Raw genomic sequence first — 57,671 nt, forward strand, 5'->3', positions numbered from 1 at the left:
CTGTGGCGACGAGCAACGGCTTTGACTGATGTGGAGGTCTTGCAGGCCTCTTTGGCGACCTGCAGTTTGAAACGAGCGTCGTATCTGTGCATGTATTCCTCGGGGTTGGATCTGGCGTCCAACTCCCGGGGGTCACTTCATCCATGGGGGCTTGGTCGCGGCATCCATGCCGCTCACACCCCCTCAACCGGACCCACCCCGCCTTCGACAGTTTCCTGCGGTCTGCAGTAGATCCACGCCATGCGTGGATGAGCGTGGAAATGATCGAAGTACGCTTTTGTAGAGTCGAGCCATGCTCGACTGCTTCTGGCTAGCGATTCAGGAACAGATCGACCGCTTCATCAGCCTCGTAGGCGGTTATCTGCCCAAGCATCCGCGCGACACCCGTGTTCTCATGGGCCAGGGCAAGCGCTGTCAGCAACGCTGAACTCATACTCTTGTCATGTTTATCGAGGATTACGCTTGCGGCGAAGCATGCAAGGTTCTGGAGCGCTTCTGAGTACTGAGGCTCCACGGATTCAGGAATTGAGATTCCAGCCTCCCTCCGCTCGACTTCGATCTTGACCGGCAGCCCAACAAAGTCAAACATCAAGAGCTCTGGCTGCTGCAGAAGCACGTCAACAATATGCGGCACCGCTGCAAACGAAGCGCTGTAGACATCCCCTTGATGGCACAAGCTACTCCACAATTCCTCCCAGGTGTCTTCAATCGAATCGTCTTCCGATCTCTCCCCCTTTGGAATACTCAGATTGGCCAACAGCTCCGGAATGTCATCCGCAGCCCCATAGGCATGCTGTAGTTCGGCCCAGCGTGGGTCATCCAGGGCGATAAGCGCCATGTGCCGGTTCCTGTGTCGTGGAGTAGCAACGCAGGATAGGTAGCGCCGACAGCGTCATCAAAGGGCAAATGCGACATCGGGGCGACCGGGGTCAGAGCCCGTTCCCGGTGGGAACGGGATCCGACCCCCGTTCAGAACAACTGGCCCTGCACCGTGGGTTGCTCGATGGGTGCCGGTGCTTCGGCCGCCTCTTCTGCACCCAGCCGCCAGGCCAGACCACCGAGGCGGCTGGCATGCCGCTTCAATGCGGCCTGCAGCACCTCTGCGCTGCCCGCCACATGCAGCACCTGGCGGGCACGGGTCAGGCCGGTGTAGACCAGCTCGCGCGACAGCACGCGGCTGTCCTGGCGTGGCAGCTGCAACCACACTTCATCGAACTCCGAGCCCTGTGCCTTGTGCACGGTCATCGCAAAGGCGCTTTCGTGCGCGGGCAGTGCTGCGGGGTGGAAGGCGCGTGGTTGGTCGACGGTATCGCCGGGGAACCAGGCCACCATCGCGCCGCTGCCATCGCGCAGGCAGATGCCGATATCGCCGTTGAACAGGCGGTGCCGGTAGCTGTTCTCGGTGACCAGCAGCAGGCGGCCCTGGAAGTAGCCAGGGGTGTTGCCTGCCAGCAGCTGTTCGATACGGCTGTTGAGCCCGCGCGCGCCCTGCGGGCCTTCGCGCAATGCGGTCAGCACGCGCAGGCGCCCGGCCTGCTGCAGGGCACTTACCGGATCAGCGGCCTCGGCCAGCGCGCGCCAGTGGCCGAGCAGATGCTCGCGTTGGCCACGCAATGGATCGGCTTCGCCTTCGTGGAAATGCACGCCCGCCAGAGACCCGCCGCGCAGCAGCTGCAATGCGGTGCTGCTGTCGCCTTCGCGCACGGCATGCGCCAGCGGCGCCAGGTCCAGCGCATCACTCTGACGGTAACCGCGCTGCAGCTGCACGCGGCGGCCAGCAAAGGCGCGTGGTGCCGCCTGCGGCTGCAAGGTGGCCGGCGCCAGCAGACCATGCAGTGCCTGCGCGTCGTCGGCGCGGGTGCCGATGCCATCGCCGCTGGCGCGCAGGATCGCGCTGAGTACGTCGCCGGCTTCCACCGACGGCAGCTGGTCCGGGTCGCCGAGCAGGATCAGCCGGGTGCCACTGGCGATCGCATCGACCAGCTTGGCCATCATCGGCAGATCGATCATCGACGCTTCGTCGACCACCACCACATCCACCGGCAGTGGATTATCAGCGTGGTGGCGGAAGCGCGGTGAATCGGGAATCACGCCGAGCAGGCGATGCAGGGTGGTGCCGGTACTGGGCAATGCCGCGCACAACGTCGCATCCACTCCTTGTTCCTGCAGCCGTTGCACGGCTACGCGGAGGCTCTCGGCCATGCGCTCGGCAGCGCGACCGGTCGGCGCGGCCAACGCCACCTCGGGCAGCGGCTGGCCGGCATGCCGGGCCTGCGCCGCCAGCAGCAGCAACAGGCGCGCGATGGTGGTGGTCTTGCCGGTGCCGGGGCCGCCGGTGACCAGTGCCAGCGGATGGCGCAGGGTCACGCCGGCTGCGCGTGCCTGGTGATCTTCACTGTCCAATGCCTGCGGGAACAGCTGCGCGAACAGCGGTACCAGCGCCGCCATGTCCGGCGCCGGCAGCGGATGCCGACCGATGCGCTGCAGACCGGCCGCCAGCTGGCGCTCGTACTCGCGGTAGCGGCGCAGGTAGAGCAGGCCGTTTTCCAGCACCAGCGGCGCATCCTCGGCGATGGCGTCAGCCTGCTCCGGTGTGGCCACCCATGGCGATGCGCGCAGCTGCGCCAGCCAGGCCTGCGCGGCAGGCCACTCGGGCACGCCTTCCAGCAACCGCTGCGGTTGCGCGGGGTCGAATGCGGCGTGGCCCAGCGACACCGCCAGCGAAGCCAGCGCGGCAGCCAGCGCCACGCTCTCGGGCGTGTCGTCGCGCAGCCGCTGCAGGCTGGTCGCCAATGCATGATCGAGAGTGCGCAGCTGGCCCTTCTGGTGCAGTTCCTTCAGCAGGCTCATGCGCTGGCTCCGCGGGCACGTGCGGCCAGTTCGGCCTGGGCCTGCTCGCCACCGGCAAACAACGCATCCAGTGCATCCACCAACGCCAGCGGGAAACGGTCCACATGCACGCCATTGCCGGTGCCATCCAGGCCGCGGCAGAACAGGTAGCGGATGCCGCCCATGTCGCGCTCGTAGTCGTAGGCCGCGCCCAGGCGGAAGCGCAGCCAGCGATGCAGGGCCACGGTGTAGATCAGCGCCTGCAGGTCGTATTCGCTGTGGCGCATGGCAATGGCCAGCAGGTCCGGGCTGTAGCCGGGCAGGCGGTTGGATTTGTAGTCGAGCACGTACCAGCGCCCGTCGCGCACGTAGGTCAGGTCGATCATGCCGGTCATCAGCCCTTCCAGGCGGCGGCGCTGGCCGAAGCCGCGCCGGCCACTGGAAATGCCGTGCGCATGCAGCACCTGCAGCAGGGCCGGCACCGTGGTTGGTTCGATGGCGAAATGGAAGTCGATTTCGGCGCGGCGCTCGCCTTCTCCCAGGCTGTGCAGCGCGCCGCCTTCGGGCAGCGGCACGGTCAGGGTGTGGCCAACCAGCGGCACCAGCACCGCCACGCCGTCGTCCAGGTCGACGTCGGCATAGCCTTCGTCGTGCAGCGCCTTGCGCAGTACCTCGGCCTGCCCCTCGGGCGCTTCCAGGCCCGGCTGCCAGTCAGCCCATGCAGCAAAGTCGACGTTCTCCATTGCCTCATGCAGCACGTTGCCGAAGCGACTGCCCATGAAGCGCGGATCGAGCGGGGCGTTGTCCTCGGCGGACGCGGTGGGTTCAGGCAGCGCCGGTTCCAATGGCAGTTCCGGGCCGGCCGGTTCGTCGGCGGCCGGTGCCGGCAGCTCGGTGGCGGCCGCTTCGATATCGCTGCCAACGCCTGCATCTGCGTGGGCCAGCTGGGTAAAGCTGTACACCCACCAGTCGTGCGGCACGCGCCGGGTCAGTGCACGCACGGCTGGAAGCTCACCTTCCACTTCGGCCGCCAGCTGCGGCAGCGTGGCCGGCGCCTCGCTGTCATCGATGTGCACATCGGCGAGCGCGCGCAGCGCCTGCAGGTCACCCAGCAGCGGCGCCAGCCGCGTCTTGCCCAGCCCGGCCAGATCACCCACGGCGATCCACAGCGCATGCTCGGCGCGGGTCAGTCCCACATACAGCAGGCGCGCATCCTCGGCGCGCTGCTCGCGTTCGCGCTGCGCGGTGGCCGCTTCCCAGGCCTCGTCCTTGTCCAGCTTCCAGTGCAGCTGGCGCTGGCCGCCCACATGCACCGTGCAGTGCGAGGCCGTGTTCGGTGCGCCGCCGTCGATGCCGACGAAGGGCAGGAACACCAGCGGATACTCCAGGCCCTTGCTCTTGTGCAGGGTGATGATCTGCACGCGGCGCGCATCCGATTCCAGGCGCAGCAGCTGCTGCTCGTCATCCTGGTCGGCGCTGGCCATCTGCCCCTGCAGCCAGTCCAGCAGGCCATGCATGCCCAGCGCCTGCGCCGAGGCCTCCTGCAGCAGTTCACCCAGCTGCAGGTAATTGGTCAGGCGGCGCTCGCCATCGATCAGCGCCAGCAGACGCTCGCCCTGCGCGGCACAGACATCGGCGATCACCGCGAACGGCCCGCCGCGCTGCCAGCGCTCTCGCCAGTGCAGCAGCTGCGCCTGGAACCCGCGTTGCAGGTCGCCGTCGCGTTCCATCGCCGCAATCGCACTTGCGCGCTGGCCGAGCAGTACCGTGGCCAGCGCTGCGCGCAGGCGGCCCTCGTCGGCCGGTTGCAGCAGTGCCAGCAGCAGCGCACGCAGATCACGCGCTTCAGGCGTGGAAAACAGGCTCTGTTTGCCGGCTGCCACTGCCGGAATGCCGACCGCGGCCAGTGCGCGCTGCACCAGGGTGGCCTCGCGATGCGAGCGCACCAGCACCGCGATGTCACCAGGCTGCACCGGGCGCCCACGCAACACGGCATTGCCCGCACGCGCCTCGACCAGGATCTGGTGAATCGCGGCCACGCAGGCCTGGGTCGCCGCATCGCGCGAGGCATCGGCGCTCATCGCCTTGTCACCGCCACTGCGCAGCACGCGCAGGGTGAGCGCCGCAGCGGCATGGCCGTCGCGCTGGTAGTCCGCATCGCTGCGCACGCCACCGGGCCGCACCGGCTCGAACTGGATGTCGCGTTCGAGGAAGGCGTCTTCGCCAGCGTTGTCGTACAGCGCCTGCAGCGCGCGCAGCACAGCGGGTCGCGAGCGGAAGTTCTGGTCCAGTACCGGCGCCTGCTGCGCCACCTGCTTGGCCTTCAGGTAAGTGTGGATATCACCGCCGCGGAAGCCGTAGATCGCCTGCTTGGGGTCGCCGATCAGGAACAACGCCGGTGCCAGGCCCAGCTCGCGCACCTCCGGCGAATCACCGAACACGGTGTGGAAGATGCCCCACTGGCGATCGTCGGTATCCTGGAACTCATCAACCAGCGCGATGCGGTACTGCGCGCGCAACTGCCTGACCAGCGTCAGTCGCTGCGGGCCTTCCAGGGCGAGCGCTACGCCATCGATCAGATCGTCGTAGGTCTGCACCCGGCGGACGCGCTTCAGTGCCTGCAGCCGCTGCGTGGCGTCGGCGCGAAGCGCGTGCAGGAAATTCAATGCGGTGGCACGCAACCAGGCATCGCGTTCGGCCAGCAGCACGACATAGCGCGCCAACGGTGCCTGCAATGGCGACGACGGCGTGCGCTCGGCGAATTTCTTGTTGGTCTTGGCGGCCAACGCCTCCGGCAGCAGCGCCGGCAGGCGTTCGCTGATCAGAAGCTCGCGCGGGTCGGCGCGCTCGGCCCAGGCCAGCAGCTGCCGGCCCAGCGGATGCAGCCAGCCCAGCTTGTAGGACACGCCGTTGAGCCACTTGTTGTCGACCGCATCGCAGAGGTCGATGAAGAACTGCTCGCCATGCTCGCGCAGCGCCTGCTGCAGTTCGGCGGCGGTGGCCTGCAATGCTGGGTGTGGATCGGCCAGCGCCACCGGCCGTGGCAACGGGTGCAGAGGCGGCGTAGCCAGCAACGCGCGCAGATCGGCCGCCAGCGCATCCGGGTTGGACCACAGCCAGGTCAGCGGCTCCAGCGTGGCCGGGTCGTTGGCATGCACGCGCCACAGATCGGCCGCGAGCTCCTCCAGCAGCTCACGGTCGCTGGCCAGCAGTTCCGGCGGATCAAAGGTGTGGCCGCTTTCCAGCGCATGCTCGCGCAGCACGCGGGTGCAGAAGCCGTGGATGGTGAAGATGGACGCCAGGTCGATCTCGTCTGCGGCCACCTGCAGGCGGCGTTTCAGTGCGGCGGCGCTCTCGGTGCCGCCCTGCAGATGGCGCTGCAGCACGTCGCGGGTCAATCGCACCTCCGGTGCTTCACCGTCGGCCGCTTCCAGGTCGACCAGGCGCGCGGCCAGCGCCAGGCGCTCACGGATGCGCTTGCGCAGTTCCTGGGTGGCGGCATCGGTGAAGGTCACCGCCAGGATCTGGCCGATGCGCAGGCCCTGCTCCACCACCAGGCGGGTGAACAACGTGGCCAGGGTGAAGGTCTTGCCGGTGCCGGCGCTGGCTTCGATCAGCCGGATGCCCTCCAGCGGCAGCGCCAGATAGGGATCGCGGCTGAGGGATTCGATGCCGTCTTCGGCGATGGCGGTGTTCATGCGTTGCCCTCCTGGCGTGCTTCGGCGCCGAGAGCGCGGCCTTCGCGCACCGCGCTGAAGACCAGCTGGCTGTTGCGCAGCAGGTCGGCGTAGCCGGCATCGGTGGCGAACGGGTCGGCACCGCGCAGCAGCAGCTGCCAGGCGTCGCTGCTGGATTCACCCCAGCTGCGGTCGCTGCCGTGCCACTGCTTCCAGCCTTCGCTGCGCTGCTTTTCTGCCGGCGCGTTGTACAGCACCCAGCCGGTGTACGGGGCAAAGCGCAGCGGCTCGCGCAGGCCACGCTGGCGCAGCTGCAGCAGCGCACGCAGCGCCGCACGTGCAGCGGGAACGCTCAGTGCCGGCAGTACATGCGGGCCGGGACCGGCGTCGCCACCATCATGGAACTGCACAAGCGGCAGCGCATCGCCCGCCGCGTTCGCCAGCAGCCAGTCCAGGCCGTGGCGGATCACTGCATTGCCATTGAGTGTGCCGGCACGCAGGCGCACCAGCCCTTCGGGATGCCGATCGGCCACGCGGCCATGCAGGCGCACGCCATCGATGTCCACTTCGTAGCGACGGCTTTCCAGTGGTTCGCCCTGCATCCAGCCCAGCAGCGCACTGGCATACGGGCGTGTCTTCAACTGCTCCACCTCGAACTGGCGCTCGCCCAATGGACCCGACGGCAGCAAGCCGCGCGCGCGCAACCGCGGGTACAACGGCTCGGCATCGCCGCTGAGCGTGGCGCGTACCACCGCCGCCTGCACACTGCGCTTTTCCGGTCCGCGCGCGGACAGCACCAGCGGTTCCAGGTCATCCACCTCCTCCACCTCGTCGGCCAGGCGCAGGCCCAGCGACTGAGCGAGGAACTGCCCGGCCGGGTCGCACAGGAAACGACGCAGGGTATCGAGTGCGACCTCGTCTTCCACCGCATCGTCGAGCGGCGGCGGCAACGGTGCATCGAACCACGGCTGCAGGTCGCCCCGCTGGCCGCTGAGGCGCCCGGCAGCCGGATGCCACTGGCGGCGATAGCTGAAGCGACGTGGATCGCCATCGCCGAAGGCAGCCGGTGAGAACGGCTGCAGTGCGTGGCGCACGGTGAAATCGCGGACCGCCGCCGGCGGATCGAGGTGATACCCGGCGGCGGCATCGATCAGTTCACTGACCAGCACCGACGGCTCACGCACGCTGCCATCGCGCGGATCGGCGCCGAGATAGCTGAGATAGAACACCTCCTGCGCGGCCGCGAACAGCTGCAGGAACAGGAAGCGGTCATCCTCGCGGGTGGAGCGGTCGCCCGGACGGCGGCGCGGCGTATCCTGCTCGGCGGTGAGCTGGTTGAGGCCCGCGGCCGGGTCCCGGCGCGGGAAATCGCCATCGTTGAGGCCGAGCACGCAGATCACCCGGAACGGCAGCAGCCGCATCGGCACCATGCGGCCGAAACTGATGCCACCGGTCAGCAGCGGTGCGCGCGTATCGGCCTCCCCCAGTACGCCGGCGAAGTGCGAACGCACCACCTCCGGCGGCACGCCGTCTTCGAAACCGGCCTTGGCGGCATCGTCGGCGAACTGGTTGAGCAGCTTGCGCAGGCGCTCCAGCGCGCGCTGGCTGTTGGGCGAGCTGGGCGCGGTGGGCAGCAGTGCATCCAGCAGCGACAGCAGGCGTTGCCGCCACTGCGCCGGTGTCAGCAGCTCGCCGAGGCGTCGCTGGTAGACCGCCAGCACGCGCAGCAGGCGCAGCAACCGGTCCAGCGCGTCCAGCGCGCCGCCTTCCAGTTCGATCCACGGCGCCACGCCGGCCACGTCGGCCTCGCTGCCGGTGGCATGGCCGAGTACCAGGCGATCCAGCGCGAACTGCCAGGTGTAGGCGTCGTCGGCCGGTGCCTGGTGCTGGTTGCGGTGTCTTGCGTCCAGGCCCCAGCGTGCGCCGGCCTGCTGCAGCCAGCCATGCAGGCGGTCGAAGTCCACCGCTTCCAGCCCGGCCGCTTCGGCCAGCGGCGCGCTGGCCAGCAGGTCCAGCACTTCGTTCAGGCCAAAGCGCGAGACCGGCAGGCCCAGCAGATGCACGAACACATCGGCCAGCGGCTCGCCCGCCAGCGGACTGCTGTCGGCCAGGGCATACGGAATGTGTTCCTCCTCGCCGCCGCGACCGCCGAACACCGCTTCCAGGTACGGCACATAGGGATCGATGTCCGGCGCCAGCACCGCGATCTCGCGCGCCTGCAGCGGCGGGTCGAAGCGCGGGTCCTGCAGCAGGCTGCGCAGCTGGTCGTGCAGTACCTGCAACTCACGCAGGCGGGTGTGGCAGGCGTGTACCTGCAGGCTGGGGTCGTCGCTGCGCAGGCCGTCGCGCAGTTCACCCGAGGGCAGCGCGCGACGGTGGAACAGGTCACGCTGCAGGCGATGCAGCAGGCTGTCGGACAGGCCACCTTCGTCCAGGCTTGGCCCGGTGTCCTCCTCCGGATCGGAATAGGCGGCGATTTCGCCGGCCGGATGCACCACCTCGTAACTGCCCAGCACCGCCATGAAGTCGCGCCCGGCCGCACCCCACGCTTCCAGCAGCCGGTTCTCGCCGGCCGCTTCACCGAAGGGATCCGGTGCGCCACTGCGCAGGCGCTCGGCCAGCGTCTGCAGATCTCCCCAGTACGACTGCACCGGGGTGGGCATGTAGAAGTGCAGCTCGCCTACCCGGGCCTGGGTGGCCATCACCCGCAGCACGTCGGGCGAGATGTTGAGCGTCGCGAACGCGGACATGCGCGGCGGCAGGCCTTGCGGCAGCGGCTGGCCGGCGCCTTCGAAGCGGTCCAGGTACTCCTGGATGCGGCGGGCGCGGTAGTCGTGGCCCCGGGTGATGGTGCGCCACAGGATTGCCTGCGGATCGGCCGGATCGGCCCCCGCCGCCCAGCGCAGCAGCCAGTCACGCCGCCAGGCCTGGTACTTCTCGAACACCGAGGCCAGCTCGCCGGCCAGCGCCCACGGCTTCAGAGCATCATCGCCGGCAAGATACGACTGCAGCGCGCGCATCGGTGGCTGCGCCAGCAGCGACGGATCGCGCAGCGCCTGGTACAGCTTCCAGTGCAGGCCGGCGGCGTCCAGATCGTCCTGCTCACCGCTGACGTTGGCCTTCAGCGCGCGCGCCACGAACTCGCCGGGGGTCAGGAACTGGAGGTTGGCGGCGACGCCGAATTCCGCGGCCAGTGTCGCCTGCAGCCAGCGCCGCATCGCCACCTGCGGGATCAGCACCACTTCCGGCGCCAGCAGCGGCTGGCCCTGCACCGGCACACGCACGTTGCGCGCCAGCAGCGCGGCCAGCACGTCCAGGGAATTGGAATGGTAGAGGCGGAAATCGCTGCCCGGGTCACTCATCATGCACAGTGTGCAGCACGGCAGGCAGTATTCAATGGTTGGCACGCCAGCGGTACGGATTGTTCCGGCCCGCCGGCCGATTGTCCCGGCCTACGCGAGGCCTTGCCGTGCAACAATACTGGACCGTCCAGTCTGCTTATGTTCAGCCGACGGGCCCGATCCTTCGATGTCTAAAAAACGTTAATGGTGCCCATGTCGGCTTCCACCTCCAGTCTGGTGCAGTTATCCAATGTCCGCATCGACCGGAGCGGGCGCACGATCCTGCGCGACGTGTCGCTGCAGGTGCCCAAGGGCAGCATCACTGCCGTGCTCGGTCCGTCCGGCAGCGGCAAGTCGACCCTGCTGGCGGCGCTGACCGGCGAACTGCGCCCGGTCGCCGGCGAGGTCACCCTGTTCGGCAAGCCGATCCCGCATGACAGCGGCGCACTGCTGGAAATGCGCAAGAGCGTGGGCGTGCTGCTGCAGGGCAATGGCCTGCTGACCGACCTCACTGTGGCCGAAAACGTCGCCCTGCCGCTGCGCACGCACACCCGCCTGCCGACCGCCGTGCTGCGCCGCCTGGTGGAAATGAAGCTGCATGCGGTGGGCCTGCTGGCCGCCACCGATGCCTGGCCGCGCGAGCTGTCCGGCGGCATGGCGCGCCGTGTGGCGCTGGCCCGTGCGCTGGCGCTGGACCCGCCGCTGATGATCTACGACGAGCCGCTGACCGGGCTGGATCCGATCGCCTCCGGGGTGATCATGAGCCTGATCCAGCGCCTCAACCACAGCCTGGGCCTGACCAGCATCATCGTCAGCCACCACGTGCACGAGACCCTGCCGATCTGCGACCAGGTGATCGCGATTGCCAATGGCGGCATCGTGTTCCAGGGCACGCCCGAGGCGCTGCAGTCCAGCCAGGACCCGCTGCTGCGGCAGTTCCTGCATGGCCAGCCCGATGGCCCCATCCCGTTCGATGCCGCGCCGCGCGCGAGGGTCGCCTGATGCCGTTCGTCCAAGCCACCCGTTCGCTTGGCCGCGCCGGCCTGTTCTCGCTGACCGTTTTGCGCGGTTCGCTGCCCACGCGTGATTTCCTTGCCGAGCTGACCCGCGAGATCTACAAGATCGGCGCGCGCTCGCTGCCCATCATCGCCGTCGGCGGTGCCTTTGTCGGCCTGGTGCTGACGCTGCAGGGCTACCGCACGCTGACCACCTTCGGTGCGGCCGACGCGCTGTCGACCCTGCTCGGCCTGTCGCTGTATCGCGAGCTGGCACCGGTGCTGACCGCGCTGCTGTTCATCGGCCGCGCCGGCAGCTCGATCGCGGCCGAACTGGGCCTGATGCGTGCCACCGACCAGATCAAGGCGCTGGAGCTGATGGCGATCGACCCAGTGGCCAAGGCGGTAGCGCCGCGCTTCTGGGCGGCGGTGCTGACCGTGCCGTTGCTGACCGGCATCTTCTGTTCGCTGGCGATCAGCGCCAGCTACTTCGAAGCCGTGCACGTGCTGGGCCTGGACAACGGCGTGTTCTGGTCGGCGCTGCGCAACAGCGTGGATTTCTGGGACGACTTCGGCGTGGCGATGCTGAAGTCGGCGATCTTCGGCGGCACTGCCGCGCTGGTGGCCGCCTATGTTGGTTTCCACGCCGAGCCGACCATTGAAGGCACTTCAGTGGCGACCACCCGTGCGGTGGTCAACGCCTCGCTGCTGGTGCTGATGTTCAACTTCGTGCTGTCGGCAATGTTGTTCACCTAACCCCTCCACCGGCGGTGCGCAGGCGCGCGCGGCCACCACGACTCGATCAGGTAATCCACATGGCCATCCGCGGTCCCAGACTTGAATTCTCTGTCGGCGCCTTCCTGCTGCTGGCTCTGGCCTCGTTGCTGGTGCTGGCCGTGGCCTCGACCAACCAGCGCTGGAGCTGGGGCAGTGAGGGCTATGACCTGAAGGCGCGCTTCTCCCAGGTCGGCCAGCTGCGCAAGCAGGCGCCGGTGAAGATCGGCGGCGTGACCGTCGGCCAGGTCGCTTCGATCGACCTGGACCCGGTGAAGTTCGAATCCATCGTGACGCTGCGCATGGACAGCAAGGTCAAGGACCTGCCGGCGGACACCTCGGCCGGCATCTTCACCAGTGGTTTGCTCGGCGAGAGCTATATCGGTCTGCAGCCGGGCGGTGACCCGGACGTGCTGAAGGCCGGCGACGAGATCGTCTTCACCCAGCCGGCCGTGGACCTGATCCAGCTGGTCGGCAAGTACATGTTCAGTGGCGGCGCCGGTGGCGGCACTGCTCAGAAGCCCAACGATGGCGCGCAGGCGCCTGCAACGGAACCGCAACCATGAAAATGAAACTGATCCCGGCCCTGCTCGCCTCGGCGCTGCTGGCGGCCACCCCGTTCCTGGCCCAGGCCCAGGCCGCCGCACCTGCCGCTGCCGCAACGCAGAGCCAGGCCGGCAAGGTGGTGATCGATGCCAGCAGCCGCATCCTGTCCACGCTGCAGCAGCGCAAGAGCGAGTTCACCAGCAACCCGGCCAGCCTGCGCAGCTACATCGACAGCGAACTGACCCGCACCTTCGACCGCGACTACGCCGCGCGTCTGGTGCTGGGCCCGCACGCCCGCGGCGCTTCCGACGCCGACATCAAGCTGTTCGCCGATGCGATGGCCGACAGCCTGATGCAGCGCTACGGCTCGACCCTGCTCAACATCCAGGGCAAGCCAAGCTTCCGCCTGAAGGGTGAAAGCCCGCTGCCGGGCAATCGTGGCGTGCGTGTCAGCACCGAACTGGTGCGCGCCGGCAACGAGCCGACTCCGGTCGAGTACTGGATGCGCAACGTGAACGGCCAGTGGAAGATCTTCGACGTCAACATTGAAGGCATTTCCTACGTGCAGACCTTCCGCAACCAGTTCGATACCCCGCTGCGCCAGAAGGGCATCAAGCAGGTGGCCAGCGAACTGCACAGCGGCAGCATGCAGGCCGGGCCCGCGGGCAATGGCAAGTAACGCACTGGCACTGCTGGAAGGCGACACCCTGCGCCTGCGCGGGGTGCTCGACCGTGCCGCGGTGATCTCGCTGTGGCCGCAGCTGCAGGCCCTGCCGGCAAAGCTGTCACGGCTGGAGCTGGGCGAGGTGGACCGCGTGGACAGCGCCGGCCTGGCGCTGCTGGCCGAGCTGGCGGCACGCGCGCGCAGGAGCGGTCACCCACTGGTCGTCTCCGGCGCGCCGGCCGGCTACAACGAGCTGAGCGCAGCCTACCGGCTGTCGCCCGATCTGGATTTCAACGCTACTTCTGCTGCGAGCTGACATGAACGTCGTACGCACTCTCCCCTTGATCGTCCTGGCCGCCGCGCTGACCGCCTGCGCCGGCAAGCCCGCACGCAGCGATGCACCGGCAGCCAGTACCGTGGTCCCGGCCAGCACCGTCGCCGAGGCCTCCGCCCCCACCGCCGATACCGCTACGATTGATGCCGCGCCGGCCGCAGCCGTGGTTGCCGCCCCTGCACCGGCCACGCCACCCTCCGTACCGGCCCGCGGCGCCGACACCGATGCGGCCAGGGCCGCAGCGGCGACCGCCCCCGGTGGTGATGACGACTTCGATGCCCTCTATGGCGGCAGCGGCAACACCGGCAGTGCGGCAGCCTACGACCCATGGGAACCGTTCAACCGCAAGGTGCACAAGTTCAACAACGCGGTCGACCGCGGCATTGCCCGTCCGCTGGCCACGGCCTACACCCACGTAGTGCCGCGCTTCGCCCGCACCGGCGTCAGCAACTTCTTCAGCAACCTGCGGGCACCGGTGACCATCACCAACCAGCTGCTGCAGGGCCGCGGTGCCGATGCCTGGGACAGCCTCGGCCGCTTTCTGATGAACAGCACGCTGGGCATCGGTGGCCTGTTCGATCCGGCCAGCAAGGCGATGGTGCCGCGCCGCAATGAAGACTTCGGCCAGACCCTGGGTGCGTGGGGCTGGCGGCGTTCGCGCTACGTGGAACTGCCGTTCTTCGGCCCGCGCACCGTACGCGATGTATTCGGCCTGGCCGGTGACATTCCGCTGTCGCCGATCCGCCGCATCGAGGAGGACAAGGTCCGCATCGGCCTGCAGGGCCTGCAGCTGGTGGATACCCGCGCGCAGCTGCTGGCGGTCGACGACCTGCGTGACACCGCCGTGGACGAGTACTCGCTGGTCCGCGATGCGTGGATGCAGCGCCGCAACTACCAGATCGAGAACGATCTGCGCAGCAAGCGCGACCGTGGCCACGACGATGCCAATTCGCCGATCCCGGTCGATGCGATGCCGATGCCGCAGTGGACGCACTGAGTCCAGCCTGCAGCGCATGAAAAACCCCGCTTCGGCGGGGTTTTTCTTTCCGGCAGATGCCAACCTCGGTTGGCACGCTTTCCTCAAGCCGCCAGCGCGGCCTCGATAGCGTCGCGCAGGCGCGCGTCATCGGCAGCCACGTCCGGGGCGAAGCGGGCGATGACCTCGCCGTCGCGGCCAACCAGGAACTTCTCGAAGTTCCACAGCACTGCCGGCGCTGCGTGGATCGGAATCTCCTTGCTCGCCAGGCGCTCACGCAGCGGACCCTCGCCGATCGACTGCGGCTGGGCGGCGGTCAGCTGCTGATACAGAGGGTGGGTGTCGTCACCGGCCACGCTGATCTTGGAGAACATCGGGAAGCTGACGTCGTAGGTAAGCTGGCAGAACTGCTGGATTTCCGCCTCGCTGCCCGGCTCCTGGCCGAGGAAGTTGTTGGCGGGGAAGCCCAGCACTTCCAGGCCCTGCGCGTGCTTTTCCGAATACAGCGCCTGCAGGCCTTCGTACTGCGGGGTCAGGCCGCACTTGGAGGCGACGTTGACCAGCAGCAGCACCTTGCCCTGGTAGTCGGCAAGCGAGGACGGCTGGCCGTCGATGGTGGTGAGGGAAATGTCCTGGATCGGGGTGCTCACGTGGGGCTCCGGCAACAGCGGGAAATGGCCCACCAGCATAGCGCTGTGCGCGCGGTTGTAGAGCCGAGCCTACGCTCGGCTGCTGTGGCATCAGCCGAGCGTGGGCCCGGCTCTACAGGCAGGATTCAATCCACGCAGATCGTGCCCTGCGCCTTGCCGTCATCAATGCGCTGGCGGCAACCGAAGTTCTGGCGCACGTCGCGCTGGCAGGTACCGGTGACGGCACTGCCGGCGGCCACGTCGCCCGTGGCCAGGCACTGGCCGCTGCAGTCGCTCTTGCGGCTGCAGGCCTTGCCGGCGTCGGCATAGGGAATCACGCACTGCTCGCGCTGCAGCCGGCCGAGCCGCTGCAGGGTGCCACCGGCGGCCTGGCAGTCCACGTCGCGCGCTTCGCGGTACGCCTCGTCCGCTTCGGGGGTGCTGGAGGCGGCCTGCGTGGTCGTGTCCACGGTCGTTGGCGTGCTGCTGCAGGCGGCGAGCAGCGCGGTCAGGACAAGGCTGGTGAAGCGGGACAGGCGCATGGCGGTACCTGGTCGAAGCGGACAGGCCGCCAGCATACCCATCGGCGATGCAGGCGGCGTGTCAGTGTGGCTCAGGCTTCGTCGCCCTCGCCGTCACTGCCTTCCTCCTCGGCCACCGCATCACCCTCGGCCAGGTCGCCGAGCAGCGACTGCGCCTGTTCGGACGCCAGCGACTCCACGCCACGCAGGCGGCGTTCGATGGTACGGGTCTTGCGGCTGGCCTCCCCGATGCTGCGGCCAACGGTAGTGATCTGCTTCTCGGCCTTTTCCAGGATGCCGGCGAACTTCCCGAACTCGCTCTTGACCGCACCCAGCAGGCCCCACACTTCGCTGGATCGCTTTTCAATGGCCAGGGTGCGGAAGCCCATCTGCAGGCTGTTGAGCAACGCGGTGACCGTGGTCGGTCCGGCCACCACCACACGGTGCTCGCGCTGCAGCAGGTCGACCAGGCCCGGGCGCCGGATCACCTCGGCATACAGGCCTTCGGTGGGCAGGAACATCACCGCGAAGTCCGTGGTGTGCGGTGGCACGATGTACTTGTCGCAGATCGACTTGGCCTGCACGCGCACCGCGCGCTCCAGCTGGATGCCCTGCAGGCGCACGCCCTCGGCATCGCCCTGTTCCTGTGCGTCCAGCAGGCGCTCGTAATCCTCGCGCGGGAACTTGGAGTCGATCGGCAGCCACACCGGCGTGTCGTCGCTGCTGCGGCCCGGCAGGCGCACGGCGATATCGACCATCTCGCCACTATCCGGGCGCACCCTCACCGCACGCGCGTACTGCTCCTGGGTGAGTGTCTGCTCGAGGATGTTCTCCAGCTGCACTTCGCCCCAGCTGCCGCGGTTCTTGACGTTGGTCAGCACGCGCTTGAGGTCGCCCACGCCGGTGGCCAGCTGCTGCATCTCGCCGAGGCCACGCTGCACCTGTTCCAGGCGCTCGGAGACCAGCTTGAAGGAGTTGCCCAGCCGCGTTTCCAGCGTCGACTGCAGCTTCTCGTCCACGGTGTGGCGCATCTGCTCCAGCTTCTGGGCGTTGTCGTTCTGCAGCGCGCGCAGCTGTTCCTCCAGCGTGGCACGCATCTCGGCGATGCGCTGCTCGTTGCGCTGGGTCAGTTCCTGCAGGCGCAGGCCCAGACTGTCGGTCAGGCGCTGCTGCGACTGCGCGCCCTCCTCGCGGCCCTTGCGTGCATCGTCCACCAGGGTCTGGCGCAGCGCCCCGAGCTGGGTATCGGTACGCGCAGTGAGCTCCTGCAGCTGCTGGCCAAACGCATGGATGCGTGCCTCCTGCTGCTGGCCGAAGGTCTCCAGCTGGCCGCGCAGTTCCTGCAGCCGCTGCCCCATCAACGCTGCGCCGCGCTGCTGGCTGTCGGCCACTTCAGCGCGGGCTTTGCGGGCATCTTCGCCCAGCGCTTCGCGCAGCAGGTCCAGGCGCTGGTCGGTGCGGGTGGACAGATCGGTCAGCGCGCGGGCGAAGCCATCGAGCTGTTCGCGCAGTTCGCTGCGCCCGGCGCGGGCCTCCTCGCGCACGGCCTGTTCCAGGCGGTCATGCGGCGGACGGCGCAGCAGGGCGACCAGTTGCAGGATGAGCACGGCCAATAGAAGGCCGGCAATGAGCAGGTATTCGGTTTGCATGGGGCAAGTGTAGGCTGGCCGAGTCTCAGCTGCTGCGTCAGGACCATGCCCGCTCTATACGGAAAGCCCACTTCCATCAACGTGCGCAAGGTACTGTGGCTGTGCGCGGGGCTGGATCTGCCCCTGCATCACGAGCCGGCCCCCCCGCCGGACCTGCTGGCCACGCTGAACCCCAACCGGCAGGTGCCGGTGCTGCGCGATGGCGACTTCGTACTGTGGGAATCCAACAGCATCTGCCGCTACCTTGCCGCGCGCGCCGGACGCGAGGATCTGCTGCCACGTGCGGCGCAGGCCCGTGCGCGGGTGGAGCAGTGGATGGACTGGCAGGCCAGCGATCTCAACAGTGCCTGGCGCCACGTGTTCATGGCGCGCGTGCGCCAGCATCCGGACTATCCGGACGATGCCCGCGCCGAGGCCAGCCTGGCGCAGTGGAACCGGCTGATGGGTGTGCTTGAAGCCCAGCTGGCCGCCACCGATGCCTATGTGGCGGGCAGCACCTTCACCCTTGCAGATATCGTGCTGGGGCTGTCGACCCAACGCTGGCGCAGCACGCCGGGCAGCAAGCCCGCGCTGCCCCACCTCGTCGCATGGTTCGAGCGCCTGCGAGAGCAGCCCGGTTTCGCCGAACACGTCGACAACGGCGTGGCGTGAGCGGTGGTTTCCGCAGCTGTTGGTAGGTGTCGACCCTGGTCGACACGGCTGATCCACGCCATGTGTGGATGAAGCTCCGTAGAGCCGAGCCTATGCTCGGCTGACGCCCACGCGCGAACGGCAGCCGAGCGTGGGCTCGGCTCTACAGGAGCCTTACCAGCCTTCCAGCACGATCTTGCCCTTGGCGCGATGGCTCTCCAGCAGCGCATGGGCACGGCGCAGGTTGGCCGCGTCGATGCGCCCGAAGTGCTCGCCCAGCGTGGTCTGCAGCACGCCGGCATCGATCAGCTCGGCCACCCGGTTCAACAGGTCGTGCTGGCGCTGCATGTCCGCCGTCCGGTACAGCGGGCGGGTGAACATCGATTCCCAGTGCAGTGACAACGCCTTGCGCTTGAGCGCCATCACATCCACCTGGCCCGGGTCATCGATCAGGCCGAACTGCCCTTGCGGCGCCAGCAGCTCCACGATCTGCGCGTAGTGCTGGTCGGAATGGGTCAGGCTGGCCACGTGCTGCACCTCGCTGATGCCCAGCCGCGCCAGGCCCTCGGCCAGTGGCAGGCGGTGGTCGATCACATGGTGGGCGCCCATCGCATACACCCAGTCCTGGGTCTCCGGGCGCGAGGCGGTGCCGATCACGGTCAGCCTGGTGAGCTTCCGCGCCAACTGCACCAGGATCGAGCCGACACCACCGGCAGCGCCGATCACCAGCAGGGTCTGGCCTTCGCCCCCGTCCTCGGGAATGCGCAGGCGGTCGAACAGCAGCTCCCAGGCGGTGATCGCGGTCAGCGGCAGTGCGGCGGCAGCGGCGTCATCGAGGCTGGCCGGCTTGCGGCCGACGCTGCGTTCGTCCACCAACTGGTACTGGGCATTGCTGCCCGGGCGATCGATGACGCCAGCGTAGTAGACCGCATCGCCGGGCTGGAACAGGGTCACCTCGCTGCCCACCGCATCGACGATGCCGACCGCATCCCAGCCCAGCACGCGCGGGCCGTCGGTGGCCACGCCTCGGCGGACCTTGGTGTCGACGGGGTTCACCGCCACTGCGCGCACCGCCACGCGCAGGTCGCGCGGGCCGGGCTGCGGCAACTCCAGTTCGAGGTCGATCAGGGCCTGGGGATCATCGATCGGCAGGCCGGCTTGGGTGTAGGCAATGGCGCGCATGGCAGCGGTCCAGTGGGGGAGGAGGCGACAGGTTGCGCCGCACGCGGTCTCGCAGAAAGGCGCAGAATCGGGCAGCACTTTCACTCTGGCGATGAAGATGATCCGCTTCGACGATCTGCAGCTGTTCGTCCGCACTGCTGCGCTGGGCAGCTTTTCGCAAGCGGCCCGCGAGGCCGACCTGCTGCCGGGGCAGGTCGCCGCGGCAGTGGCGCGGCTGGAACGCGAGCTGGACCTGCGCCTGTTCGTGCGCACCACCCGCAGCCTGCGCCTGACCGGCGAGGGCGCGCTGTACCTGCCCTACGCACAGGACGTGCTGGCCACCCTGCGCGAGGGCCAGGCGCGCGTGCAGGCCGAGGACGCCGAACTGCACGGCACCCTGCAGCTGTCGGCGCCGTCGGACCTGGGCCGCAACCTGCTGCTGCCCTGGCTGAGCGCGTTCCGCGCGGCCCATCCCCGGCTGCGCCTGCACCTGCGCCTGTCCGATGAAGTGGCCGATGTGTTCCGCGACCCGGTCGACGTGGCCATCCGCATCGGCCACTTCGACGACGCCAACTACGTCGCCCTGCCCCTGCTGGAAGGCAATCGCCGCGTACTGGCGGCCTCGCCCGATTACCTGCAGCGGCGTGGCACGCCCACGCGCCTGGAAGATCTGCGTGAGCACGATTGCCTGGTCTACCAGCTCAGCGGTCGTGCCTACGATCGCTGGTCTTTCGACGTCGATGGGCGTCGTACCGTGGTTGCCGTGCGCGGCCCCCTGGTCTGCGACGACGCCGATGTTGTAAGGCGCTGGGCCGTGGCCGGCGAAGGCATCACCTACAAGTCCTGGCTGGACCTGCGCGAGGACGTGCTGGCCGGGCGCCTGCAGCTGCTGCTGGGCGGTGTCGGCAGCGACATCCCGTTGCAGCTGGTGTGCCCGCACCGCAAGCAGTTCTCACCCGCGGTGCGGCAGCTGCACGCGCAGCTGCGCCAGCACCTGCAACCGCTGCTGTCTGGCATGCCGGTTGGCCCCACCGGCCCCCTGTCCTCCGCCGTGGTGCTGGCCGACAATGGCGGCCCCGCGTAAGAGAGAACACCGCCATGCCGTGGATGGGCATCCAGGACCTGTGGACGTTTCTGGTCGCCGTGCTGGTGTTTCTCGCCCTGCCCGGCCCCGGCACCTTCACCCTGCTGACCGCCACCGGCCGTGGCGGCGTGCGTGGCGGCTACACCGCATTGGCCGGCCTGCTGGTCGGCGACCAGATCCTGATGTGGCTGGCGCTGGCCGGCGTGGCCGCACTGCTCAAGGCCAACCCGCTGGTGTTCCACGCCGTGCAGTACCTGGGTGCGGCCTACCTGGTGTGGGTGGGCATCAGCCTGCTGCGCACGCCCAAGCACGAGGGTGGCGACGCTGGCCCGATCCGCATGCAGCCCGGCCGCTATTTCCAGCAGGCGATCCTGGTCAGCCTGCTCAATCCGAAGGCGATCCTGTTCTACATGGCCTTCCTGCCGCTGTTCATCGATCCGAAGGCGCACCAGGGCATCGCGACCTTCGCGGCCTTGGCCGGCATCATCCTGGTGGTCAGCATCGCCTACTGCTCGATGCTGATCGGCGTGGGCAACCTGGCCCGCCGCCGGTTGATCCAGCACCCGCGGATCAGCGATGCGCTGCGCCGCGTGGCCGGCCTGTTCCTGGTGGGGTTCGGCATCCGGCTGGGGTTGAATGGATGAACGGGCGGCTGCCGCTGCTCGGCCTGGCCCTGCTGTTCGCCGGCACCGCCTCTGGCGCCCCGGCCTGCTTTATGCCGATTCCGGCAGTCTGGTCGCGGTGCAGCGCGCGCGCCGGCAATCATGACCCCCGTCAGTGGTAATGCTGCGCTGCGTTCGGTCACACTCGGGAACTTGTCGTTCTAAGTCACCCCTTCCGAGGCCTGCATGTCCCTGTTCCGGCGCAAGTCCCTAGATTCCGTCACCGTCCACGAAGCCGGCAGGCGCCTGATCCCGACGCTCAGCTGGCCGCACCTGATCGCGCTGGGCATCGGCGCCATCGTCGGTACCGGCATCTACACGCTGATCGGCGTCGGTGCCAACCTGGCTGGCCCGGCCGTGCTGATCTCCTTCGCCATCGCCGGTGCGGTCTGTGCCTGCGCGGCGCTGTCCTACGCCGAGCTGTCGACGATGATGCCCGCCGCCGGCAGTGCCTACACCTACAGCTACAGTGCGCTGGGCGAGGTGTTCGCCTGGGTGGTGGGCTGGAGCCTGATCCTGGAGTACTCGCTGGTGGTGAGTACGGTGGCGGTGGGCTGGTCCGGCTACTTCGTCGGCTTCCTCGAATGGGTCCACACCCAGTTCGGCTGGAACGTGCACCTGCCGGCCTGGCTGGCGGCCGGCCCGCACGTGGAAGGCGGCATGATCAACCTGCCGGCGATCATCATCACCTGGCTGGTGGCCGGCATGCTGATGGCCGGCACCAAGGAAAGCGCCACGCTCAACGCCATCCTGGTGGTGTTCAAGCTGATCGCGCTGGCCATCTTCGTGGCCGTGGCCCTGCCCGCGTTCGACAGCGCCAACCTGCAGCCGTTCATGCCGTACGGCTTCGCCAAGTCGATGGGCCCCGACGGCGTCGAGCACGGCGTGATGGCGGCAGCGGCGATCATCTTCTTCGCCTTCTACGGCTTCGATGCGATCTCCACCGCCGCCGAGGAAACCAAGAACCCGGGCCGCGACCTGTCGATCGGCATCATCGGTTCGATGATCGGCTGCACCATCGTCTACGTGCTGGTGGCGCTGGCCGCCGTGGGTGCGATGAGCTACGCGGTGTTCGGCCACAGCGCCGAGCCGCTGGCGCTGATCATGCGCCAGCTGGGCCATCCGACCGCGGCGATGGTGATCGGCGTGATCGCGATCATCGCCCTGCCGACCGTGCTGTTGGCCTTCCTGTACGGCCAGAGCCGCATCTTCTTCGTGATGAGCCGCGACGGCCTGCTGCCGCGTCGCCTGTCCAAGGTGAACGCACGTACCGGCACGCCGGTGGCAACCACGCTGTTCACTGCGGTCGTGGTTTCCGCGCTGGCCGGCGTGGCGCGCCTGGACGAGATTGCCGCACTGGCCAACGCCGGTACCCTGGCCGCGTTCACTGCGGTAGGCATCTGCCTGGTGGTGCTGCGGCTGCGCGAGCCGGACCGCGCGCGCACGTTCCGCACGCCGCTGGCCTTCGTGGTTGGCCCGCTGGCCGCGCTGGGTTGCATCTACCTGTTCATCAGCCTGCCGCACACCACCCAGCTGTACTTCCTGTTGTGGAACGTGGCCGGCCTGGTGCTGTACCTGCTGTACAGCCGACGCCATGCGCTGATCGCGAAATAGACCGATCACCGGTAGTGCCGGCCGCTGGCCGGCACCACCGCAGGGCGTTTCAACCGCCCTGCTTTGCGGCGTAGTCCTGCGCCTGGCGCATCACCCGCAGCAGGTTGCCGCCCCAGATGCCGGCGATCTGCTTCTCGGTATAGCCCTTGCGCAGCAGCCACGCGGTGATCTTCGGCAGCTGGCTGACATCGGGCAGGTCACTCAGTCCGCCACCACCATCCCAGTCCAGGCCGATGCCCGCGTGCTCAGGGCCGACCACCGTGAGGATGTGGTCGAAGTGGGCGAAGAAGTCGTCCAGGCTGGCGTGCCGCACCGGGTGCTCGTGGTCCAGTGCCTGTTCGGCCTTCAGCAGGGCAACGCCTTGTTCGATGCCCATGCCTTCCCAGCCGCCCAGCTGCTTGCTCAGCGCTTCCTCGGCCTGTTTGCGCTCGGGCGTCTTCGCGGTGTCGATCAGGTAGCCGCCATAGGCGTTCACCTGGATCACGCCGCCGGCTTTGGCCAGCTTGCGCAGGCGCGCGTCGTCGAGGTTGCGCGGGTGGTCGTAGACCGCCTTGGCCGAGCTGTGCGACAGCACGAATGGTACCGGCATCATTGCCAGCAGATCGTCGAACACCGCATCCGATGCATGTGACTGGTCGATCACGATGCCCAGCTTCACCGCCTGCCGCACCAGCTCCTTGCCGGCCGGGCTAAGTCCTTTCCATTCCGCACCCTTGGGATCGGTGGCCGAATCGGCGAACTCGTTGTTGGCAAAGTGCACGGTGCTGAGCAGGCGCAGGCCGGCGCGGTGGTAGAACGAGAGCAGGCTGGGATCGGCCACCAGCGGGCTGGCGTTTTCCATGCTGATGTAGACCACACGCTTGCCGGCCGCCTTGATCCGCGCCGCGTCATCGGCGGTCAGTGCCAGCGCGAACCGCTCGGGGTTGGCGGCCAGCATCTCGCGTATTTCCAGCAACCGCTGCAACCCGTGGTCACGTTCGGCCAGGTGAGCGGCGGGGCTGCGGTCGCCCTGGTCGGTGTAGATCGCCCAGAACCCGCCGTCCAGCGCGCCTTCGACCATGCGCGGGTAGTCCACCTGCGAGAGTGCGTTGCGGTCGTGGCGCTGTTCGATGTCGAAGCCGGTGCGGCCGAAATTGGCCGGCGTATCCAGATGGCTGTCGAGGGTGACCAGGCGCTGCTGCAGGGCCTTGGCGCGGGCCAGCTCCTGCGTGCTGAACTCGATGGCGTGGGCGGACAGTGGCGCGCACAGCGCCACGGCAAGCACGAAGGACAGGTGGCGCAACGATGGCATGGGCTCTCACCGGTGTTGGGAAGAGCCCGACCATAGCGCTGCGGCCCGCCGTTTTGTAGCGCCGGGCATGGGCTCGGCTGCCAGACAGATCAGCCGAGCGTGGGCTCGGCTCTACAGAGATCGGCAGTCACGCGGTCAATCCACCACGCGGCAGAACACGGCCTTGAGGTAACGCGATTCCTGCACGTGGGCCATGAACGGATGGTCCGGGCCGGCGCCGGCGACCTTCAGGATCTGGATCGTGCGGCCGGAGAAATAGGCCGCGCGGCGCAGCATGTCGAGGAACTGGTCCTCGGCCACCAGGCCGGTGCAGGAAAACGTGGCGAACAGGCCGCCCGGCTTCACCACGCCAAGCGCCAGCTTGTTCATGTCCAGGTACTTCTTCAGTGCGGTGATGACCTGGTCGCGGTCGCGGGTCATCTTCGCCGGGTCCAGGATCACCACGTCGTACTGCTCACCGCGGTTGGCGGCGTCGCGCAGCCACGGGAAGATATCGGACTGGATGAACTTCGGGCGCACGTTGTTCAGGCGCGAATTGCCCTTGGCGATCTGGATGACGTCCTCATCAATGTCGATGCCGACCACTTCCGAGGCGCCACGCGCTGCTGCGTACACGGCGAAGCCACCGGTGTTGCAGCACAGGTCCAGAACGCTCTTGCCTTCCACCTGCTGGCTCAGCCACTCGCGGTTCTCGCGCTGGTCGGCGAAGAAGCCGGTCTTGTGTGCACCGGCCGGGTCGGCGCGGAACTTGATGCCGTACTCGGTGATCACCGCCGCTTCGGTGGTGGTGTTGCCGTGGAAGTCGAAGCTCTCCTGCTTCTGCACGTGTTCGTCGGCGAAGCTGTGGAAACGGCAGCCCGGGAACTGCTCGCGCAGGGCGTCGTAGATCCATTCGCGGTGGCGGAACATGCCGGCGGCGAAGAACTCGACCACCACCAGGTCGCCGTAGCGATCCACCACCAGGCCGGACAGGCCGTCGCCTTCGCTGTGCACCACGCGCCAGGCGTCGGAGACCGCGTCGAGCTTCAGCACCTCACGGCGCAGCGACACCGCCTGGGCGATCTTGCGCGAGAACCAGCCGGCATCGACCGGCACGTTCTGGTCGGTCTCAAGGATGCGCACGGCAATGCGCGAGTGCCCGTTGTAGAACCCGCGGCCAATGAACTCGCCATCGATGCCGACCACGTCGACGATGGAACCGGGCTTGGGCCGGACGGTCGGCTTCTCGACCAGTTTCTGGAAGATCCACGGGTGGCTGGAACGCCACGCATTCTTGAGGCGGACAATCGGAAGGGGGGTATTCATCCGGTCATTGTAGCCGGGGGGCACCGGGGGCCGGAAATCCAGGGCCCGGCGCGGCATTTGACGGCGGCCCGGCCAGGCCGCAGAATCGGCAGCAGAAGGGGAGTAGCTCCCAGACGTTGTCGCCGTCATTTCGAGCCCGCAGGCTCCGGTGCAACGGCAGTTCCAGCCGACTGGAACTGCGAGCGAGACCTTCGCCGTACTGGCGAAGCTCTGTCCCTGGATCCCCCTCCCGATCCTCCGTTGCAGATCCTCGCCGTCCGGCCTGGCATTCATCTTTCCAACGGACATTCCCAATGCAGACGATCGGTAACGTGTGGTTGTGGGGCGGCTTCGCAGCGGTGGTGGTCATCGCCCTGCTGGTCGACCTCGTGTTGATGCGCCATGGTGGACCGCACAAGGTCACCTTCAAGGAGGCCCTGTGGTGGTCCATCGGCTGGGTCGCGCTGGCCCTGCTGTTCAATGCCGGCCTCTGGTACTACCTGAATGAGACCGCCGGCCAGGTGGTAGCGAACAAAGTCGGCCTCGAATTCCTGACCGGCTACCTGGTCGAGAAGGCGCTGGCGGTCGACAACATCTTCGTGTTCCTGATGATCATGAGCTACTTCGCGGTGCCGGATGAGCAGCGCCAGAAGGTGCTGATCATCGGCATTCTGGGTGCGATCGTGCTGCGTACGATCATGATCTTCGCCGGCAGCGTGCTGATCAGCCAGTTCCATTGGCTGCTCTACGTATTCGGTGCTTTCCTGCTCTTCACCGGTTGGAAAATGTGGTTTGCCGCCGGCCAGGAGCCGGACCTGGAGACCAACCCGGCCCTGCGCTGGATGCGCAAGCACCTGCGCCTGCTGCCGGACTACGCCGGCAACGCGCTGAGCGTGAAGCGCGACGGCGTGCGCTGGTTCACCCCGCTGTTCGCGGTGCTGATCCTGATCGCGGTCACCGACGTGATCTTCGCGGTGGACAGCATCCCGGCGATCTTCGCGATCACCACCGACCCGTTCATCGTGCTCACCTCCAACGTGTTCGCGGTGCTGGGCCTGCGCGCGATGTTCTTCCTGCTGGCCGGCATGGCCGACCGCTTCCACCTGCTGCCGTATGGCCTGGCGCTGGTGCTGGGCTTCATCGGCATCAAGATGATGATCATCGACCTGTTCAAGATCCCGACCCCGGTGTCGCTGGGCGTGGTCGCGGTCATCATCGCCGCCACCGTGGTACTGAGCCTGAAGTACCCGCCGAAGGAAGGCTCCGGCCACGCCTGATCATGGCCGGCCGGCGGGATTGTCCCGCCGGCCGCACCCACTCTCCCGCAGCGGTGGCCTTGGTTTCGCGCCAGTCACCGCCATTGCTGAGGTATGGACAACAACGCGCCCCTGCCCGCCGGCGACGTGCCGGCCCCTCGCGATGACCGCTCGCGCATCCTGCGGGCGTTCAATCTCAGCCTTGCCGCTGTGCTGGTGCTGGTGGCCGTGTTCGCCCTGCAGGGCACCTTCGACTGGCGGCCGTGGGCGGTCGCACCGCTGGAAGCCAAGGGCCTGCTTGGCCTGATCGGTGGACCGATTCTGCATGCCTCGGTCGAGCACATCGCCGCCAACAGCATCGCGATCCTGATCCTGGGCACGCTGGCTGGCAGTGTCTACCCGAAAGCAACCGTACGCGCCCTGCCCCTGCTGTGGCTGGGCTCGGGCATCGGCGCGTGGATGCTGGGCAATCCGGGCAGCGTGCACCTGGGCGCCAGCGGGGTGACCCACGGCCTGATGTTCCTGCTGGCCAGCCTGGGCCTGCTGCGCCGCGACCGCACCGCCATCGCCACCGGCCTGATCGGCATGCTGTTCTACGGCGGCATGCTGATGACCATCCTGCCACACGCCGATGGCGTGTCCTGGCAGTCGCACATGGGCGGCGCCTTCGCCGGCATCATCGCCGCGCTGCTGTTCCGCAACGCCGACCCGCTGCCGCCGCGCCCGCGCTACAGCTGGGAAGACGAAGAAGACGAGGCAGAACCGCTGGCCGACGACGAGCTGGAGCCGCCGTCGCCACAGCGCGTGCCGGTGCTCTGGCAGCCGCGCGAGGGCCAGGACTACGTGGTGATTCCGTTCCGCCGGCCGGACGAACCGCGCGGTTGAGGTGAGGGTAGTGCCGGCCGCTGGCCGGCAACCTCATGAATCGGTAGTGGCCGACCTTGGTCGGCGCGGTTGTTGTGTGCCAACCAAGGTTGGCACCTACCAGAGCACACCGGCCCCCGGGTAGCGCCGGGCCATGCCCGGCGCGTTGATCGCTCAGTTCCCCGCCGCGCCCATCCCATCCACCGCTTGCCGGCCGAGCGCCGGGTCATCGGTGAAGAACGCATCGATGCCGGTCGCCAGATAGGCGTGCATCTCGGCAATCGAACCTTCGGGATTGCGCGCGGTGTCGGCGCCCTTGCGCAGGTTGCTGGCCTGGAAGTGGTTCTCCGGACGGAAGGTGTACGGAATCACCATCAGCCCCACTGCATGTGCGTCCTGTACCAGCGTGGTCGGCGTGCTCAGCGCGCCCTTGGCATCCAGCGGAATGATCGAGCGCAGTTCCGGGCCGATGCCGTCGGCGTAGCTGGCGATGTCCTTCAGTCCGGCCGGGGTCATCATCTGCGCGTAGGTCAGCGTGCCACCGGCCTTGGCGATGTCGGCCGGCTGGGTGCCGCCCTTCCACAGCAGTTGCAGCAGGCGGATGTTGCTGCCGCGCGGGATCTTGCCGCGCAGGTAGCGCAGGTTGGCGGTCTCGAACGACTGGATGGTGACCGGGCCGACGTTGGTATAGGCATTGCCACGCAGCGCGGTCAGGAGCTTGTCTTCCATCGGCAGGCCGATCGACTGGAAGTAGGTCGGGTGCTTGATCTCCGGCACCAGGCCGATGCCACGGTTGGCACGCCCGGCCTGCTGCACCAGGAAGGCCAGGATCTCGTCCAGGCTGGCGATGCGGAACTGACCGTCGTAGGCGGTGCTGCGCAGCTCCGGCAGGCGCTCGCGCGCATACAGGGTCTTCAGCTCGGCCAGGGTGAAGTCTTCGGTGAACCAGCCATCGACCTTCTGGCCGTCGATGACCTTGCTGGTGCGGCGGCTGGCGAACTCCGGATGCGAGGCCACATCAGTGGTGCCGCTGATCTCGTTCTCGTGGCGGGCCACCATCATTCCGTCCCTGGTCATCACCAGGTCCGGCTCGATGTAGTCGGCGCCATCGGCGATTGCCTGCGCATAGGCGGCCAGGGTGTGCTCGGGCAGCAACGCGCTCGCCCCGCGATGGCCATAGACCGACACCTTGTGCGCGGCCGGGGTGGAGGATTCAGCACTCATGGCCACCGATGGTGCCACGGCCAGCGACAACAGCAACGCACAACCCCACGACTTCACTGCGACTTCCCCAAGCGGTATGTGATGGGCGCCAGTATGCGGCGGCAATGTGACAGGTGGGGGAAGCCCGCACCTGTAGAGCCGAGCCCATGCTCGGCTGATTGGAAGAACAGCCGAGCATGGGCTCGGCTCTACAGTTACTTCCCGATGCAGAAGCTGGAGAAGATCCGTCCCAACAGGTCATCGGCGCTCATCTGCCCGGTGATCTCGCCCAGCGCGTCATGCGCCAGCCGCAGCTCTTCGGCGGCCAGTTCCAGGTGCTCCTGCGCCAGCTCGCCATCGGCGCGCTGCGCGTGCTCCTGCGCACGCTCGATTGCATCCACATGCCGCGTGCGCGCGGAGAACTCGCCATCCGCCTGCTCCCCTGCCCCGGCCGAAGCGATCAAACGCAGGCGCGCGTGCAGATCCTCCAGGCCGGCACCGGTCGCAGCCGAGACGAACACACGGTCCGGGTCGTCCAGCATCGGCAGCGCATCCAGCAGGTCCGACTTGTTGTGGATGTAGACCTTGTGCGGCACCGCCGCCACGGCCTCGCCCAGCGCCGCTTCGCCGGCCGCCGGATCGCGCGCATCCAGCACGATCAGCGCCAGGTCGGTGCGCTCGATTTCCACGTGGGCGCGGCGCATGCCTTCGCGTTCGATGGCGTCACCGCCGTCGCGCAGGCCGGCGGTGTCGACCAGGGTCAGCTCCAGGCCGTCCAGGCGGATGGTCTCGCGAAGCGTGTCGCGGGTGGTGCCGGCGATGTCGGTGACGATGGCGCGTTCACTGCCGGCCAGCGCATTGAGCAATGAGCTCTTTCCGGCATTGGGCGGACCGATCAGCACCGCGTGCAGGCCATCGCGCAGGCGGCGACCGCGTTCGGCATCGCGGCGCAGCAGGGCCAAGTCGCTGCGCGCCTGTTCCAGCCCGCGCCGCACCTGTGCGCCACCGAGCGTATCCAGCGGTTCGTCGGCGAAGTCGATGGCCGCTTCCACGTGGATGCGCAGCAGCACCAGCTGATCGACCACGGCCTCGATGCGGCGCGAGAACACGCCATCCAGTGAACGACGCGCCGCGCGTGCGGCACGGTTGTCGCCGGCGGCGATCAGGTCAGCGATGGCCTCAGCCTGGGCCAGGTCGAGCTTGCCGTTGAGGAACGCGCGTTCGCTGAACTCACCCGGCCGCGCCTGGCGCGCACCGAGCGCGATGCAGCGCGCGACCAGCTGCTGCAGCAGCACCGGGCTGCCATGGCCCTGCAGTTCCACCACCTCTTCGCCGGTGAAGCTGTTCGGTGCCGGGAACCACAGCACGATGCCATCGTCGATGACCTCGCCGTCGGCATCACGCAGGCGCGCGTAGTGCGCGTGGCGCGGCCGCAGCGCGGGCGCCCCCAGCGCATTGGCAATCGCCGCTGCGCGCAGACCGGACAGGCGCACCAGGCCGACACCGCCCGCGCCGGGGGCACTGGCGATGGCCACAATGGTGTCGGTGCGGATCGCGTCGTTCATGGCTCAGAGCTTCTCCAGCTGCGTGCGTGCCTGCGCGGCACCGCTGCCCTGCGGCTGCAGCGCCAGGTAGGTGGTGTAGGCCTGCTTCGCCTTGGCCTTGTCGCCGGCGTTGAAGTAGGCATCACCCAGGTTGAGATAGGCCACGGCGCGCGATGGGTCGATCTTCAGCGTGTTCTCCAGCCAGCGCGCCGCTTCGGCATAGCGCTGCTGGCGGTAGTAGACGAAACCGAGGTTGTTGGCGGCCTGGGCAAAGTCCGGACGCAGCTTCAGTGCTTCGGTGAACTGCGCGACTGCCTCGTCGTACTGCTTCTCGCGGTACAGCTGCAGGCCACGGTCGTTGGCCTGCTGCGCGCGCTGGCGGTCGGACGCCGGGCCGGCGGAGGGCACTACCAGCTTGGCCTTGCCGCCCTGCAGGTCAGCCACCGTCACCGGCGCCTGGCTGCCCTTGGCCTCGCTGGCGGCATCCACCTTGTTGTTCAGTGCGATTGCATCGGCGGTCAGCTGGCGCGTATCGGCATTGAGGAATTCCTGGCTGTCCGGCACCTGGAACACGAACTCGCCGCCCTGCGAACCGGGCAGGCTGCCGAAGGCCGGGGTCTGGTGCGAGACCGCCGATACGGCCGGCGCCACGTAGGCGGCCAGCTCGGTACCGGTGATCAGGCCGTCGCCGTTGAGGTCACCCTTGCCGGCCAGCGCCTGCAGCAGCACCCAGGTGAACACCGAGTGGCCGTTGGGGCCGGCATCGGCCACCTGCTGGTCGGCGCCACCGGCGGTCAGCATCTGCCGCGCGCTGCGACGCGCGTTCTCGCGCAGGAACGACGACGACGACGGGCCGCCACGGGTCAGGCCCAGGCCGCTGTAGCAGGCATCCATCACGAACATCACGTGCTTGGCCTGCATGCTCTCGGCGATGTTCTGGATATCGGTCATCGCGATGGCATCGGTAGCGAATTCCTTCGGGTCCGAATCAACCGGGATGATGTAGCCGAGGTCGCGCCCTGAGGCGAGCTGGCGGGTCGCGCCGTGGCCGGCGAAGAACACGAACACGCGGTCGTTCCTGCCAGTGCGGTCATCGGCCAGGCGGTCGTGGAAGGCGGCCAGGATGTTGTTTCGGGTGGCCTGCTCGTTCTTCAGCACGATCACCTGCGAGGACGGGAAGCCGAACTGCCCGGTCAGGGTATCGGCCACCGCCTGCGCGTCGTGGCTGGCGTATTCCAGCTTCGGCCACTTGGCGTAGTTGTCGATGCCGACCACGATCGCCCACGACTTCTCGTAGCCGGTGGTGACGGTGGCGGCGCTGGCGTCACCCTTGCGCGCACGGGCGACCGTGAAGTCCCGGCCATTCCAGCCGGCGAACTGGTAGCCATCGGCGATCAGCCGGTCGAGGATCTGCGGCAGCGCCTTTACCGCACGATCGTGGATGTCATGGAACAGGATGATGCCGCGCTGTTCCTTGTTCACCTGGTCGAGCACGCGCTGCACGATCGATTCCGGCACCGGGTCGGCCCAGTCCATCGAATCGATGTTCCACATGATCGACTTCAGTCCGGCCTCGTTGAGCAGCTGCAGGCCTTCGGCGTTGCGCGCGCCATAGGGGAAGCGGAACAGCGGCGCGCGCTTGCTGTCGACATCCTTCAGCAGCGTGTCGGTGTCGAGCACCTGCTGGCGCAGCGCGTCACCGGTGGTGCGCGACAGTTGGGCGTGGGTCAGGCTGTGGTTGCCGACCGCATAGCCTTCTTCCATCAGGTTGCGGCTGATCTTCGCCATCGGGCCGAGGCTGACCTTGCCGTCGGCCTCGACCTTGCCCAGGTTGCGGCCCACTTCGAAGAAGACACCCGGCACGTCATAGCGCTTGAGGATGGCCACCACTTCATCGGTATAGGCCTTGTGCGGACCGTCGTCGAAAGTCAGCACCACGGTCTTGGCCGGCAGGTCGCGGCCGAAGATCTCGCGGTCGCTGTCCTTCATCGACATCGGGTATGGCTCGATCACGCCGTAGTCGCGCAGGATCGCTTCGCGGCTGTAGTCCTTGTGCAGGTGGGCGATGTAGTCCTCCCACTTCTCGCGCTTCAGCGCGATGGCGCGGGTGCGCTCGAAGCGGCTGAAGATGCGGGTCAGTTCCTGGTTGTAGTTGCGCTCGATCTCATCGAGCGCCTCCAGGTCCTCGCCGATGCGCTGGTGCAGCTTCACCGCCGGCAGCGAGGAATCGGTGCTGACCCGCTCATGCAGATCACGCAGTACTTCGCGGAAGGCCAGGCGGTCGGCGTCGAACAGTTCCGGCGCCGACTCGATGTAGTCCAGCACGGTGCCGAGGGTGGCGAAGCGCTGCGGGCTGGAGCCGCGCAGCAGGGTGTCGAACTGCGCGGCGATCGCCGTGCGCTGTTCCAGGCCATCGTGGAACAGCTGCTGGCCCACACGCGTGGAGGTGCCGCGGTCGGCGGCCGACTGCTGTTCCTCGTCTGCCAGCAGCACGATGATCCGGCGGTAACCGTCGAGCTGTTTCTGCAGGGCCACCAGCATCGGTGCGGCCGCGGGATCGGCGGCGGCCGCGGCCTGCGCGCTCGCCTGGGTGACGGTGGTCGCCGGCGCCTTCGCATCCTTGTCGCCACAACCGGCAACGACCAGGGTCAACAACAGCGAGGGCAGGAACAGGCGGAACGACGACGCACGCGGCATGGCGGACTCGAGGGCGGGAGGGACGATGTGCCGGCGATTCTAACGCCGCATGCGAAAAGCCCGCCTTGCGGCGGGCTTTTCGCGTCGATCGGGGCGGTAGAGTCGACTGTGGGTCGACTGCTCATCCGCCAGTCGACTAACAGTCGACTCTACAAAGCAGGTGACCTGCGGTCGGGATTACTTCTTCTTGACCGGGGCCGGAGCGGTGGTGGCCGGGACCGGCTCGCCGCCATGGCGCTTGGTCATCCACCACTGCTGCAGCAGGCCCAGGCCGCCGTTGACCACCCAGTACAGGACCAGGCCGGACGGCATGAAGGCCATCATGACGCCGAACACCAGCGGCATGAACTGCATCATCTTCTGCTGCATCGGGTCCATGCCCGGTGCCGGGGTCAGCTTCTGGGTGAACCACATCACTGCCACGTTGATGACCGGCAGGATGAAGTACGGGTCGCGTGCGGTCAGGTCCTGGATCCAGCCGAACCAGGGCGCCTGGCGCAGTTCGACCGATTCCACCAGCACCCAGTACAGGGCGAAGAAGATCGGCATCTGGATGAGGATCGGCAGGCAGCCGCCCATCGGATTGATCTTTTCCTTCTTGTACAGCTCCATCATCGCGGTCTGGAACTTCTGGCGGTCATCGCCATAGCGTTCCTTCAGCTGCGCGATGCGCGGCTGGAAACGACGCATCTTGGCGCCGCTCTTGTACTGGGTTGCCGACAGCGGGTACAGCACCAGCTTCAGCAGCACCACCAGCCCGACGATCGCCCAGCCCCAGTTGCCGACCAGCTTGTGCACCTGGTTGAGCACCCAGAACAGGCCCTGGCCGATCACCGCCATCATCGAGAAGCGGCTGTAGTCGACCACGCGGTCCAGGCCCGGCACATCTTCCTTGGCGATCAGGTTGACCAGCTTCGGGCCGACCCACAGGCGGGCTTCGGTGCTGGTCGACTGGCCCGGCGCCACGGTGAAGGCCGGGCCACGCGCTTCGATCAGGTCACGACCGGCCACCTGCGAGAGCACGTAGTGTGCGGTCTGGTCCTTCTGCGGGATCCAGGCGGTGAAGAAGTGGTGCTGCAGCATCGCCAGCCAGCCGCCGGTGATGTTCTGGTTCAGCGTGCCGTCTTCCAGGTAGTCCTTGAACGCACGACGCTGGTACTTCTTGTCATTGTCGTACCAGGTGGCACCGTTGAAGCTGAAGGAATCCGGGTTGGTCATGCTCCGCGACAGGATGGTCGGGGTGCGGTCCAGGGTGCGGTAGACGTAGCCGTTCCACGGCGCGGTGCCGGCGTTGCTGACTTCGTCCTTGAAGCGCACGGCGTACTCGTTGCGCGAGACGGTCAGGGTGCGCTTGATGGTCACGCCGTTGTCGGCGGTCCACACGAACGGGATCTGCAGTTCGTTCTGGCCCTTGGCCAGCACGAAGTCGGTGGTGTCACCCACCAGCTTGAAGCCGTCGGCGCCGGGAACCGGGGTGTTCTTGTGTTCGCTGGCCCAGCCACTGATCGCGCTGTACGGGTGGGCGGGGTCTTCGGTCAGCAGGCGGACCGGCGGACTGCCTTCGTCCTTGGTCTGCGGGAACTGCAGCAGCTCGGCGTCGAGCACGCGGCCGCCGTCGAGCACCAGGCGCAGCACGTCGGTGGTGACCGTCACTCGCTGGCTGGCCGGGGTAGCGCTGGCCTGGGCCTGTGCGGCGGCCTGGCCGGGGGCGCCCGGCATCTGGGCGCTGGGGATGGCGCCGGGGTTCGCGCCCGGAACACTCTGTGCGGCGGCCGGGGCCGACGTGGTGGTTGGTGCCGGGGTCGGAGCAGCCTTTTCACGGCTCCACTCCATCCACAGCAGCACGGCCACCATCAGCCAGGCAAAAATGAGGAATACGCGGGTCTGGTTCATCAGCGGACAGGCTCGGCGGGGCCGGGACGCGATGCCGGCTCGGTCAAAGAAGGAGTTGCGATGCCATCAGGCGGCGGCATTGTGCCGTCCACGCCCGGCGTGGGCAATGCACGCAGGCGACGCAGCAGGCGCAGGAAGGCCTGGCGGATCTCGTCGTTGCTGGCGGAACGCGCAGCACTACGAGCCACGACGACAAAGTCGCCTGGCTGGATGTCGGTACGTGTCTGACGCAGGATGTCGCGCAGGACGCGCTTGATCCGGTTACGCCCGACGGCGTTCGGATCGACCTTGCGGGAAACCGCCAGACCCAGCCTGGCCGGCCGGTCAGCCGGCAGCCAGTGCAGGGTCATCAGCGGATCGGACACACGGCGGGCGCCGTTGAAGACCGTTGAGTATTCGGCACGCGTGCGAACCCGCGCAGAGCGAGGGAATCGCTTGCGCGGGTCTGCAGTATTCACTGTCGAAGGGATTGCGTCTGCCGCGATGTGCGGCATGGCAATCAGGCGCTCAGGACTTTGCGGCCCTTGGCGCGGCGACGCGACAGGATCTTGCGGCCGTCAGCGGTCTTCATACGGGCACGGAAGCCGTGGTCGCGCTTACGCTTGAGGTTGCTGGGCTGGTAGGTGCGCTTCGTGGCCATTGGGGGCCTCTCGTATGAATGGGACGGAAAGAACCGGAAATTCTAGAGAGGTCTCCCCCCTCACGTCAACCCCTGGGGACTACGCGAATTCACCGGGCTGTGCAATAGCTGTGGATGTTTTTGTGAATAAGTAGGGGACAAGCATTCCGAAGGCGGGCGCTCGGTGGTAGTCTGAGCCATCCATTTCCCCCCTTTCCGGCCTGTGTCTGGGCGCCTTGTCGCGTCCATGCACCGGCCACCGGACGATTATTGCTGATGGATGCCTGGTCCCGTAGTCTCGAGCGCCTCGAAGCGGAGTTCCCGCCGGAAGACGTTCATACCTGGTTGAAGCCGCTGCAGGCCGATCTGCGCGTGGACAGCCTGGTGCTGTATGCACCCAATGCCTTCATCGTCGACCAGGTCCGCGAGCTGTACCTGGCCCGGATCCGCGAACTGCTGGCTCACTTCGCCGGTTTCAGCGACGTTTTTCTTGAAATCGGCTCGCGCCCGCGCCCTGTAGAGACGCAGAACGCGCCGGTTTCCACGTCGTCGGCGCCTGTGTCCAGCGAACCGCAGGTGCCGTTTGCCGGCAATCTGGACAATCACTACACCTTCGCCAACTTCGTCGAAGGCCGCAGCAACCAGCTGGGCCTGGCCGCCGCCTTCCAGGCAGCGCAGAAGCCGGGCGACCGCGCGCACAACCCGCTGCTGCTGTACGGAGGCACCGGCCTGGGCAAGACCCACCTGATGTTCGCCGCCGGCAACGCCATGCGCCAGGCCAATCCGGGCGCGAAGGTGCTGTACCTGCGTTCGGAACAGTTCTTCAGCGCGATGATCCGGGCCCTGCAGGAAAAGACCATGGATCAGTTCAAGCGCCAGTTCCAGCAGGTCGACGCGCTGCTGATCGATGACATCCAGTTCTTCGCCGGCAAGGACCGCACCCAGGAAGAGTTCTTCCACACCTTCAACGCGTTGTTCGATGGCAAGCAGCAGATCATCCTGACCTGCGACCGCTATCCGCGCGAGGTCGAAGGCCTGGAAGCGCGCCTGAAGTCGCGGCTTGCCTGGGGCCTGTCGGTCGCGATCGAACCGCCGGACTTCGAGACCCGCGCCGCGATCGTGCTGGCCAAGGCGCGCGAACGCGGTGCCGAGATTCCCGATGATGTTGCGTTCCTGATCGCCAAGAAGATGCGCTCCAACGTGCGCGACCTCGAGGGCGCGCTCAATACCCTGACCGCCCGCGCCAACTTCACCGGCCGCGCGATCACCACCGAATTCGCCCAGGAAACCCTGCGCGACCTGCTGCGCGCCCAGCAGCAGGCGATCAGCATTCCCAACATCCAGAAAACCGTTGCCGACTACTACGGCCTGCAGATCAAGGATCTGCTGTCGAAGCGTCGGACCCGCTCGCTGGCCCGCCCGCGCCAGGTCGCCATGGCCCTGACCAAGGAACTGACCGAGCACAGCCTGCCCGAGATCGGCGACGCCTTTGCCGGTCGCGATCACACCACGGTGCTGCATGCCTGCCGCCAGATCCGGACCCTGATGGAAACCGACGGCAAGCTTCGCGAGGACTGGGACAAGCTGATCCGGAAGCTGAGCGAATGATGCACGGATGCCGATGAGGCGTCATCGCACAAAACGGTGCAGAATCCGGTAGCAAGCGCGGGACACGTTGTGGATAAAAATGGCGTTTGAAATCGCGCTGGAGTTATCCACAGCTTTCCCCACCCTCTGGGGGTCGGTAATACAGAGGGTTTCGAGGCCAGAAACTCTTTTATTTACAAAGACTTAGCGTTGTTTTCCAGCGATTCTGTCTCTACCAGCACCACCAAGCTTTTGATTTATTCCACATTTTTTAAAGCATAGGGGCACGGAACCACATGCGTTTCACACTGCAGCGCGAAGCCTTTCTCAAGCCGTTGGCACAGGTCGTCAACGTGGTCGAACGCCGCCAGACCCTTCCGGTTCTGGCCAATTTCCTGGTCCAGGTGCAGAACGGCCAGCTGTCGCTGACCGGTACCGACCTGGAAGTGGAGATGGTGTCGCGGATCGCGGTTGAAGATGCCCAGAACGGCGAAACCACCATTCCCGCCCGCAAACTGTTCGAGATCATCCGCGCCCTGCCCGACGGCAGCCGGATCACCGTCTCGCAGACCGGTGACAAGATCACCGTGCAGGCCGGTCGCAGCCGCTTCACCCTGGCCACCCTGCCGTCCAATGACTTCCCGTCGGTGGACGAGGTGGAAGCCACCGAGCGCGTGGCCATCGGCGAAGCAACCCTGAAGGAGCTGATCGAGCGCACCGCGTTCGCGATGGCCCAGCAGGACGTGCGCTACTACCTCAACGGCCTGCTGTTCGACCTGCGCGGCGATGCGCTGCGCACCGTCGCCACCGACGGTCATCGCCTGGCCCTTTGCGAAACCGACCTGGCCAAGCCCAGCGGTTCCAAGCGCCAGATCATCGTGCCGCGCAAGGGCGTGACCGAGCTGCAGCGCCTGCTGGAAAGCGGCGATCGCGAGATCGAGCTGGAAGTTGGCCGTAGCCACGTCCGCGTCAAGCGCGACGATGTCACCTTCACTTCGAAGCTGATCGATGGCCGTTTCCCGGACTACGAAGCGGTGATCCCGATCGGCGCCGACCGCGAAGTGAAGGTGGACCGCGAAGCCCTGCGTGCCTCGCTGCAGCGCGCTGCGATCCTGTCCAACGAGAAGTACCGCGGCATTCGCGTGGAAGTCTCGCCGGGCAACCTGAAGATCAGCGCGCACAATCCGGAACAGGAAGAAGCCCAGGAAGAGATCGAGGCCGACACCACGGTCAGCGATCTGGCCATCGGCTTCAACGTGAACTACCTGTTGGATGCCCTCTCCGCCCTGCGCGACGAGGAAGTGATCATCCAGCTGCGCGACTCCAACTCCTCGGCGCTGGTGCGTGAGTCCAGCAGCGAGAAGTCGCGCCACGTGGTGATGCCGCTGCGTCTCTGACGGAAACGCTGTTTCACGTGGAACCCAGAAGCGCCCGGGACCTCCCGGGCGTTTTTTTATGTTCCACGTGGAGCATTGTCGAAACAGATCGGAGAAAGTCCGGACGCGCCCTGCTTGGCTCCAGACCAACTCGATCTCGCTTGCTCGAAGCAACTCAGGATCCAGGACCCTGGGGGGGCGCCTTGCAGTGCTCGTCGGGCTCCATGTTTTTGGGGTTCTGGCAGCGAGTTCTTCGCATATCCCACTTCGCTGTCCTGATCTTCACTGCTGGAAGCAGCAGATCCTCTTCCTGGAGGAGGTCCTGCGCTTCTGCAAACGGCACTGTCCACAGACCGGCTCGGGGGCAATTTGGGGAAATCCTAGCTTCTAAATCTGGGTATAAATCTAAAGCGTGGTGGTGATGGTAGAGCCAGATTTCGTGGAAAAATGTATTATCTAGTTGTTTTTTAAGGAGTTTATGAGTCTGAAACCCCCTGTATAGAGGGTCCTCGGGCTGGGGGGGAACCTGTGGATAGTTTTGAGCGCTTAACAAAAGGGCTTTTTTATCCACAGATTGCCCATACCTTGTGTATAAGTCATACATTCCTGCTGTGGACAGCGTGGAACGAGCGTCCTGAATTTCTTGAAATCTGTGGAACCCTCCAAGGCATCGGATCGCAGATTTGAAGGAATCGGCGGGGTCATCCGTCGGAGCCACCCGCGAGGTGTCCAGCGGGCGGCCCTGCAGTGCTCGCGAAATCGGCGAAATCCGAGGGCCTGGACGCTGGAACCTCGCGCAGATTTGAAGAAATTTCGGGCCTTTGCAGCCCGGAACGTGCGAGCGCGTCATCCGCATTCCACGTGGAACGCGTCCATCGATGGGTGCAGAAGCTGCACCTTCGGCTCGACCGGCCTGCCACCGCGCCCGGCTTGACCGATGCAGTAAGCTGATGGATTCCCTGCCCCTCTACCGCCTCGTGCGGATGGTCTTTCGCGCCCCATGCAGATCCGCCGCCTCGCCTTGCATCAACTGCGTCGCTTCAGTGCAGTGGACCTGTCGCCCCAGCCGGGATTGAACCTGCTGACCGGTGACAACGGTGCCGGCAAGACCAGCGTGCTCGAAGCCCTGCATCTGATGGCGTATGGGCGGAGCTTCCGAGGCCGGGTACGCGATGGTCTGGTGCGCCAGGGCCAGGAAGCCCTGGAAATCTTCGTCGAATGGGACGAACAACGCGCGAACCACCCGCCGCACCGCCGGAAGGCCGGGTTGCGCCACAGTGGCCAGGACTGGAAGGGGCGATTGGACGGGGAAGATGTCGCGCAGCTGGGCAATCTCTGCGCAGCACTGGCCGTGGTGACGTTCGAGCCCGGAAGCCACGCACTGGTCAGTGGTGGTGGCGAACCCCGCCGCCGCTTCCTCGATTGGGGCTTGTTCCACGTGGAACCGGATTTTCTGTCCTTGTGGCGCCGCTACTCCCGGGCGCTGAAGCAGCGCAACGCCCTGCTCAAGCAGGGCGGGCCGTTGCGGATGCTCGATACCTGGGATCACGAGCTGGCCGAGGCCGGAGAACCGCTGACCAGCCGCCGCCAGCACTACCTGGAGCGTCTGCAGCGGCGCACTGTAGCTTTGGCCGCCAACCTGGCGCCGCAACTGGGCATCCAGGGATTGGACCTGAGCCCTGGCTGGCGGCGGCATGAACTTCCGTTGGCCGACGCCCTGCTTCTGGCCCGGGAACGCGACCGGCAGGCCGGGTATACCTCGGTCGGCCCACACCGGGCAGACTGGAGCGTGGATTTCCAGAGCATTCCTGGTCGCGATGCGCTGTCCCGAGGCCAGGCCAAGCTGACGGCATTGGCGTGCCTGCTGGCGCAGGCCGAGGACTATGCGGAACAGCGCGGGGAATGGCCGGTGATCGCGCTGGACGATCTGGCCTCGGAACTGGATCGCACCCATCAGTCCAGGGTACTGGAGCGCCTGCTCACCGGACCGGCACAGATTTTCATCACCGCCACCGAAACCCCGGCAGCGCTGCAGGCGCTGACCCATATTGCCCGGTTCCACGTGGAACATGCACAGATCGTGGCTGTGCCATAGTGGGCACACCAGGGCCGCTCGACCCCGGCTGGTATAATCGGGTTGGAATCCTTTCATTCTCGGCACACCGCTCCACGCGGTGGCCGACCTGCGGAGCCTACGGCAAGCGCAATGAGCGACGAACAGAACACCCCGGCAAACAACGGCAACTACGACGCCAACAGCATTACGGCCCTGGAAGGCCTGGAGGCTGTCCGCAAGCGTCCCGGCATGTACATCGGTGACGTGCATGACGGTACCGGTCTGCACCACATGGTGTTCGAGGTGGTCGACAACTCGATCGACGAGGCGCTGGCCGGCCACGCCGACCACGTTGCAGTGACCATCCACGCCGATGGCTCGGTCTCCGTGTCCGACAACGGCCGTGGCATTCCGACCGGCAAGCACGAGCAGATGAGCGCCAAGCTTGGTCGCGAAGTGTCCGCTGCCGAAGTGGTGATGACGGTCCTGCACGCAGGCGGCAAGTTCGACGACAACAGCTACAAGGTTTCCGGCGGCCTGCACGGCGTCGGCGTCAGCGTGGTCAACGCGCTGTCGCAGAAGCTGGTGGTGGATGTGTTCCAGAACGGCTTCCACTACCAGCAGGAGTTCAGCAACGGCGCCGCCGTGACCTCGCTGGCCAAGCTGGAAACCACCACCAAGCGCGGTACCACGGTGCGCTTCTGGCCGTCGACCGTCGCCTTCCACGACAACGTGGAATTCCACTACGACATCCTGGCCCGTCGCCTGCGCGAGCTGTCGTTCCTGAACTCCGGCGTCAAGATCGTCCTTGCCGACGAGCGTGGTGATGGCCGTCGCGATGATTTCCACTACGAAGGCGGCATCCGCAGCTTCGTGGAGCATCTGGCCCAGCTGAAGACCCCGCTGCATCCGAACGTCATCTCGGTCACTGGCGAGCACAACGGCATCGTCGTGGAGGTGGCGCTGCAGTGGACCGACTCCTACCAGGAGACGATGTACTGCTTCACCAACAACATTCCGCAGAAGGACGGCGGTACCCACCTGGCCGGTTTCCGCGGTGCGTTGACCCGCGTGCTCAACAACTACATCGAGCAGAACGGCATCGCCAAGCAGGCCAAGATCAACCTGACCGGCGACGACATGCGCGAAGGCATGATCGCGGTGCTGTCGGTGAAGGTGCCGGACCCGAGCTTCTCCAGCCAGACCAAGGAAAAACTGGTCAGTTCCGATGTGCGTCCGGCGGTGGAAAACGCCTTTGGTGCGCGCCTGGAAGAGTTCCTGCAGGAAAACCCCAACGAAGCCAAGGCGATCGCCGGCAAGATCGTCGACGCCGCGCGCGCGCGTGAAGCCGCGCGCAAGGCCCGCGACCTGACCCGCCGCAAGGGCGCGCTGGATATCGCCGGCCTGCCGGGCAAGCTGGCCGACTGCCAGGAAAAGGATCCGGCGCTGTCCGAACTGTTCATCGTCGAGGGTGACTCGGCAGGTGGTTCGGCCAAGCAGGGCCGCAACCGCAAGAACCAGGCAGTGCTGCCGCTGCGCGGCAAGATCCTCAACGTGGAACGCGCGCGTTTCGACCGCATGCTGTCCTCCGACCAGGTCGGTACGCTGATCACCGCGCTGGGCACCGGCATCGGCCGCGACGAGTACAACCCGGACAAGCTGCGTTACCACAAGATCATCATCATGACCGACGCCGACGTCGACGGCGCTCACATCCGCACCCTGCTGCTGACGTTCTTCTACCGTCAGATGCCGGAACTGATCGAGCGCGGTTACGTCTACATCGGCCTGCCGCCGCTGTACAAGATCAAGCAGGGCAAGCAGGAGCTGTACCTGAAGGACGACCCGGCGCTGGACAGCTACCTGGCCAGCAGCGCGGTGGAAAACGCCACGCTGGTGCCGGCCACCGGCGAACCGGGCATCGAAGGCCTTGCGCTGGAGAAGCTGCTTCTGGCCTACGCGGCCGCGCTGGATTCGATCGAGCGCAACGCACATCGTTACGACCGCAACCTGCTTGAAGCGCTGGTCGATTTCGTGCCGATGGACCTGGAGAGCCTGCGCAGTGCGGGTGAAGGCGAAGGGCTGGATGCACTTGCCAAGCGGCTCAACCAGGGCAGCCTGGGCAGCCCGCGTTTTACGCTGGAACTGCAGGAAGCCAACGACGAGCGCCCGGCCGCTGTGCTGGTGACCCGTCGCCACATGGGCGAACAGCACGTCCAGGTGCTGCCGATGTCGGCGTTTGAAAGCGGCGAACTGCGCGCGATCCATCAGGCCTCGAAGCTGCTGCACGGCCTGATCCGCGAAGGCGCCACCATTTCCCGCGGCGCCAAGTCGATCGAAGTGGACAGCTTTGCCAAGGCACAGAACTGGCTGCTCGAGGAGGCCAAGCGCGGCCGCCAGATCCAGCGATTCAAGGGCCTGGGTGAAATGAATCCGGAGCAGCTGTGGGACACCACGGTGAATCCGGAGACCCGCCGACTGCTGCAGGTGCGCATCGAAGACGCTGTCGCTGCCGACCAGATCTTCAGCACGCTGATGGGCGATGTCGTCGAACCGCGTCGCGACTTCATCGAAGACAATGCGCTGAAGGTCGCAAACCTGGATATCTGACACAATCCGGACACGGCCGGCGCGCGGGGAGGCGCGCCGGCTTTCGACTCTTGAACGCAGGTACCTGATGTCCGCATCCGCCCCGGTTTCCGCTCCGCCCCCGGTTCCGCCGTCTTCTGTCGCGCCGCGTGCGGTTTCGCCGTTGGCGGGGTTCTTCATCGACCTGGGCATCGCCGCTGTCACGTTGTTCGGCCTGAGCCTGATCAGCGGCGTGCTGTGGGGCCTGTACCGTGGCGTGGTGGTCGGTTACGCGACCGCGCAGGCCGGCGCTGGCGCACCCGACGCCAGTTCGGTGGCGGCGTCATTGGGCCAGCCCGGCGCACTTGCGCAGATTCTCATGGCGCTGTTTGCCACCGGCGGCGCCGCGCTGCTGCTGTACTTCTGGCGACGGCCGGCCAACGCCGCCGAACGTCATGCGTCGCGCCAGGCACTGCGCCGCCCCTCCACCTGGGGCTGGACCCTGCTGGTGGCGACCCTGATCGTGCTGGGCAGCAACGGTATCGCCTTCCTGGCCAAGCAGTTCGGCATCGAACCGGTCCCCACCAACCTGGCGCTGATGCAGAGCGCGATCGCGCGCTTCCCGTTGTTCCTGATGCTGTTCGCGGTGGTACTGGCACCGGCCTACGAGGAACTGCTGTTCCGCCGCGTGCTGTTTGGACGCCTGTGGAAGGCGGGGCGCCCGTGGCTGGGTGTTGTACTGAGCAGCCTTGCTTTCGCCCTGATCCATGAAATCCCTGGCACCAGTGCAAACGGCCCGGCCGAAATCGCACAGCTGTGGCTGGTCTATGGCGGCATGGGCGCCGCGTTCTGCTGGTTGTACCAGCGCACCGGCACGCTCTGGGCCGCGATCACCGCGCACGCCCTGAACAACGGCGTGGCGCTTGCCGCGCTTGTGTTTTTCGGGACAACGTAACGCCGTGTCCGCTTGACGAAAGATTAAGCCGCTACGCTACACACTGCGCATATGAACACGGGGGTGGACCCATGAAACAACTGCTGCTGGCCCTTGTCATCACCACCCTGGTCAGCGCCTGCGCGACCACGACCTCCCCTACCGGCCGCCGGCAGATGGTGGGCGGTGTGTCGCAGGCACAGCTGGACCAGCTCGGCGCACAGGCGTTCGCCGAAACCAAGCAGAAGGAAAAGATCAGCACCGACGGCCGCCAGAACGGTTATGTGCAGTGCGTGGTCAACGCTCTGGTCGCGCAGCTGCCGCCTCAATACCGTGGCGTACGGTGGGAGACGGCCGTGTTCGTCGACAAGGAGCCCAACGCCTTTGCCCTGCCCGGTGGCAAGGTTGGCGTGAACACCGGCATCTTCACCGTCGCCAAGAACCAGGATCAGCTGGCTGCCGTAATCGGCCATGAAATCGGGCATGTCATTGCCCGTCACCACGAAGAGCGCATCACCCGCCAGATGGGCGCACAGACCGGACTGGCCGTGCTCGGTGCGTTGGCCGGTGCGGCGTACGGTGAAGGTGCCGCCAGCACGGTCAACCAGCTTGGCGGAATGGGCGCGCAGGCGGCCTTCCTGCTGCCCGGCTCGCGCACCCAGGAGAGTGAGGCCGACGTAATCGGCCAGCGACTGATGGCCCAGGCCGGCTTCAACCCGGCGCAGGCGGTCGATTTGTGGCAGAACATGATGGCTGCCAGTGGTGGCCGCAGCCCGCAGTGGCTGTCCACCCACCCTGATCCGGCCAACCGCATCCAGGAACTGCGGCGCGATGCGCCGGGGCTGACGCCGGTCTACCAGCAGGCGCAGGCCGCCGGGCTGCGGCCAAAGTGCGGATGAGTGCGCAGTTCTATGCTGTATTGCAGCACATAAAACGATTTCTCACGCCATCTGTTTCTGATACGTTTGGCGGCTCAGATTTTTCTGACAGTCCGACTTTGCCGCTATCCGGCGGTTCGATCGAGGTGAACGATGATTTTCCGTAACCACAAAGCTGTGCTTTCCGTCCTCGTCGCGACCGCCCTGACCGGCGCCGTGGTCACTGATGCCTTCGCGCAATCCTCGCGTTCCTCCGAGCGTGGCAACCGCGGCGGCAAGCAGGCCAAGGCCGAAGCGCTGTACCCCAACGCGACCCGCCAGGAGCCGACCGTCAAGGCATCGGCCAAGCTGGGCAGCAAGCTTCAGAAAATGATTGACAGCTACAACAAGGAAAAGTTCCCGGAGACGCGCACGCAGGCCGACGCGATCCTGGCTGACAGCGCCGCGAACGAGTATGACAAGTCGCTGGCCGCGCAGCTGGCGTCGCAGGCTGCCTACCAGACCGACGATACCCCGGCTGCCATTGCCTACCTGAAGCAGGTCCTGCAGTTCAACGGCCTGGACAACAACGGCCACTTCCAGTCCATGCTGATGCTGGGCCAGTTGCAGCTGCAGGAAGACCAGACCGCCGAAGGCTTGGCGACCCTGGACAAGTACTTCGCCGAGAGCAAGTCGACCAAGCCGGAAGAGCTGATCGCCAAGGGCCAGGCGCTGTACCAGCTGGAGCGCTACCAGGAAGCGATCCCGGTGCTGAAGCAGGCCATCGCCGGTGCCACCGAACCGAAGGACAACTGGAACCAGCTGCTGATGGCGGCTCTCGCCGAAGCCGGCCAGTCCGGCGAAGCGGTGAAGGAAGCCGAGGCTCTGGCCGCCAAGAACCCGAACGACAAGAAGGCCCAGCTGAATCTGGCCAGCATGTACATGCAGGCCGACCAGATGGAAAAGGCCGCCGCGGTGATGGACAAGCTGCGCAGCAGCGGCCAGCTCACCGAAGAGCGCGAGTACAAGCAGCTGTACTCGATCTATGCCAACACCGAACACAAGGAAAAGGACGTCATCGCGGTCATCAACGAAGGGTTGCAGAAGGGCATCCTGAAGCCGGATTACCAGGTCTACCTGGCGCTGGCCCAGTCCTACTACTACTCCGACCAGGTGCCGCAGGCGATCGATGCGTGGCAGAAGGCTGCCCCGCTGTCCAAGGACGGTGAGACCTACCTGAACCTGGCACGCGTCCTGCATGCCGAAGGTCGTATCCCGGAGGCCAAGCAGGCCGCCCAGCAGGCGCTGGCGAAGGGTGTGAAGAACCAGGCTGATGCCAAGAAAATCATCAACCTGAAGTAAGTAGGAATAACGCCTGAATGCCTGCACAGTTGATGCGCAGGCGCTCAGGATTGGTATAAGCTTGGAGGTTCCTGCGGTGTCATGCACCGCTGATCAGGGATTCCGCCCCCGGCATCCCGGCCCCACTATTGAGCTCTTGGCGCATGACGGAACAACTAGTCGTTCACCGGTACGAACAACCCGATGACAAGGGGCTGAGCTGGCCTCGCATCGTCGGCATCGCGTTTGTAATTGCCCTGCATCTGGCCGCCTTCATGATGCTCCTCATTCCCGCCGTGGCTCCCAAGGCCGTTGCGGAGAAGGAGCGCAACGTCATGGTGACCATCGTCGACGCACCGCCGCCGCCGCCCCCGCCGCCGCCGCCGCCGCCGCCGACGGATACTCCACCGCCGCCGGTGAAGAATCTGTCGCCGCCGAAGCCGTCGCCGGTCCCGCCGCCGCCGCAGGCGCCGGTCGTGGACGTGCCGGAGCCGCGCCCGAACGACATCGTCACCCCGCCGTCGCCGCCGGCACCGCCGGCACCGCCGACCTCGATCGAGGCCAGCGTGGACATCTCGTCGAAGGCCATGAATCCGCCGCGCTACCCGCCGGCAGCCTTCCGCGCGGGTATCCAGGGCGAAGTGATCCTGATCATTGATGTCGATGCCAGCGGCAACGTCACCAATGTCACGGTGGAAAAGTCCAGCCGTAACCGCGACCTGGACCGTGCTGCGATGGAAGCGGCTCGCAAGTGGCGCTTCAACGCCGCTGAAGCAGGCGGTAAGAAGACGGCAGGTCGCGTTCGCGTTCCGGTCAACTTTGCGCTGAACTGATGCGCCCGGGTGGCCGCCGGCCACCCCCGCTCCCGGTTCGATTGTTTAGCTTAGCTACACCCTTTATCACCACACACAACAAAGGTAAGCGTCATGCTGCAGGAAATTTTCATCGCCGCTGCTGCCGGGGGCAATCCGTCCAACGCCCTGTCGCAGATGGGCTTCGAGCACCTGATCCACGAAATGACCACCAAGCCGGGTGATTTCGCGGTTTCCTGGGTCGTGCTGCTGACCCTGGTCGTCATGTCGGCCATGTCCTGGTACTGGACCGTCATCAACATCTTCCGTGCTACCCGCCTGAAGAGCGCCGCCGATCGCGTCGTCAGCCTGTTCTGGGACACCCCGAACGCGCAGGACGCCATCCGTGCGATGGAAGAACAGCCGGCTTCCGAGCCGTTCTCGAAGATCGCCCTGGACGCTGCCCAGGCGGCTGCCCACCACCAGCGCGCTGAAGGCGGCGCCACCGGCGGCGTGGGTGAGAACCTGAGCCGTTCGGAGTTCGTCGACCGCGCCCTGCGTCAGGCCGTGACCCGCGAAAGCAACAAGCTGCAGTCGGGCATGACCCTGCTGGCCACCGTCGGTGCAACCGCTCCGTTCGTCGGTCTGCTGGGTACCGTGTGGGGCATCTACGGCGCGCTGATCAAGATCGGTGCCACCGGCTCCGCTTCGATCGACGCCGTTGCCGGCCCGGTGGGTGAAGCGCTGATCATGACCGCGATCGGTCTGTTCGTCGCGATCCCGGCCGTGTTCGCCTTCAACTTCTTCAGCAAGATCAACAGCGCGACCATCAGCAAGTTCGATACCTTCGCGCACGACCTGCACGACTTCTTCGCCACCGGCTCGCGCGTCCGCTGATTGCGGCGCGCGTCACCCAGCGACGAACGTAAGTAGTCACCAAGATCTAGACGGAGCCCGTTATGGCTTTCAGTAGTGGTAACAGCGGCGGCCCCATGGCCGACATCAACGTTACGCCCCTCGTGGACGTGATGCTGGTGCTGCTGATCATCTTCATCATCACGGCGCCCCTGATGTCCCACAAGGTCAAGGTGGATCTGCCGGAAGCCAACCTGATCCAGAAGCCGGAAGACGCTGAAAAGCGTTCCGGACCGATCACCCTGGCAGTCAAGGAAGACGGCTCGATCTACTGGAACGACGAAGAAATCAACAAGCAGACTCTCGAGTCGCGCTTGGCGACCGCCGCCCAGCAGACCCCGCAGCCGCCGCTGAACCTGCGTGGTGACCGCACCACTAAGATGCGTGTCATCAACGACCTGACCAAGGTCGCGCAGGAGCAGGGCATGCTTGACGTCGGCTTCGTCGCGACCAAAGAAAAGGGGCAATAAGCCATGGCATTCAGTAGTGGTGGTGGCAAGGGCCCCATGGCAGACATCAACGTCACGCCCCTCGTGGACGTGATGCTGGTTCTGCTGATCATCTTCATCGTGACCGCGCCGATCATGACGTACCCGATCGCCGTGGACCTGCCGCAGCGCGTGCTCAACCCACCGCCGCAGCTGGTCGAACCGCCGCCGCCGATCGAACTGAAGATCGACGCCAGCAACCAGGTCTCGTGGAACAACAGCCCGATCAATACCAGCGAGCTGCAGCAGCGGATGGAGCAGGAGGTCCAGCGTGACCCGACCAACCAGCCGGAACTGCGCATCGACGCCAGCCCGGATTCCGAGTACGACGTGATGGCCAAGGTTCTGGCCGCTGCGAAGAACGCTCAGATGAAGAAGATCGGTTTTGTGCAGCAGTAATCGCTACACCGCAACACAACAGTCATGACGCGACTGCAGACGCCCCTGGAAACAGGGGCGTCTTTTTTTTGTTCTCGTCCTGGCACACGGGTCGAGGTTGGATCCCATCGGGTGGCATGCGCCGCTATGATCGGCGGATGCTCGCCCTCTTCGACTCCCTGCGCCACTGGCTGGACGGCGTTGCCCACCTCGGTACCATCCTGGCGGTGGCCTATCTGCTGTACCTGCTCGCGCTGACCGGCTGGATCATGCTGCAGAAGCGCGAGCCGGTGGCCACACTGAGCTGGATCCTGTCACTGGCGCTGCTGCCCTACCTGGGTCTCTTCATCTATTACCTGCTGGGCCCGCAGAAGGTGAAGCGGCAGCGCCTGCGCCGTGGCCGCGCGCGGTCGGGCATGGAGCACTACAGCGACGTCTGCCCACCCGACGCCGACTGCACCGAGCTGGCCAAGATCGCCCAGGCCACGACCGGGCTTGCGCCGAGCAGCGCCACCGAAGTGACCTGGCTGGTGGACGGCGCGGCGACCTACGCGGCGCTGCTTGAGGCCGTCGCACAGGCACGCGACCACGTGCATCTGGAGTACTACATCTTCAACCCGGACCATGCCGGAACCGCCCTGCGTGACGCGCTGGTGGAACGTGCACAGGCCGGCGTGCAGGTGCGCCTGCTGCTCGATGCCGTAGGCTCTTCCGCCCTGCCCCGCCGCTTCCTGCAGCCGCTGCTCGACGCCGGTGGCGAAGCGATCTGGTTCCACCCACGGCAGCTGCTGAAGCCGTTCAAGCGCCCGTGGTTGAACCTGCGTACCCACCGCAAGCTGGTGATCGTCGATGGGCGCCTCGCCTTCACCGGTGGCATCAACATCACCGACGACGAGGACGAAAGCCGCAGGGCGGATGCCTACCGCGACCTGCACATGCGCATCCGCGGCCACGTGGTGCGCAGCCTGCAGCTGGTGTTTGCCGAGGACTGGCTCTACGCAAGTGGGCAGGATCCCTCGCGCATGGACATCGCCCGTCTGTGGCCGGCCGACATGCCGCTGCGCGGCGATGGTGCGATCAACGCCCAGGTGCTGGTCTCCGGTCCGGACTCGGGCTGGGAAACGATCCATCGCCTGCACGTGGCGGCGATCCAGGAAGCGCATGAGCGTGTCTGGCTGGTCACGCCCTACTTCGTGCCGGGCGAAGCGGCGCGGATGGCGTTGACCTCGGCCGCGCTGGGCGGCCTGGACGTGCGCCTGCTGGTGCCGAAGATGAGCGATTCCTGGTTCGTCACCCAGGCCGCCCGCTCCTACTTCGATGAACTGTTGCACGCAGGGGTGAAGATCTACGAGTACGGCCCGCGCATGCTGCATACCAAGGCCTTCATCGCCGATGATGATGTCTGCATCGTCGGCAGCGCCAACTTCGATCACCGCAGCTTCCGGCTGAACTTCGAGCTGTCGATGATGATCAGCGACCGTGACCGGGTGGCTGCCCTGGCCGAACTGCTGCAGGGCGAATTCGACCGTTCCACGCGGGTGCACGACCAGGCCGGCCGTTCGCTGTGGCTGCACCGCCTGCCCGAGGCCTTCGCCCGGCTGGCCTCGCCGCTGCTCTGACGCAGCGCTACACTGCGGCGATCATCCGGGGAGCCCGACTATGTACTGGTTGTACCTGCTGCTGGCGCTGGGCTGTTTCGCCTTCGCGCTGAAGACCCCCAGCGCCGGGCTGATGACTCTGTGCCTGCTGGCCGCCCTCGCCTTCCTGCTGGCCTGGGTGCGAGGCCGCTACGTGGCCCGCTTCGGCGATCTGCAGCGCGACCCTGCCACCCTGGTCGATGCCGAGGAACTGCGCCGCCTGCGCGAGCGGGCCCAGGCCCGCCCTGGTGACGACCACAACGACCACGATCCATCCCCTCTTTCCAAGTAGTTCCGTTCCATGACCCAGCTCAGCGTCAACGTCAACAAGATCGCCGTCCTGCGCAATTCGCGCGGCGGTGCCGAACCGGACGTGGTGCGTGCCGCCCAGGCCTGCCTGGATGCCGGCGCGCATGGCATCACCGTGCATCCGCGACCGGACCGCCGCCATATCACCGCCGAGGACGTGCTTGCGCTGTCCACACTGACCCGCGCGCGCGGTGTCGAGTTCAACATCGAAGGCAACCCGTTCGCGCCGCCGCGCGAGGGTTACCCCGGCCTGCTGCCGCTGTGCGCGCAGACCCGCCCGGCGCAGGCCACCCTGGTGCCTGACGGGGACGGCCAAATCACCTCCGATCATGGTTTCGACTTCGAGCGGGATGCCGAGCGGCTGCGCCCGCTGATTGCCGAACTGAAAGCGATGGGTTGCCGCGTCAGCCTGTTTGTCGACGCGGGCAACCCGCTGCTGGAGCAGGCGGCCGAAGTCGGTGCAGATCGTGTCGAGCTGTATACCGGCCCCTACGCCGAAGCGCACGCGGCTGGCGACGCTGCGGCGATGCTGGAACTGTTCGCCACTGCGGCGCGGCGGGCGCAGGCGGTGGGCTTGGGCGTCAACGCCGGCCACGACCTGTCGCAGGACAACCTGCGCGATTTCCTGGCCCACGTGCCGGACGTGCTGGAGGTGTCGATCGGCCATGCGCTGATCGGCGAGGCGCTGTATGACGGGCTGGATGCAACCGTGCGCGGGTACTTGGCGCTGCTTTGATGTATTGCAGCCGAGCGTAGGCTCGGCTCTACAAAAGGTATCCGTATCCACTGTAGAGCCGAGCCCACGCTCGGCTCAGACTTGCCCTGAACCCTTCAGGCAGCCGTCGCAGCCATTGAGACGGCTGCGGCGTAACCTGCCGCAATGGGTATCGCGATCAAGGGCAGAGGTTCCACGTCCCACCTTGCCGGGCGCTTTGAGAGCACCGTCAGCGAGGCGGTGGACGACGGCTGGGCGGCCGACGAGAGCGAAGAATTCCTCGCCCCGCGCCTGCGCACCGAAGTACGCGCCGAAACCGCGCGCACCATCATCACCCGCAACAATTCACCGGACGTGGGATTCAGCCAGTCGGTGAATCCGTATCGCGGTTGCGAGCATGGATGTTCCTACTGCTTCGCGCGCCCCTCGCACGCCTATCTGAACCTGTCGCCGGGCCTGGACTTCGAAACCAAGCTGTTCGCCAAGACCAATGCGCCGCAGTTGCTGCGCAAGGAACTGTCGAAACCGGGCTACGTGCCGCAGCCGATCGCCCTGGGCATCAACACCGACGCGTACCAGCCGATCGAACGCAAGTTCAAACTCACCCGCCAGCTGATCGAGGTGATGCTGGAAACCAAGCATCCGTTCTCGCTGATCACCAAGAACGCGCTGGTCGAGCGCGATATCGATCTGCTTGCACCGTTGGCCGCGGAGAACCTGGTCAGCGTGCATTTCTCGGTGACTTCGCTGGACCCGCATCTTTCCGCAAAGCTGGAACCGCGCGCATCCGCACCGCATGCACGACTGCGCGCGATGAAGCGCCTGCATGAAGCGGGCATTCCGGTCGGGGTGATGGTGGCGCCGGTAATTCCGTGGATCAACGACAGCGAGCTGGAAGCCGTGCTGGAGGCCGCACACGATGCAGGTGCGAGCACTGCCGGCTACGTGCTGCTGCGCCTGCCGCTGGAAGTGGCGCCGCTGTTCCGGGACTGGCTCGATACGCACCATCCCGATCGCGCCGCGCATGTGATGAGCACCATCCAGCAGCTGCGCGGCGGCAAGGACTACGACAGCCAGTTCGGCACACGCATGCGCGGCCAGGGCGTGTATGCGGAGCTATTGAGCAACCGCTTCAAGCTGGCGCGCAAGCGTCTGGGTTTCAATGCGCAGAACAGCCATTGGCCGAAGCTGGATTGCAGCCGGTTCGTGAAGCCGTTGCCGCCGAAGAAGGATTCGCCGCAGGGTTCGCTCTTCTGAGGCGTGTACGTCTGCTGGCGAATGCATCAGCGATTCGTCGCGCTGTGCTGTACCCAGCTCATTGATGGGCAATGCACGAAAAACATTAGGTGCCTCCATTGCACCGTTACAGCGTGCTGTCATAGACTCGTTACAAACATGAATTCCCGATGACTGAATGAGTCGGTCTCGGATGAGGAGCTAGGCAAGCGCATGACGCACGTTGCAACGCGGAACACCCTGCAGTCCCGTCTTCTTCTTCTGCCGCTGCTTTGCCTGCCGATGGCATTGGCAACCGCGGCAAACACTCTCGAAACCGTTCAGGTCACCGCCAAACGCCCTGCTGGAGGTAGCGGTGTAGGTGGTTTTGGATTTGGCGGCGGCAGTGGTGTCCACCTGTCCGAGTCTCAAATGGACAATGGCGGCGGCGGTGCAATTCCGACCGAAACCGCGAAGGAGCAGCCGACCGATGACAAAGAGAAGGATTGCAACGGCCGCAAGGGCAATCCTGTCGTTCTCTACAGCGGCAACAAGGTCGAACCAGAACTTGATTTCGCCAGCCAGGGCGAAATGGGCCTGTTCCTGCAGCGCAACTACAATCACTACTGGAGCGCGACCGGGCTGTTCGGCAATCACTGGCTGAGCAACTTCGACTATTCGCTCGCATTCACCGATGCAAATCAGCTGGCGTGGGTGCAACGGCCCGACGGTCGTCGCATCAAGTACCTCAAGGATCCGGCCAGCGGTCGCTGGTATGAGGACAAGGCCCAGCCCATCGCGTACCTGTCCGCGAACGGCAATGGCACGTTTACGCTTCGAAACGAAAACAACGGTACGGAGACCTACAACGCCGAGGGCTATATCACCCGACTCAGCAATGAGCAGGGCGTGAGCTGGACGTTCTCCTATGCTGACCGTTACTTGCAGAAGGTGACGCACTCCTCTGGACGCAGCGTCAGCTTTGGCTGGGCCAACGGACAGGTCAGCCAGGTGACCGATCCGGCCGGCAACATCTATCGCTACACCTATACCCCCAATGTGTTCGGGAACGGACGTGGGCGGCTCGCCAGCACGACGCTGCCTGGCACACCTGCAACGACGATCAGTTACCACTACGAAGATGCCCGCTTCCCGGGTGCCCTGACTGGCAAGTCTTTTAATGGCGTGCGCTATTCCACGTTTGCGTACGACGCGGAGCGCCGCGCCATCAGCACAGAGCACAATGGTGGCATTGAACGGTTCCGCTTCAGTTACGCCGTACGCAGCACCGAACCGGTGCTGCCGCCCCCCGCTCCGACTCGACCCGGGGGTCTCCGCGCCGATGAGGAGCGTGGATGGTGCGAACAGCGCACCGGAGGCACACGCATCTGCTATCAGCCGCGCTCACTGCCTGTTGGCTCGCTGCCGATGGAGAGCGCACTCGGTATGACCGCCGCCGCTGCGCCGAGCCTTACGCGGCCCGTCGATATTGATGTCACTGTGATCAACCCTCTTGGCCGTAGCACCACCTACACGTTCAAGGACGGAAAGATGGTATCGACCAAGGGTGATCCCTCGCCGAACTGCCCTGCCAGCTACAAGGAGCAGAGCTATGACGCCAACGGATATCCTGATCTGGTCCATGACTTCCAGGACAATCTGACCAACTTCGACTACAGCGCACAGGGTTACCTGCTGAAGCGGGTGGAAGCGGTCGGCAGCTCGGCCGAACGTACGACGTTGCAGGAGTGGGATACCACGCGCAACCGACTCCTCAAGACAACGGTGGTGGGTGATCTTGAAGTTGCCTATTCCTATGATGATCGCGGAAACGTGGCCAGCGCAACCGAGCGCAATCTGACGGCACGTGGAGTGCCCAGCCAGACGCGAGTGACCCGAAGCACGTATACCTATCACCCAAACGGATTGAAGGCCTCCATCAAAGTCGATGGACCGCTTGCGCAGGACGACGTCACCTCCGTTTTCAACAGTCAGGGCGATCTGACCAGTGTCACCAACGCGCTTGGTCATACGATCAGCTATTCCAACTACAACGGGCTGGGGCTGCCGGGGCGCATCGTCAACGCGAATGGTGGTGTGCGAGAGTTGACGTATGACGGCCGTGGCCGCGTTGTATCCGACAGAACCAGTTCGGGAACCGGCTGGGCGACGACCGCCATTGGCTACACCGCTGCAGGTGACATCGCATCGCTTACCCAGCCTGATGGCGTGACAGTCCGCTACGGCTACGATGCAGGGCGCCGCCTGACACAGGAAGTCCGTTCGATGGGGGACGGCAAGTGGGCGTGGACCCATCATAGCTACAACAACGCTTCCAATCGCACGCGCACCGAGGTTTCACAAACCGACTATCCAATGGGTTCGATGGTGAGCGGCGTGATTGACGAAATCACTCATGATGCGCAGTGGAACTGGTTCGTACGTGGCTGGGCTTGTTCCACTGGCTCGGCTGGGTCAATCCAGGTGGACGGTTACGCCGACGGCAACGTCTATCTGGGTAGCACTCAAGCAAACCTTGCCAGCGAGCCAGGAGTTGCAGCCGCTTGCCAAGCATCAGGGAGTGCCTATAGGTATCAGCTGCCGATATCGCTAGCCCAGAGGCAACAGTTGGGCGGTCGCAAGTTCTCCGTCTACGGCCAATCTCCGCAGGGCCGCGGCCAGGATCGACCGCTCGCGAACTCAGGCGTGTTTGCGATTCCAACGGCAACCATCGTTGGTGACATCGGCGGCGTGACCCAGGACGGCAACTGGAACTTCTTCATTGAAGGCTGGGCCTGCTCAGTTGGCGTGGACGCCTCGATCGACGTACACGTCTATGCCGGTGGCGCAGCTGGTGGCGGTACATTCGTCGCTTCGGGCCGCGCCAACTTGGCGACCGACGGAAACGTTGCCAACGCGTGCCAGGCACGCGGAAGTGCCTATTGGTTCAAGATTCCTCTTGACGGCAACGTACGATCGAATCACGGGGGCAAAGCACTATACGTGCACGGTATCTCGCCTGTTGGCGGTCCGAACCTGACCATCAATCGCTCGGGCACTTTCACCGTTCCGGCCGTTGTGCGGAGTGCGGAGTTCGTTTCCTTCAACGCCTATCCCACCAACATCACCAATGGACGGCAAAGCACGTTGACCATACAGGTCCGCAACACAGGCAACGTCGTATGGGACGGAAACACCTACCTTGCATGGGGCCAGGACCAGCTGGATCAATCCCGAGCACTGGCTGGGCCAGTATCCCCTGGAGGGATTGCATCGTTCAGCATCGACGTTGCGCCCTACCACGATGGCATCGGGATCAGGAGCTTTGCATATATTGCCCAGATGGCGACCAGCGGTAGGGCTTGGGGACCCCGGCCCTACACCATGATCGCGGTAGAAAACGCGGATTGGTACTGCCCGCCAAACAGCACCACCTGCGAGGCGCCGATGTGATGACCACACTGACCTTACCCCTCATCCCATCGAATGCTGTTATCCAGAGGGTGAACTACAGGTACTGCGCGAGAACTGCGTCCGGTGGTGCGGCTTGGGCCGTGGAAGCAAACGTCTTTCAGTCGGTCGAGAACAACAAGGGAAGTTGCGGTCGCAGCGTCTGCGAACGCCCTCGGTAAGAAAGGACCATCCATATGCCAGCACTGACGCTTGCCCTGATCGGGCTGAACGCTGTTGTCTCCGTCAACACATATGAGTACGACGAACTGGGCCGCGTGATCGTCGAGCGCGGCAATGGGGTACAGAACGTACGCTATGCCTATGACGCGGAGGGACGCGTCACCCAGGTGACCGATTCGCAGAATCGCGTCACCCGAATGAGCTACGATCCGCGTGGACGCCTGATCAAATCAATCGACGCCGCCGGGGGCACGACCCAGATTGCCTACGACCTGGCAGATCGCCCCATCCGTGTGAGCGATCCCCGCAATCTCGTTACCACCTACGAATTCGATGGTTTCGGCCAGATGTGGAAACAGGTGAGTCCGGATACGGGAACGACACAGCACCAGTACGATGCTGCAGGTCTGCGGACATCGACGGCGCGGGCCGATGGCAGCGTCGTCTCCTTCGGCTACGACGGTCTGGGACGAATGACTTCTGCGAGCGCAGAAGGCCGAACAATGGGTTATAGCTACGATTGGTGCGGCAACGGTAAAGGTCAGCTGTGCGGCACTTCAGGGCCCGGAACCGCCACCCATTTTGCCTATACACCGAACGGACAGCTGCAGATACGGCGCGACTTCACCGATTTGTCTGGTCAGAAGACGGACTACAGCACCACCTATGGATACGACGGCATCAATCGCCTGAGCCAGATCACCTATCCCAACGGTGACAAGGCGACCTACACATATGGCTCCCAAGGAAAACCAAGTGCGTTGATGGCGACGGTCGACGGGACTCAACGCTCAATCATCTCCCAGGCCAACTGGAAGGTCACGGGAGCGCATGAGTGGCTGGCCTATGGCAACGGGCTTGCCCGGGGCTACAACCATGATCAGGAGGGGCGGCTGACCGCAATGTCGGTCTGGGGACCCAATGGCAGCAAGGTCAGCTATTGGGACTATCAGTACAGCGGCGATGGCGAAATCACCGCCATTGTCGACGCTGTCGACCCGAACATGACCCAGTTGATCGGCTACGACGCGTTGAGTCGTATGACCAAGCTGACCCGCTTCGGTGTCATCAACAATCTTTCCTACGATGCCGGCGGCAATCACGACCGCTATCAGGCAGGCAATCAGCTGACCCAATACAGCATCGACCCGGGGAGCAACCGGGTGCTGAACTACACCAACCAGGACGGCAGCCGTCAGTACCAGTACGACGCATTGGGAAATCGTATCAGCGAGACCGCAGGCAGCCGGATCAGCACCTATGAGTACAATGCATTCAATCGCATGAGCCGCAGCAACATAGGTGGCACTGCGACTGATTACGTGCTCAATGCGCAGGGGCAGCGCGTTGCAAAGATCAACCAGAACACCAACAGTCGCTACTTCTACGTTGGCCAAAACCAGCTTATGACCGAGCTGAACAATGGCGTGTGGACCAACTATTTCTGGTTCGAAGGTGAACTGGTGGGTTTGGCTCGCAGCGGGCAGCACAATTATGTGCATACCGATCATCTTGGACGCCCGGAGTTCGTCACCAGCCCGAGCCAGCAGACCGTCTGGAAGGCGTACAACTACGCCTATGGGCGCAGTGTCCAGAAGGATGAGATTGGCGGGTTGAACATTGGCTTCCCGGGCCAGTACTACGATGTGGAAAGCGGCCTCTGGTACAGCGGCTTCCGCGACTATGACGCGAGCATCGGCCGGTATGTGCAGAGTGATCCGATCGGGTTGGCAGGTGGCGCCAACACCTACGCATATGTTGGTGGCAATCCCATGAGCAATGTCGATCCTCTCGGGCTTATCGCATATGCATGTACCAAATCAGGAAATAATGTTGGCATCGCTTTGCCTATCAATTTCCAGAATGGAAGCAATGCTCAGGCGGCTGCGATGGCCAGTGCAATCGAAAAGGCATGGACTGGGAGATTCGGGAAGTACCAGGTCACGACGGTTGTCATGCAAATGGACAAGTACGATCCTGTCAGAACCAACGCCGTGTCGATTCGCCAGGGCGATCATGAGTCTTGGGTAAATCGGGTGTGGATGAATGAGGGCGTATGGTATCTGCCTGGACAGTGGGGCGCAGCCACCTTCGCTCATGAAGCAGGGCATCTGATGGGATTGCCTGATTACGG

At 65.7% G+C, this 57,671-nt stretch carries 46 protein-coding genes (1 of these 46 running past the window's edge); 29 read left to right on the forward strand and 17 right to left on the reverse strand.

All coding sequences use genetic code 11. The annotated features are described in order from the left end of the window. The 5 genes from AC5P9W_RS17320 to recC all read right to left on the reverse strand — a co-directional run. On the reverse strand, positions 1-92 hold a 92-nt coding region (locus AC5P9W_RS17320; RefSeq protein WP_288037469.1), incomplete at its 3' end, for a transposase. A gap of 218 nt (positions 93-310) precedes the next feature. Then, positions 311-838, reverse strand: a complete 528-nt coding sequence (locus AC5P9W_RS17325; protein WP_111099174.1) for a hypothetical protein — start codon at positions 836-838, stop codon at positions 311-313. A 131-nt stretch (positions 839-969) separates the two neighbouring features. Further along, positions 970-2,850: an exodeoxyribonuclease V subunit alpha gene (gene recD / locus AC5P9W_RS17330; protein ID WP_206621904.1), complete on the reverse strand. Its 1,881-nt coding sequence runs from the start codon at positions 2,848-2,850 to the stop codon at positions 970-972. After that, a complete protein-coding gene (recB, locus tag AC5P9W_RS17335; RefSeq protein ID WP_495219374.1) occupies positions 2,847-6,527 on the reverse strand; it encodes an exodeoxyribonuclease V subunit beta in 3,681 nt (1,226 codons plus the stop codon). The genes recD and recB overlap by 4 nt, the downstream gene beginning before the upstream one ends. Continuing rightward, entirely contained in the window at positions 6,524-9,871 is a 3,348-nt protein-coding gene (gene recC / locus AC5P9W_RS17340) for an exodeoxyribonuclease V subunit gamma (RefSeq protein ID WP_495219375.1), read from the reverse strand. The genes recB and recC overlap by 4 nt, the downstream gene beginning before the upstream one ends. 189 nt (positions 9,872-10,060) lie before the next feature. Between recC and AC5P9W_RS17345 the strand changes: the two genes are divergently transcribed. The 6 genes from AC5P9W_RS17345 to AC5P9W_RS17370 are packed head-to-tail and all read left to right on the forward strand — an operon-like array spanning position 10,061 to position 14,157. Further along, positions 10,061-10,849 carry an ABC transporter ATP-binding protein gene (locus AC5P9W_RS17345; RefSeq protein ID WP_134735714.1) on the forward strand — a complete coding sequence of 263 codons (789 nt, stop codon included), beginning with the start codon at positions 10,061-10,063 and terminating at the stop codon, positions 10,847-10,849. Then, positions 10,849-11,598: an MlaE family lipid ABC transporter permease subunit gene (locus AC5P9W_RS17350; RefSeq protein WP_005414955.1), complete on the forward strand. Its 750-nt coding sequence runs from the start codon at positions 10,849-10,851 to the stop codon at positions 11,596-11,598. The genes AC5P9W_RS17345 and AC5P9W_RS17350 overlap by 1 nt, the downstream gene beginning before the upstream one ends. 59 nt (positions 11,599-11,657) lie before the next feature. After that, entirely contained in the window at positions 11,658-12,182 is a 525-nt protein-coding gene (gene mlaD / locus AC5P9W_RS17355; protein WP_021203289.1) for an outer membrane lipid asymmetry maintenance protein MlaD, read from the forward strand. Continuing rightward, positions 12,179-12,841: an MlaC/ttg2D family ABC transporter substrate-binding protein gene (locus tag AC5P9W_RS17360; protein ID WP_021203288.1), complete on the forward strand. Its 663-nt coding sequence runs from the start codon at positions 12,179-12,181 to the stop codon at positions 12,839-12,841. Before mlaD ends, AC5P9W_RS17360 begins: the two co-directional genes overlap by 4 nt. Further along, a complete protein-coding gene (locus AC5P9W_RS17365) occupies positions 12,831-13,142 on the forward strand; it encodes an STAS domain-containing protein (protein WP_021203287.1) in 312 nt (103 codons plus the stop codon). The genes AC5P9W_RS17360 and AC5P9W_RS17365 overlap by 11 nt, the downstream gene beginning before the upstream one ends. Before the next feature lies 1 nt (position 13,143). Then, entirely contained in the window at positions 13,144-14,157 is a 1,014-nt protein-coding gene (locus AC5P9W_RS17370) for an MlaA family lipoprotein (RefSeq protein WP_111104078.1), read from the forward strand. Positions 14,158-14,240: 83 nt separating this feature from the next. Here the strand turns inward: AC5P9W_RS17370 and AC5P9W_RS17375 are convergent, their stop codons facing one another. The 3 genes from AC5P9W_RS17375 to AC5P9W_RS17385 all read right to left on the reverse strand — a co-directional run bounded on the left by AC5P9W_RS17375 (position 14,241) and on the right by AC5P9W_RS17385 (position 16,935). Then, positions 14,241-14,786 carry a glutathione peroxidase gene (locus tag AC5P9W_RS17375; RefSeq protein ID WP_031270126.1) on the reverse strand — a complete coding sequence of 182 codons (546 nt, stop codon included), beginning with the start codon at positions 14,784-14,786 and terminating at the stop codon, positions 14,241-14,243. A gap of 125 nt (positions 14,787-14,911) precedes the next feature. Beyond that, positions 14,912-15,307, reverse strand: coding sequence for a hypothetical protein (locus AC5P9W_RS17380; protein ID WP_021203284.1), 396 nt, complete (start codon positions 15,305-15,307; stop codon positions 14,912-14,914). Between the two features lie 71 nt (positions 15,308-15,378). After that, positions 15,379-16,935 carry a DNA recombination protein RmuC gene (locus AC5P9W_RS17385; protein WP_019658781.1) on the reverse strand — a complete coding sequence of 519 codons (1,557 nt, stop codon included), beginning with the start codon at positions 16,933-16,935 and terminating at the stop codon, positions 15,379-15,381. Positions 16,936-16,980: 45 nt separating this feature from the next. On the opposite strand from AC5P9W_RS17385, the gene AC5P9W_RS17390 reads away from it, so the two are divergent. Continuing rightward, on the forward strand, positions 16,981-17,586 hold the full coding sequence (locus tag AC5P9W_RS17390) for a glutathione S-transferase N-terminal domain-containing protein (protein WP_188250466.1): 606 nt from the start codon (positions 16,981-16,983) through the stop codon (positions 17,584-17,586). Between the two features lie 153 nt (positions 17,587-17,739). Here AC5P9W_RS17390 and AC5P9W_RS17395 read toward each other — a convergent pair whose 3' ends face one another. Continuing rightward, positions 17,740-18,747 (reverse strand): zinc-binding alcohol dehydrogenase family protein, encoded by a 1,008-nt coding sequence (locus AC5P9W_RS17395; protein WP_164145137.1) that lies wholly within the window; start codon positions 18,745-18,747, stop codon positions 17,740-17,742. 91 nt (positions 18,748-18,838) lie between these two features. Between AC5P9W_RS17395 and AC5P9W_RS17400 the strand changes: the two genes are divergently transcribed. The 3 genes from AC5P9W_RS17400 to AC5P9W_RS17410 all read left to right on the forward strand — a co-directional run bounded on the left by AC5P9W_RS17400 (position 18,839) and on the right by AC5P9W_RS17410 (position 22,086). Next, the gene (locus tag AC5P9W_RS17400) at positions 18,839-19,810 is read left to right on the forward strand and encodes a LysR family transcriptional regulator (RefSeq protein WP_019658784.1); all 972 of its coding nucleotides are present in this window, start codon (positions 18,839-18,841) and stop codon (positions 19,808-19,810) included. A 14-nt stretch (positions 19,811-19,824) separates the two neighbouring features. Further along, positions 19,825-20,454, forward strand: coding sequence for a leucine efflux protein LeuE (gene leuE, locus AC5P9W_RS17405; RefSeq protein WP_005411716.1), 630 nt, complete (start codon positions 19,825-19,827; stop codon positions 20,452-20,454). Between the two features lie 204 nt (positions 20,455-20,658). After that, positions 20,659-22,086 (forward strand): amino acid permease, encoded by a 1,428-nt coding sequence (locus AC5P9W_RS17410; protein ID WP_019658787.1) that lies wholly within the window; start codon positions 20,659-20,661, stop codon positions 22,084-22,086. 49 nt (positions 22,087-22,135) lie between these two features. Here the strand turns inward: AC5P9W_RS17410 and AC5P9W_RS17415 are convergent, their stop codons facing one another. Beyond that, positions 22,136-23,377, reverse strand: coding sequence for a dipeptidase (locus tag AC5P9W_RS17415; RefSeq protein ID WP_019658788.1), 1,242 nt, complete (start codon positions 23,375-23,377; stop codon positions 22,136-22,138). 135 nt (positions 23,378-23,512) lie between these two features. Beyond that, complete coding sequence (locus AC5P9W_RS17420; protein ID WP_019658789.1) at positions 23,513-24,682, reverse strand: class I SAM-dependent rRNA methyltransferase; 1,170 nt, start codon at positions 24,680-24,682, stop codon at positions 23,513-23,515. Positions 24,683-24,975: 293 nt separating this feature from the next. Between AC5P9W_RS17420 and AC5P9W_RS17425 the strand changes: the two genes are divergently transcribed. Both AC5P9W_RS17425 and AC5P9W_RS17430 read left to right on the forward strand, forming a co-directional pair. Further along, the gene (locus tag AC5P9W_RS17425; protein WP_019658790.1) at positions 24,976-25,938 is read left to right on the forward strand and encodes a TerC family protein; all 963 of its coding nucleotides are present in this window, start codon (positions 24,976-24,978) and stop codon (positions 25,936-25,938) included. A gap of 93 nt (positions 25,939-26,031) precedes the next feature. Continuing rightward, positions 26,032-26,802, forward strand: a complete 771-nt coding sequence (locus AC5P9W_RS17430; RefSeq protein WP_206621909.1) for a rhomboid family intramembrane serine protease — start codon at positions 26,032-26,034, stop codon at positions 26,800-26,802. A 153-nt stretch (positions 26,803-26,955) separates the two neighbouring features. Here AC5P9W_RS17430 and AC5P9W_RS17435 read toward each other — a convergent pair whose 3' ends face one another. The 6 genes from AC5P9W_RS17435 to rpmH all read right to left on the reverse strand — a co-directional run bounded on the left by AC5P9W_RS17435 (position 26,956) and on the right by rpmH (position 34,758). Beyond that, complete coding sequence (locus AC5P9W_RS17435; protein WP_111099191.1) at positions 26,956-28,062, reverse strand: glycerophosphodiester phosphodiesterase; 1,107 nt, start codon at positions 28,060-28,062, stop codon at positions 26,956-26,958. Positions 28,063-28,199: 137 nt separating this feature from the next. Further along, positions 28,200-29,549, reverse strand: coding sequence for a tRNA uridine-5-carboxymethylaminomethyl(34) synthesis GTPase MnmE (mnmE, locus tag AC5P9W_RS17440; RefSeq protein WP_111099190.1), 1,350 nt, complete (start codon positions 29,547-29,549; stop codon positions 28,200-28,202). Between the two features lie 3 nt (positions 29,550-29,552). Further along, complete coding sequence (locus tag AC5P9W_RS17445) at positions 29,553-32,225, reverse strand: polysaccharide deacetylase family protein (protein WP_111099189.1); 2,673 nt, start codon at positions 32,223-32,225, stop codon at positions 29,553-29,555. A gap of 177 nt (positions 32,226-32,402) precedes the next feature. Further along, a complete protein-coding gene (yidC, locus tag AC5P9W_RS17450) occupies positions 32,403-34,118 on the reverse strand; it encodes a membrane protein insertase YidC (protein WP_206621910.1) in 1,716 nt (571 codons plus the stop codon). Continuing rightward, complete coding sequence (gene rnpA / locus AC5P9W_RS17455) at positions 34,118-34,612, reverse strand: ribonuclease P protein component (protein WP_021203275.1); 495 nt, start codon at positions 34,610-34,612, stop codon at positions 34,118-34,120. Before rnpA ends, yidC begins: the two co-directional genes overlap by 1 nt. A gap of 5 nt (positions 34,613-34,617) precedes the next feature. Beyond that, positions 34,618-34,758, reverse strand: coding sequence for a 50S ribosomal protein L34 (gene rpmH / locus AC5P9W_RS17460; protein WP_005411729.1), 141 nt, complete (start codon positions 34,756-34,758; stop codon positions 34,618-34,620). A gap of 255 nt (positions 34,759-35,013) precedes the next feature. Between rpmH and dnaA the strand changes: the two genes are divergently transcribed. From dnaA to AC5P9W_RS17545, 17 genes are all read left to right on the forward strand, one after another. Then, entirely contained in the window at positions 35,014-36,345 is a 1,332-nt protein-coding gene (gene dnaA / locus AC5P9W_RS17465) for a chromosomal replication initiator protein DnaA (RefSeq protein WP_019658797.1), read from the forward strand. Positions 36,346-36,620: 275 nt separating this feature from the next. Next, on the forward strand, positions 36,621-37,721 hold the full coding sequence (gene dnaN, locus AC5P9W_RS17470) for a DNA polymerase III subunit beta (RefSeq protein ID WP_206621911.1): 1,101 nt from the start codon (positions 36,621-36,623) through the stop codon (positions 37,719-37,721). A gap of 979 nt (positions 37,722-38,700) precedes the next feature. After that, positions 38,701-39,795 carry a DNA replication/repair protein RecF gene (gene recF, locus AC5P9W_RS17475; protein ID WP_206621912.1) on the forward strand — a complete coding sequence of 365 codons (1,095 nt, stop codon included), beginning with the start codon at positions 38,701-38,703 and terminating at the stop codon, positions 39,793-39,795. Between the two features lie 111 nt (positions 39,796-39,906). Next, the gene (gene gyrB, locus AC5P9W_RS17480; RefSeq protein ID WP_111104090.1) at positions 39,907-42,366 is read left to right on the forward strand and encodes a DNA topoisomerase (ATP-hydrolyzing) subunit B; all 2,460 of its coding nucleotides are present in this window, start codon (positions 39,907-39,909) and stop codon (positions 42,364-42,366) included. Between the two features lie 67 nt (positions 42,367-42,433). Further along, the gene (locus AC5P9W_RS17485; RefSeq protein WP_206621914.1) at positions 42,434-43,279 is read left to right on the forward strand and encodes a CPBP family intramembrane glutamic endopeptidase; all 846 of its coding nucleotides are present in this window, start codon (positions 42,434-42,436) and stop codon (positions 43,277-43,279) included. A 71-nt stretch (positions 43,280-43,350) separates the two neighbouring features. Beyond that, positions 43,351-44,157 (forward strand): M48 family metallopeptidase, encoded by an 807-nt coding sequence (locus AC5P9W_RS17490; protein ID WP_019658801.1) that lies wholly within the window; start codon positions 43,351-43,353, stop codon positions 44,155-44,157. A 132-nt stretch (positions 44,158-44,289) separates the two neighbouring features. Continuing rightward, positions 44,290-45,477, forward strand: a complete 1,188-nt coding sequence (locus AC5P9W_RS17495) for a tetratricopeptide repeat protein (protein ID WP_021204595.1) — start codon at positions 44,290-44,292, stop codon at positions 45,475-45,477. A 143-nt stretch (positions 45,478-45,620) separates the two neighbouring features. Next, positions 45,621-46,289, forward strand: coding sequence for an energy transducer TonB (locus tag AC5P9W_RS17500; RefSeq protein WP_010487418.1), 669 nt, complete (start codon positions 45,621-45,623; stop codon positions 46,287-46,289). Between the two features lie 93 nt (positions 46,290-46,382). After that, on the forward strand, positions 46,383-47,144 hold the full coding sequence (gene exbB, locus AC5P9W_RS17505) for a TonB-system energizer ExbB (protein ID WP_004132614.1): 762 nt from the start codon (positions 46,383-46,385) through the stop codon (positions 47,142-47,144). Positions 47,145-47,206: 62 nt separating this feature from the next. Then, positions 47,207-47,632 (forward strand): ExbD/TolR family protein, encoded by a 426-nt coding sequence (locus AC5P9W_RS17510; protein ID WP_005411739.1) that lies wholly within the window; start codon positions 47,207-47,209, stop codon positions 47,630-47,632. A 3-nt stretch (positions 47,633-47,635) separates the two neighbouring features. Further along, entirely contained in the window at positions 47,636-48,049 is a 414-nt protein-coding gene (locus AC5P9W_RS17515; RefSeq protein ID WP_005411740.1) for an ExbD/TolR family protein, read from the forward strand. Positions 48,050-48,186: 137 nt separating this feature from the next. After that, positions 48,187-49,647, forward strand: a complete 1,461-nt coding sequence (gene cls / locus AC5P9W_RS17520) for a cardiolipin synthase (RefSeq protein ID WP_134735721.1) — start codon at positions 48,187-48,189, stop codon at positions 49,645-49,647. Between the two features lie 40 nt (positions 49,648-49,687). Then, positions 49,688-49,957 carry a hypothetical protein gene (locus tag AC5P9W_RS17525; RefSeq protein WP_010487410.1) on the forward strand — a complete coding sequence of 90 codons (270 nt, stop codon included), beginning with the start codon at positions 49,688-49,690 and terminating at the stop codon, positions 49,955-49,957. Positions 49,958-49,966: 9 nt separating this feature from the next. After that, complete coding sequence (locus AC5P9W_RS17530; protein WP_049460371.1) at positions 49,967-50,710, forward strand: pyridoxine 5'-phosphate synthase; 744 nt, start codon at positions 49,967-49,969, stop codon at positions 50,708-50,710. 144 nt (positions 50,711-50,854) lie between these two features. Continuing rightward, positions 50,855-51,946, forward strand: coding sequence for a PA0069 family radical SAM protein (locus AC5P9W_RS17535; RefSeq protein ID WP_155028724.1), 1,092 nt, complete (start codon positions 50,855-50,857; stop codon positions 51,944-51,946). A 192-nt stretch (positions 51,947-52,138) separates the two neighbouring features. Then, positions 52,139-55,357: a DUF6531 domain-containing protein gene (locus AC5P9W_RS17540; RefSeq protein ID WP_495219376.1), complete on the forward strand. Its 3,219-nt coding sequence runs from the start codon at positions 52,139-52,141 to the stop codon at positions 55,355-55,357. 194 nt (positions 55,358-55,551) lie between these two features. Then, positions 55,552-57,671 carry the 5' portion of an RHS repeat-associated core domain-containing protein gene (locus AC5P9W_RS17545; protein ID WP_495219377.1) on the forward strand. Its footprint extends 112 nt past the window's final position, so the window shows 2,120 of its 2,232 coding nt (coding positions 1-2,120); it begins with the start codon at positions 55,552-55,554; the stop codon falls past the right edge of the window.

It is taken from the genome of Stenotrophomonas sp. YJH_SMC_33 (genome assembly GCF_059372295.1).

Excerpts from the sequence above, each read along its gene's own strand:
- AC5P9W_RS17325 (WP_111099174.1), bottom strand. The coding sequence starts at position 838 with ATGGCGCTTATCGCCCTGGATGACCCACGCTGGGCCGAACTACAGCAT.
- recD (WP_206621904.1), bottom strand. The coding sequence starts at position 2,850 with ATGAGCCTGCTGAAGGAACTGCACCAGAAGGGCCAGCTGCGCACTCTC.
- recB (WP_495219374.1), bottom strand. The coding sequence starts at position 6,527 with ATGAACACCGCCATCGCCGAAGACGGCATCGAATCCCTCAGCCGCGAT.
- recC (WP_495219375.1), bottom strand. The coding sequence starts at position 9,871 with ATGATGAGTGACCCGGGCAGCGATTTCCGCCTCTACCATTCCAATTCC.
- AC5P9W_RS17345 (WP_134735714.1), top strand. The coding sequence starts at position 10,061 with ATGTCGGCTTCCACCTCCAGTCTGGTGCAGTTATCCAATGTCCGCATC.
- AC5P9W_RS17350 (WP_005414955.1), top strand. The coding sequence starts at position 10,849 with ATGCCGTTCGTCCAAGCCACCCGTTCGCTTGGCCGCGCCGGCCTGTTC.
- mlaD (WP_021203289.1), top strand. The coding sequence starts at position 11,658 with ATGGCCATCCGCGGTCCCAGACTTGAATTCTCTGTCGGCGCCTTCCTG.
- AC5P9W_RS17360 (WP_021203288.1), top strand. The coding sequence starts at position 12,179 with ATGAAAATGAAACTGATCCCGGCCCTGCTCGCCTCGGCGCTGCTGGCG.
- AC5P9W_RS17365 (WP_021203287.1), top strand. The coding sequence starts at position 12,831 with ATGGCAAGTAACGCACTGGCACTGCTGGAAGGCGACACCCTGCGCCTG.
- AC5P9W_RS17370 (WP_111104078.1), top strand. The coding sequence starts at position 13,144 with ATGAACGTCGTACGCACTCTCCCCTTGATCGTCCTGGCCGCCGCGCTG.
- AC5P9W_RS17380 (WP_021203284.1), bottom strand. The coding sequence starts at position 15,307 with ATGCGCCTGTCCCGCTTCACCAGCCTTGTCCTGACCGCGCTGCTCGCC.
- AC5P9W_RS17385 (WP_019658781.1), bottom strand. The coding sequence starts at position 16,935 with ATGCAAACCGAATACCTGCTCATTGCCGGCCTTCTATTGGCCGTGCTC.
- AC5P9W_RS17390 (WP_188250466.1), top strand. The coding sequence starts at position 16,981 with ATGCCCGCTCTATACGGAAAGCCCACTTCCATCAACGTGCGCAAGGTA.
- AC5P9W_RS17395 (WP_164145137.1), bottom strand. The coding sequence starts at position 18,747 with ATGCGCGCCATTGCCTACACCCAAGCCGGCCTGCCGATCGATGATCCC.
- AC5P9W_RS17400 (WP_019658784.1), top strand. The coding sequence starts at position 18,839 with ATGAAGATGATCCGCTTCGACGATCTGCAGCTGTTCGTCCGCACTGCT.
- leuE (WP_005411716.1), top strand. The coding sequence starts at position 19,825 with ATGCCGTGGATGGGCATCCAGGACCTGTGGACGTTTCTGGTCGCCGTG.
- AC5P9W_RS17410 (WP_019658787.1), top strand. The coding sequence starts at position 20,659 with ATGTCCCTGTTCCGGCGCAAGTCCCTAGATTCCGTCACCGTCCACGAA.
- AC5P9W_RS17415 (WP_019658788.1), bottom strand. The coding sequence starts at position 23,377 with ATGCCATCGTTGCGCCACCTGTCCTTCGTGCTTGCCGTGGCGCTGTGC.
- AC5P9W_RS17420 (WP_019658789.1), bottom strand. The coding sequence starts at position 24,682 with ATGAATACCCCCCTTCCGATTGTCCGCCTCAAGAATGCGTGGCGTTCC.
- AC5P9W_RS17425 (WP_019658790.1), top strand. The coding sequence starts at position 24,976 with ATGCAGACGATCGGTAACGTGTGGTTGTGGGGCGGCTTCGCAGCGGTG.
- AC5P9W_RS17430 (WP_206621909.1), top strand. The coding sequence starts at position 26,032 with ATGGACAACAACGCGCCCCTGCCCGCCGGCGACGTGCCGGCCCCTCGC.
- mnmE (WP_111099190.1), bottom strand. The coding sequence starts at position 29,549 with ATGAACGACGCGATCCGCACCGACACCATTGTGGCCATCGCCAGTGCC.
- AC5P9W_RS17445 (WP_111099189.1), bottom strand. The coding sequence starts at position 32,225 with ATGCCGCGTGCGTCGTCGTTCCGCCTGTTCCTGCCCTCGCTGTTGTTG.
- yidC (WP_206621910.1), bottom strand. The coding sequence starts at position 34,118 with ATGAACCAGACCCGCGTATTCCTCATTTTTGCCTGGCTGATGGTGGCC.
- rnpA (WP_021203275.1), bottom strand. The coding sequence starts at position 34,612 with ATGCCGCACATCGCGGCAGACGCAATCCCTTCGACAGTGAATACTGCA.
- rpmH (WP_005411729.1), bottom strand. The coding sequence starts at position 34,758 with ATGGCCACGAAGCGCACCTACCAGCCCAGCAACCTCAAGCGTAAGCGC.
- dnaA (WP_019658797.1), top strand. The coding sequence starts at position 35,014 with ATGGATGCCTGGTCCCGTAGTCTCGAGCGCCTCGAAGCGGAGTTCCCG.
- dnaN (WP_206621911.1), top strand. The coding sequence starts at position 36,621 with ATGCGTTTCACACTGCAGCGCGAAGCCTTTCTCAAGCCGTTGGCACAG.
- recF (WP_206621912.1), top strand. The coding sequence starts at position 38,701 with ATGCAGATCCGCCGCCTCGCCTTGCATCAACTGCGTCGCTTCAGTGCA.
- gyrB (WP_111104090.1), top strand. The coding sequence starts at position 39,907 with ATGAGCGACGAACAGAACACCCCGGCAAACAACGGCAACTACGACGCC.
- AC5P9W_RS17485 (WP_206621914.1), top strand. The coding sequence starts at position 42,434 with ATGTCCGCATCCGCCCCGGTTTCCGCTCCGCCCCCGGTTCCGCCGTCT.
- AC5P9W_RS17490 (WP_019658801.1), top strand. The coding sequence starts at position 43,351 with ATGAAACAACTGCTGCTGGCCCTTGTCATCACCACCCTGGTCAGCGCC.
- AC5P9W_RS17495 (WP_021204595.1), top strand. The coding sequence starts at position 44,290 with ATGATTTTCCGTAACCACAAAGCTGTGCTTTCCGTCCTCGTCGCGACC.
- AC5P9W_RS17500 (WP_010487418.1), top strand. The coding sequence starts at position 45,621 with ATGACGGAACAACTAGTCGTTCACCGGTACGAACAACCCGATGACAAG.
- exbB (WP_004132614.1), top strand. The coding sequence starts at position 46,383 with ATGCTGCAGGAAATTTTCATCGCCGCTGCTGCCGGGGGCAATCCGTCC.
- AC5P9W_RS17510 (WP_005411739.1), top strand. The coding sequence starts at position 47,207 with ATGGCTTTCAGTAGTGGTAACAGCGGCGGCCCCATGGCCGACATCAAC.
- AC5P9W_RS17515 (WP_005411740.1), top strand. The coding sequence starts at position 47,636 with ATGGCATTCAGTAGTGGTGGTGGCAAGGGCCCCATGGCAGACATCAAC.
- cls (WP_134735721.1), top strand. The coding sequence starts at position 48,187 with ATGCTCGCCCTCTTCGACTCCCTGCGCCACTGGCTGGACGGCGTTGCC.
- AC5P9W_RS17525 (WP_010487410.1), top strand. The coding sequence starts at position 49,688 with ATGTACTGGTTGTACCTGCTGCTGGCGCTGGGCTGTTTCGCCTTCGCG.
- AC5P9W_RS17530 (WP_049460371.1), top strand. The coding sequence starts at position 49,967 with ATGACCCAGCTCAGCGTCAACGTCAACAAGATCGCCGTCCTGCGCAAT.
- AC5P9W_RS17535 (WP_155028724.1), top strand. The coding sequence starts at position 50,855 with ATGGGTATCGCGATCAAGGGCAGAGGTTCCACGTCCCACCTTGCCGGG.
- AC5P9W_RS17540 (WP_495219376.1), top strand. The coding sequence starts at position 52,139 with ATGACGCACGTTGCAACGCGGAACACCCTGCAGTCCCGTCTTCTTCTT.